Raw genomic sequence first — 57,671 nt, 5'->3', positions numbered from 1 at the left:
TGCTACTGGTGCCTTAGCTCAGTTGGTAGAGCAAAGGACTGAAAATCCTTGTGTCCCTGGTTCGATTCCTGGAGGCACCACCACTAAAAACCCGAACTGATGTTCGGGTTTTTTGGTTTTAATACCTAAATGTATTGTATTTCAAGCAACACAACTTGTTTAAACATTAATATTTAAAATTAAAAACTATGGATAATAAAGACAAATTCATGATGGAAGCTGTTAATGCAGCTTTAAAAGGAATGAATAATAACGAAGGAGGACCTTTTGGATGTGTCATTGTAAAAGACGGAAAAATAATTGGAAGAGGAAACAATAAAGTAACCTCTACTAACGATCCAACTGCTCATGCAGAAGTTACAGCTATTAGAGATGCCTGTAAAAACTTAGATTCTTTTCAGTTAGAGGGTTGTGAAATTTACACCTCTTGCGAACCTTGTCCAATGTGTTTAGGTGCTATTTATTGGGCCAGACCAGACAAAGTGTACTATGGAAGCAATCAAGTAGATGCAGCAAATATTGGTTTTGATGATGAATTTATATACAAAGAAATCCCATTACCATACGAAAAAAGAAGTATTCCATTTGAACAATTAGCACGAGATATTGCCTTAAAACCATTTCAAGAATGGTCAAAAAAAGAGGATAAAACAGAATACTAAATTTTTGAATACTATTTTATTTAAGAAATCTAAAAACAATTAAATTAATTTTTAATTGTTTTTTTTTGACCTTTACCTACAAAAAAATTGGTTTTTAAATAACTTAACAGCTTAAATGAAACAGATTTATACAGTAATTATTATATTAACTTGTTTTACAAGTATAGCCCAAACTATGAAAACCTACACATACGCAACAAAAGGATTAGACACTCTTAAACTAGATGTTTACACACCAGAAAACGTTAAACCAACAGACAGTTTACCTGTTATTATTTGGATGCATGGTGGAGGCTTTTCTGGTGGTGGACGCAATGGTATTGACGAATTTAACATTGTAAAAGCCGCAAACAAAAATGGTTATATTGGTGTTTCAATATCCTATAGATTATTAAGAAAAGGAACTAAAACTGGTTTTGGATGTAATTGTAGCAAAGAAGACAAATTATTCACTTTCAACCAAGCTGTCATAGATTTTTTAGACGCAACTAATTTCGTCTACCAAAATAGCAACATGCTTCAAGTAGATACTTCTAAAATGATTGCTGCAGGAAGTAGTGCTGGAGCAGAAACAGCTTTACATGTTGCTTTTATGAAACGTTTTTTTATCCCAAATGTTGACAGTTATAAAAACATTAAATATGCTGGTGTTATAGGATTTTCAGGAGCGATTGTAGATATTGATTATTTAACTTCAGAAAATGCAATTCCTGTAGCACTTACCCATGGTACAAAAGACTATGCTGTACCATTCGGAACTGCTCCTCATCAAAATTGTAATCCAAAAAAACCAGGATACATAACACTTCATGGTGCAAAAACGATTACCCAAAAATTAGAACAATTAAATTCACCTTACTATTTAAACATAGTAAACGAAGGTAATCATGACGCTGCCAATGTACATCCAGAAGACTTAGATGACGTGTTTTATTTTTTAAATAAAACGATTTTAAACAACGAAATTATTCAAACTAAAAAATTTACACTTCCTAAACCAACTAACTATTAATTAAAAAAAATATAAATTTTGTTAGTAGTTTTAAACCTTAACGACAAAACGATTTTAGATATCTATCTTTAAAAAAAAATAAAATGGCAAAAACATATTACGATCCAGCAGACCTAAGAAAATTTGGAAAAATAACAGAATGGAATGAAGAACTTGGTAACAAGTTTTTTGACTACTACGGAAAAGTATTTGAAGAAGGCGCTTTAACTGCTCGCGAAAAATCATTAATAGCATTAGCTGTAGCACATACAGAGCAATGTCCATATTGTATTGATGCCTATACTAAAGACGGTTTACAACGTGGTGTTACCAAAGAAGAAATGATGGAAGCCATACACGTTGGTGCTGCAATAAAAAGTGGAGCGACTTTAGTACATGGTGTACAAATGATGAATAAAGTAAACAAATTAGACGGTTAATATAAAACCAAAATAGGTTTACTTACGTAAGAATTACAAATAAGACAACACGATTAATGGCAACAAAATCTCTTAAAAAACTAGGTAGCGATTTAGCAAAAAGCAATAAACAACTAGAAATATTATCTGGCGGAATTTTTGCTGATGGCGAATTACCAACTTTTAAAAATAAAATTTCCGAAACTAGTCAGTTTCCACTTAAAGCAAAACCTTTAGAAATTTTACAAATTAACGTTGGTTACATGTGTAATCAAGTGTGTGAGCATTGTCACGTTGATGCAGGTCCAGACCGAAAGGAAATCATGACCCAAGAGACCATGCAACAAATCTTGGATGTTATAAAAACAACTGGTGCACATACTTTAGATTTAACAGGAGGTGCTCCAGAAATGAACCCGAATTTTAGATGGTTTGTAGAAGAAGCTTCTAAAATTGGAATTAAAGACTTTATCGTGCGTTCTAATTTAACTATTATTCGTGCTAATAAAAAATATTACGATTTACCACAGTTTTTCAAAAAGCACAACATCCATGTTATAAGCTCAATGCCACACTGGACTCGTGGTAAAACAGACAAACAACGTGGCAAAGGTGTGTTTGACATGTCTATTAAAGCCTTACAGGAATTAAATGCTGTTGGTTATGGTATGCCAGGAAGCGATTTAAAATTGGACTTGGTTTACAATCCTTCAGGAGCCTTTTTACCTGGTGACCAAATGGCTATGGAAAAAGATTTCAAAAAAGCATTGATGGAAGATTTTAGCATTCAGTTTCATAACTTATTTGCAATTACAAACCTACCAATTGCTAGATTTTTGGACTTTTTAATAGCTTCAGAAAACTACGAGGATTATATGTACTCATTAGTAGAGGCTTATAATCCAGCTGCTGTAGCAAACGTTATGTGCACCAATACATTGTCAGTAAGTTGGGATGGTTATTTATTTGATTGCGATTTTAACCAAATGCTAGAATTGCCTGTAAACAGTAAATCTAAACACATATCAGACTACAAAACCGAATTACTTGAAGGTAGAAACATTGTAATTTCACAACATTGTTATGGTTGTACTGCAGGAGCAGGAAGTAGCTGTCAAGGTGTTGTTGCTTAATATAAAACTAACTTTTTTCGCTGTCGCGGAAATCCATAAATGAAGACTAAAACTGCCATTTTAATTTTTTCTAATTCTGCTAAAGAGGATGCTAAACGCAAATCTTTTTCAGATAGTCTGTTGTTTGAAACACTTACAAACGAGACTATTAAAAAAGTAAAAAAAACAGGATTACCGTTTTTTCATTTTACTGAAGCACAGCAACAAGGTTTAAATTTTGGTGATCGTTTTACAAATGCTATTCAATCGGTTTTTGATAGAGGTTTTACTAATGTTATTTCTATAGGAAATGACACACCACATTTAAAAACCAAGCACATAAATGATGCTTACCAAAAACTAAACAACAATCAGTTGGTTTTTGGACCATCAAAAGATGGCGGATTTTATTTAATGGGTTTGACCAAAAACCTATATAATGCTAAGCAATTTAAAAATTTACCTTGGCAAACTTCAGCTTTAAAAAGCACAACGTTACACTATTTATCTTCAACTAAAATTACTTTTAGTACGCTTGAAACCTTAAACGATATCGATTCGTTTAAAGACTTAAAAGCTATTTTAAATAGTTATAAAACGGTTTCAAAAACACTAAAAACTATAATACTACAGCTTTGTATTTCCGCGAAAGCGATACTTAAACACATAGCATTACAATACCTATTATTACCACAACAATTACCTTTTAACAAAGGGTCTCCTAAATTAGTTTACACCAACCACTAGTGGCTTTTAGCCAATTTTATACTGAAACTAATTTAATTTAAATGAAACACATTTACTTATGTGCTTTGCTTCTTGTTTGTACATTTAGCGTTGCACAAACTACAATTACTGGTACTGTAACAAGTGCACAAGATGGTCAAACTTTAGCATACGTTAATATTTTAGCAGACCAAAATAACGGAACAATATCCGATAACAGCGGTTATTATTCTATTACAATTTCTGAGGAAACGGAAACCTTAACATTCTCATTTATTGGTTACAAAACACAACAAATTGCAATTAATAATCAATCGGTTATTAATGTTATTTTAGAAGAAGACACCTCAAATTTAGACGAAGTAGTTATAACTGCTTTGGGTCTAGAACGAGATACAAAAGAGCTTGGATATGTGGTACAATCTTTAAAAAGTGAAGGTTTAACCGAAGTTAAAACGGTTAACTTTATTGATAATTTGGCTGGTAAACTTGCAGGTGTTACAGTATCTCAAGGTGCTACAGGTGTTGGATCGTCTTCAAAAATAACGATTCGTGGTGAAGCCTCATTTTCTAACAACAATCCTTTGTTTGTAGTGGATGGTGTGCCAATTAACAACAACACTGTTTTTAACTTTACAAACGAAGCTGCTGCTGGTTTTCAGGAAATAGATTTTGGAAATGGAGCTATGGAAGTTAATGCAGACGATATCGAAGAGGTTTCTGTATTAAAAGGTCCAAGTGCTGCTGCTTTGTATGGTACGCGTGCATCCAACGGAGTGATTGTTATTAAAACCAAAGATGGTAAAAAAACTAAAGGTTTAGGAATTAGCATTAACACGTCGTTATTTGTTGACAATGCGTTTAGATTACCAGATTTTCAGAACAGTTATGGTCAAGGTAATTCTGGACAATTTGAATACGTTGATGGTCTTGGAGGCGGAATTAATGATAATATCACCTATTCTTGGGGACCACAATTGGATGCTGGTATTTACGTTCCGCAGTTTAATAGTCCAGTGACATTAGCAAACGGAACTGTTGTACGTGGTGGAGACACTGCTTTATATTCTGGTGACGCTATTACACCAACCTTATTCCAGTCTAATCCAGATAACTTAAAAGATTTTTACCAAACAGGAATTACTACAATAAACAATATTGCTATTTCTAATGGTTTTGATACTGGTGATTATAGATTATCGTTTACAGATTTAAGAAGCGAATCTATTATTCCTGGTGTAAATTTAGACCGACAAACTGTTGCTGCAAAACTAAATTTTGAGCCCACAGAAAAAACAACAATTTCAACCTCATTATCATACACTAATTCTACAAGTGATAACAGACCATCTAACGGTTATGGTAGCGAAAATGTAAATTACAGTTTGGTAGCTTGGGGACCACGAAGCCTTGATATTAATAGCTTAAAAAACTATTGGCAACCAGGTTTAGAAGGTGTACAACAATATAGTTTTAACTATACGTTTTTTGATAATCCTTATTTTATTTTATACGAAAACACAAATAGTTTTAATCGTGATCGTGTCTTCGGAAACGTTGCTATTACACATAAATTTACAGACCATCTAAATCTTCAGGTTAGAACAGGTATGGATTATTCCTCTGAAAAAAGACTACTAAAACGTGCGTATTCTAGTAATCGTTTTCAAAATGGTGCTTACGCAGAACATGATGTGTTTTACAGAGAAGTTAATACCGATTTTCTATTAAATTACAATAATACGTTTGGCGATTTTAAATTAGATGCATCCATTGGTGGAAACCGATTAAACCAAACAGCATCAACCAAGCAATCACAAACGGTTAGTTTGGCACAACCTGGAATTTTTAATTTAAATAATGCTGCATCACCTATTGAAGTGTTTCAGTTTGACTCTAAAAAACGTATCAATTCCTTTTATGGAATTGCAAAATTAGGCTATAAAGATTTTCTGTTTTTAGACATTACTGGTCGTAATGATTGGTCTAGTGCTTTAGCAACACCTTTTTCGGTGGATGGTACTTCTTTTTTCTATCCTTCGGCTTCAGCCAGTTTTATTTTATCCAATGTTGCAGAGCTTCCTGAAGCTGTATCTTTTGCAAAACTAAGAGCCAGTGTGGCACAGGTTGGTAACGATACTAATCCATATCAAACTTCCGGAGCTTTTGTATCGCAAACACCTTTTAACAGTCAACCTACTTTTAGTAATCAGGATTTTATTCCTAATTCAGAATTAAAACCAGAAAGCACCACTAATTACGAATTTGGTGCAGATTTACGTTTCTTGAAAGATCGTATTCGTTTTGACTTTACCTATTATAATGCTATAACAAAAGATCAAATAATTTCATTACCAATACCAATTTCGTCAGGTTATGATCAACAAGTCGTTAATGGTGGAAAAGTAAAATCGACTGGTGTCGAAATTATCGCTGGGTTCACTCCTATTAAAACGTCTAATTTTAAATGGAATACAACCTTCAATTTTGCTAAAAACAAAGCAACTATTGAAGAGTTACCGCAAGCAGACGGTCGTTTAACTTTGGCTTATAGCCGAATTTATGATAGTGCCAATCAAACGGTTTGGTTTCAAGTTGAAGAAGGTGGACAGATTGGAGACATTTATGGTACTGGATATTTAAAAAATGAAAATGATCAATTTATAATTGATGACAACGGAAACTACATTGCAGATAACAACCTACAAAAACTAGGAAACTATAATCCAGATTTCACTTTAGGATGGAGCAACGATTTTAACTACAAAAACTGGTCTGCTAGCTTTTTGTTTGATTGGAGACAAGGTGGAGAAATTGTATCAAGAACCAGTGCTTTAGGTAATGTTGGAGGACAATTAGCCGAAACAGAGTACAGACCAGAAGATGGTATTATTGCAGAAGGTGTAACACAATCTGGAACACCTAATACTATTGCCATTACTGCTGAAAGCTACTACAGACAGTTTTACGACAGAAACCACGAAGAAAACAACGTCTACGATGCCTCTTACCTAAAATTGAGACAATTTTCTGTTGGCTATAATTTTAAATTAAAAGAGGGCTTTTTAGGCTTAAAAGAAGGTGGAGACATTGCAGTGTCTTTAATTGGTAAAAACCTATTTGTTATTACTGAAAACCCACACTTTGACCCAGAACAATTAGCAGTACAAGGTAACGGTTTTGTTAGTGGTGTAGAAGACATGAGTTATGCCACATCACGCAGTTTTGGATTAAAAGCAAGTTTAAATTTTTAATAGACACATCATGAAAAACACATTATACATATTAAGTTTTTTTACGCTTCTTTTAATGACAAGTTGCACTAAAGACTTTGAAGACATAAACACCAATCCTAATGCGCCAAACACAGTACAACCTAGTTTGCTACTACGTCAGGTTATTTATGATTTTGGAGAACAAATGAGTTATGAAGGTTTTGTTGCTGGAGATTTATTATCGCAACACAGGACTGCCTTAGATTTCAATTTATTTGACAGACACGCCTTAAAATCGCCACAATTAGGTGGAAATCCTTGGCCAATATTTTACACCAATTTACGTGATAACGAGATTATATTAACACAATCCAAAACCACCTCAACCTTTAAAGTCTATGAAGGTCCTGCTTTAATTTTAAAAGCATATATGGCAGCAGGATTAACAGATTTGTTTGGTGATGTGCCCTATTTTGAAGCCTTTAATGGAATAGAGGGAACCGTTACACCAAGTTATGACAGTCAAGAATCTATTTATTTAAATGAAGACGGGATATTAGATAACCTTGATAAAGGGATTGAAGCTATTACAAATTACGATCTAGCGATTCCGTTGGAAGGAGATATTTTATTTAATGGAGATTTAGACGCTTGGGTAAAATTTGCAAATAGTTTAAAATTAAAATATTTGCTTCGTATTTCCGATCAAGTGGATGTTTCAACTGAATTACAAACCATATATAATGAAGATAATTATATTTCAGCTACAGCTGAAAATGCTATTTTCAACTTTACAAACACAGATCCAAACAGCTTTAGATTGGCTCAATTAAGAATAGGAGATTTTAATAATTTTGTCTTATCGGAAACGATGGAAAACATTTTAATTGACCTAAATGATGATAGAATAAGTACGTTTTTCAAACCTTTTGAAAACTCGTCTTCTAATCAATTTAATGGATTGATTAATGGTATTGATGCTTCATCAACATCAATTGCTTTGGCAGACTATTCGTTAGCTGGAAGTGCTTTTAGAGAAGACACTTCGGTTTTGGATGCTAATTTTATAACCTCTTGGGAAGTTCATTTTATTTTAGCTGAAGCTGCTTTAAAAGGCTTAATTAGCGCCAACGCACAAGAATTATATGAAACAGGAGTCGCACAAGCTTTTGAGTATTGGCAAACCGATTTACCTGCAACGTACCTAACAACCAATGCTGCTTATAATGCACCTGGAACAACACCTTTACAACAAATTATCACCCAAAAATGGATTGCTAATCTTATAAATGGTTATGAAGGTTGGGTAGACTACAGACGTACAGGTTTTCCTGAGTTTAATGCAATATCTGCAAGTTTAAACAATGGATTAATACCTGTAAGAATGCCTTATCCTGCAGAAGAAGAAGCTTTAAATGCCGAAAACTATAATCAAGCAGCAAGTGCAACTAATGGTAATGATATTAACTTCCCAGTTTGGTGGGACCAAAACTAAAAAATGAGTACAGAAATTTGGCAATGGATTTTAGTAATAGCTTCAAGTTTAATCTTGTTTGCCTTATCACCTTATGCAAAAACCACTACATCTTTTTTTAAAGCCAATCACAACAAAAAGTCGCCAAATGTTTTAGTACTAACTGGTAGTTTAATAATCTCTTGGATTTTTGCCAAAAGTATTACTAATGCTGCCAATTTAGGATTAGATTTTGGTCTAGTTGGAGGTGTCGCTTATGCTGGATATTATCTCAGTTTTGCAGTTGCTGGATTACTAATTTATCAATTACGTACCAAAGGTGGCTTTACAAGTATTCATGACTTTTTAACTAGTAAATTTGGCAAAAAAGCGGTTGGAGTCTTCACGTTTTTAATTATTATTAGATTATTTAATGAGGTTTGGAGTAATACCATGGTTATTGGCTCTTACTTTGGTGAAACAGGAAGTGCTAGCTATTACACTGCTATAATTGTATTTACATTACTAACATTAAGCTATGCTATAAAAGGTGGTTTGAGTAGCTCAATATTTACAGACGTGATACAAATGGTCTTATTTTCTGTACTATTAATCATTATTTTATATACTATTTTTTCAGTTGAAAATTTTAATACAAAAGACATTGTAAACTCTGGAACTTGGAGTTTTGAACTAGGTTTAAACCTATTTTTTGCAGCCATAATACAATCTTTTAGCTATCCTTTTCATGATCCTGTACTAACTGACAGAGCTTTTATCAGTTCACCAAAAGTGACTAGAAAAAGCTTTTTATGGGCTAGCTTATTAGGTGCCATTTGCATTGTGCTTTTTAGTTTAATTGGTGTGTATGCACAAACTCAAGATTTAAAAGGACAAGCAGCTGTAGAGGTTGGAAAAGCATTTGGAGTTGTAGTATTATTAGTCATTAATTTTATTATGATTACCTCAGCAGCTTCAACCTTGGATTCGACGTTTTCATCGTTTTCAAAATTATTGGCAGTCGATTTGGAATTAGGCAAAAGCCTATCATTTGGTAGATTAGCAATGGTAGCAATTGCTGTACTTGGTACAATCCCAATCTTTTTTAATGCCGAAATCCTTTCTGCCACCACAATATCTGGAACTATGGTCATTGGTTTAACACCAATATTTGTATTCTGGAGTTATAAAGTGCCAAAAATTAGCTTCTATTTAAGTATTGGTTGTGGTATAATTTTTGGTTTTTTATTAGTATTCAAAGTGTTCCCAGAAGCTTTAATTTTTACAAAGGGTCGTTATGCTGATTTACTTTGGGTCAATGTTTGGGGCATTTTTAGTTGTAACCTTTTATATTTCGTTCCTAGATGGATAAAACAATAAATAATATAGGCACATTATCTGGTAAAGTCTTGCTTTTTGGAGGTGTTTACAGTAATCTTCAAGCCTTAGAAGCACTTAAAGCTATTGCTGAACAGCAAAATATTGCTCCAGAAAACTGTATTTGCACAGGAGATGTTGTTGGCTATTGTGCACAACCCGAAGAAACGGTACAGCTTTTAAAATTATGGAAAGCCAAAAGTATTTTAGGTAATGTAGAAATCCAATTAACTAAAGGTGAAGCAGATTGCGGTTGCGATTTTACAGAAGGCTCACGATGTGATGGGTTTTCTAAACTTTGGTATCCTTATGCACAAAGCAAACTAAGTAAAAACTCGATAGCGTATTTAGCAATGTTTCCGGATCATATCACTTTTAATTATGCTAATAAAAAAGTAACCGTTGTCCATGGTGATTATTTTAATGTATCAGAATTTGTATTTAAATCTACAGACTGGAATATTAAGGCAAAAACAATAGATGCAACTAAAAGCGATGTTATTATTGCTGGACATTGTGGGTTACCTTTTAGTCATGAGCAAGACAACAAATTATGGCTAAATCCAGGTGTTATTGGTATGCCTGCTAATGATGGATCACCACAAGTTTGGTATGCCATTTTAGAAGACATTAATGGTGAAATGAAATTTACGCATCATACGCTCGACTATAACTATAAGCTAACTAATAGTTTAATGAAAAACGGTTTGTTACCAGAAGAATACGCAAGAACAATAGTGACTGGTATTTGGGATAATACCGAGATTTTACCAGCTATTGAAAGTGGATTACAAGGTTTCGGAATTAATTTATAACATTATGAAAACAATATTATTTTTATTTATAAGTCTTTTTGCTGCACAAAGCATAGCGCAAGACACACTAGATGAATTACTAAAAAAACACAATAAAAACAGTGTTCCCTACATTACCGTTCAAGAATTGGCAATGCCAAAAACTGACGCTATTATCTTAGACGCAAGAGAACCTAAAGAATTTGAAATTAGTCATATTAAAAATGCAACTTTGGTAGGTTACGATTTTTTTGACATCAAAACGGTTACCGAAAAACACACTAATAAAGATCAAAAAATAGTCGTGTATTGCTCCTTAGGAATACGATCAGAAACCATTGCTAAAAAACTAAAAGATGAAGGCTACACCAATGTACTTAATCTGTATGGTGGCATTTTTGAGTGGAAAAACAATGATTTTACTGTAGTAGATTCCGAAGACAATGAAACAGAACAAATACATACTTTTAATGAAGCTTGGAGCAAATGGTTAACTAAAGGGATTAAAGTATTTGAGACAACTTCTACAAAAAAATAAAAATTCATGCATAAAAATCTAGTAATAACCTTTACCAGAAACCCTGAGTTAGGAAAAGTAAAAACAAGATTAGCTAAGACTATTGGCAATATTTCCGCTTTAGCGATATATAAAAAATTATTAGAACACACTGAAAGTGTTTTACAACAAATAGACAGTGACAAAGCAGTATATTACTCGGTTAAAATTAGAGAAAACGACCTTTGGAATGCTGATATTTACCAAAAACAGCAACAATCTGGTGACCACTTAGGTGTAAGAATGTCTAATGCATTTAAAACTGGTTTTGATTCTGGCTATACTAAAATAGTTATTGTTGGTAGCGATTTATATGATCTAAAACCCGAACATATTAATCAAGCTTTTGACGCTTTAGATAATAATGATGCAGTGATTGGACCTGCAATAGATGGTGGCTATTATCTTTTAGGAATGAAACAATTGCATCCAGCAATTTTTGAAAATAAATCTTGGGGAACAGAAACAGTTTTTGAAGACACCATGAAAGATTTAGTTAAGGAAAACGTATTTTTGTTAGAACCATTAAATGATGTTGACACATACGAAGATATGTCCAACAACCAAACCTTAAAAGCCTTAATTGAACATGATAAAACAAATAAATAAAACCGTAGAATACCTAAAAGAAAAAGGATTTGACCAACCAGAAGTTGGTATTATTTTAGGTACTGGATTAGGAAAACTAACTGATGAGCTTGAGGTAATTCAAGAGGTGAGCTATAATCACATTCCTAATTTCCCTACAGCTACTGTCGAGTTTCATAAAGGAAAATTAATTTACGGAACCTTAGCTAGAAAAAAAGTAATTGTAATGCAAGGTCGTTTTCATGTTTATGAAGGTTACAGCTTACAAGATGTTACTTACCCAGTTAGAATTATGGAAAAATTGGGTATCAAAACACTATTGGTATCTAATGCTTCTGGTGCTATTAATTTAAACTTTAAGAAAGGTGAATTAATGCTTATTGACGATCATATTAACTTACAAGGAAGTTCTCCTCTAGCTTTTAAAGGTGTTGCTGAGCTTGGCGAACGTTTTGCAGACATGAGTGCACCTTATGATTTAGACATAAATGCAAAAATTAAAGCTATAGCAAAAGCTAATAATATAAAATTACATGAAGGTGTTTACGCTAGTGTTGTTGGACCACAATTAGAAACTAGAGCCGAATACCGCATGCTTAAAATTATTGGTGCAGATGCAGTTGGGATGAGTACTGTCCCAGAAGTAATTGTTGCTAATCATTTAAATTTAAAAGTAGCTGCAGTGTCAGTTTTAACAGACGAATGCGACCCAAGTAATCTAAAACCTGTAGACATTAGCGAAATTATAGCAATGGCTAATAAAGCAGAACCAGATATGATTGCACTATTTAAAGGGTTGATAGAAAAACTATAACACGATGTAACTTTAGTTACATCAAAAAAGTAACTAAAAGGCTAATTTAGCCAGCTATGGAAAAGTATTTAGAAATAATAAAAAACGCCTACTTTGGCTATTGGAACTATTTAAAACACCAGATTATATTCCCAAATAATTGGGACAACTATTTTTATGGGTTAATCATAATATCATTAGTTGTTTGGGGTTTAGAAATTATTTTTCCTTGGCGTAAAAAACAATCTATTTTCCGTAAAGATTTTTGGTTAGATACGTTTTACATGTTTTTTAATTTCTTTTTACTAAATCTTATTGTATTAATAGCTTTATCTAATACTGCTGCAAGTTTTTTTGATGATATTTTAGGAGTTGTTGGTTTATCTATTTCAAGTTTTCAATTGTTTGATGTAGATAATTTACCATTGTGGTTAGGACTATTTATTTTCTTTATAATTTCTGATTTTACACAATGGGTGACACACAACCTTTTACATCGCTTTGAGTTTTTATGGAACTTCCATAAAGTACATCACAGTGTTAAAGAAATGGGATTTGCTGCTCATTTACGCTACCATTGGATGGAACCGGTTTTATATAAATCCATGTTATACATACCAATTGCCATAATTGGCGGTTTTGATGCGCAACACGTTGCAATAGTCCACTTTTTTGCAATAACTGTTGGACACTTAAATCATGCTAATTTAGGTTGGGATTATGGTGTTTTAAAATATGTATTTAACAATCCAAAAATGCACATTTGGCATCATGTAAAACACTTGCCAGAACACACAAAGTTTGGTGTTAATTTTGGTATAACGTTAAGTATTTGGGATTATATTTTTAAAACCAATTACATTCCGCATGATGGTCGTGATATCGAGTTAGGTTTTGAAGGAGATGAGAACTTCCCTAAAGATTTTATTAGTCAAGAATTATATCCTTTAAAAAAATGAAACAACTTTTAACCTTAGCATTATTAGTCTTGTTTTGCGCTTGTAAAAGCACAAAACAAACTACATCAAATACCCAAATAGTAACTAATACAATTAAAAAAGAAGCTATAGCTGAAGCTGAAAGTAAAAAAGATATAGTCAATACTGTAAAGAAGGACACACTTTCTTCTCATACCGAAACTATAAAACTTACAGAAAAAACACCTCTGCCACCTTTGCCTCCTAAGGGAACAAAAACAGAAAATTTTAGTCACCAAAGATGGAATAAGCTTTTACAAAAGCATGTTTCTATCTCAGGAAACGTAGACTACAAAAAGTTTAGAGAAGATAAAACTACTCTTGCTATTTACATCGATGCTTTAACACACGCTGAAACAATAGAAGATTGGTCAAAAGAAGAAAAACTAGCCTTTTGGATCAACGCTTATAATGCTTTAACAATAGATTTAATTATAAAAAACTATCCTGTAAAAAGTATAAAAGATATTAAAAACCCTTGGGAACAACGTTTATGGCAATTTGGTGACAAATGGTATAATCTTGAAGATATAGAGCATAAAATACTACGTAAAATGGACGAACCACGTATACATTTTGCTATTGTTTGCGCCTCTTACTCTTGTCCTAAATTACAAAACACTGCATTTACAGCAGATAATTTAGAACAACAATTAACCTTGGCTACTCAAGAGTTTTTAAGTGATACAAACAGAAATGAAATCTCTAAAAACACATTAAAATTATCTAAAATATTTAGATGGTTTAGTAAAGATTTTGAGCAAAACGGAAGTTTGATTGATTTTTTAAACAAGTATACAGAAGTAACTATTTCTGCGAAATCTAAAATTAGCTACAAAGATTACAACTGGGACTTAAATGACTAAAACCAACCTAATAAAACTTACGTAAATACAGCATGATAAGTATTATTATTCCGGTTTTAAACGAAGCGAAGCATATAACAGAGGTATTGTATCATTTAATTGATAATGCATCCTTAAATACTATTCAAGAGATTATTGTTGTGGATGGTGGAAGTACAGACAATACCGTTTCAATTATCCAAGGATTAGGTTTAAATATTAAAGTTTTGCATTCTGAAAAAGGTCGTGCTAAACAAATGAATCTTGGTGCCAAAGCTTCAAAAGGAGATATACTTTATTTTTTACATGCAGATTCTTTTCCACCTAACAGATATGACCAGTTAATTTTAGATGAAATTAAAAAAGGTAATAATGCAGGTTGTTTTAGATTACAATTTGATAGCAACCATTGGTGGCTACGTTTTACTAGTTGGTTAACTCAGTTTTCTTGGCGAGCAAGTCGTGGTGGTGATCAAAGTCAGTTTATAACCAAAGCGTTATTTAATGATATTGGTGGTTATGATGAAAACTATATTATCTACGAAGACAATATTTTAATTAACGAACTATATAAACGTAAAGAATTTGTTGTGATTAATCATAAGCTTAAAACCTCAGCTAGGTTATATCAAAAACATGGCGTTTGGACACTACAATACCATTATTTAGTCATTTATATAAAAAAATGGTTTGGTGCTTCTGCAAAAGAGTTACATAATTATTATTTAAATAAAATATGTAAGCGTTAATAACCTTAAATTTTATTTAGAAGAATTATAAGACGTACTATTTCTCCCTGTTTCGTTTGGATATAGCTTAGGCAAATTATCGCTTTGAAATACGGTTTTGTCATCAATATTTACAGCTGAAACTTTACCAGTAAATGCAGCTCCTGTATCAATATTCCATACATTAATGGCTTGCATAGGTTGATCGGAATTAAATCTAATAGTTGGTGTATGACCTATATAAATTTCGTGATAGTGTTTTAAACGTTTAGGATATAATACAGAGTCTTTTTTTACTCTTTTATCCATAGTGACTGCCATTTCCCAAAGGGTTCTATCAAAATATAAAGTCTCAGGATGTATTTCTTTATCTACTCCATGCATTGATGTAAATCCAGCATGTAAAAAGAGTTGATTATTAGTGTTAAGGTAATACAACTTCATTTGTTTAAAAAACTGTAAATGCATGGCTTTGTCTTCGACTGAAAACTGATTATAACTTGCTATTGTACCTTCGCCTCCATTAACAAACCAAGCTTGATTTACGGTTTTATCTTCCAACCATTGTTCACACCAAACATCATGATTTCCTTTTATAAAAACACAATTATATTGCTTAGAAAACCCTATTAAAAACTTAATAACCTGTGCAGATTCGCTCCAACCATCTACATAATCTCCTAAAAATATAAAACTATCCTCTTCCGTCAAACCAATACGCTCTAACAATTGCTTTAACCCTTTTAATCCTCCATGAATATCACCAACTACAAAGTTTCTGTTTGATTTCATATATACTTAATATTTAATTAAATTAAGACTATTATTAAAAATACTGACCGATACCAAAGACCAATCCTTGACCATCCTTTTCTGAAATTCCGTAACCATAATCTATTCTAAAAATGGCATTAAAGATAGATTTGTGTATAAAACGCAAGCCTAGTCCTGGAAACACTCTTAAGTTATCGGCATCACCAAAATCCCCTAAATCTCCACCAGGATTTCTCCAACTTCCTGCATCTATAAACGCATTACCTTGTAGTGCAAACCAACCTTTTTCGTATAATGTATGTCTATACTCTGTATTTAAAACGACTGCTCCTGTACCTCTATCAATGGTATTACCAACACCTCTAATATTTAAATTATTATCCACTGAAAATGGTGCAAAAGGGGTTTCGTCATTACTTGACAACCCTAATCTAACACGTGTTGCCCAATTCCCTCTTTGCCCTACTCTTTTATAATAATTAAAATCATTCCATCCAATTAAAAACTCAGGTAATTCATCACTTGTAGACGTCACATATTGTATATTTAATTGACTTTTAAAACCCGAAACGTATTGGTAATTGTAATCTAGATTATTGTATTTGTATATAGCTTTATATAATAATTTATTAACGCTTAAGGCTTGAGGAACGTCAGGACTTGTTGCTCCTGACTGATATTCATATTCTTCTAAAAAGGAGTTAATACCAAACTCAAAACGATTATTAAAGTTAGGTTGATACAATCCTAAAACTTCAAAAGATTTGTTTCTGTATCTATAATCTGAAGTGGTATTATCAAAAAAAACAGGTTCTAAGGTTTGTAAATCCTGATGATTAATTGCCAAACCAAACTGACGACTAAACAAATAAGGTGCTCTAAAATTTATACCATATGAACTGAATATGTCTTTTTGATAAAATCCACCAAAAATCATATTTTGACCTAAAAGATTAAACTCATACACTCCAAGTCTATAAGCAAACTCGCCATCATTTGAAGTATACACATTAAAAGAAGGTATTATTGTAAAATTTTCTTCGATATTATAAAATACATTATAATCTCCATTTTCCGAAGGAAACACTTGATAATACGCATGAGAAACTGAAGGTAATCGTTTTAACAATTTAATATCTTCGTCCAACTGGACACTATCTAAAACTTCACCAGACTTAGCATTAGCTACTTTTTTGACAAAACTAGATTTTAGCTTTTTATTGCCTTGTATTTTTAAATCAGTAATGTTTTGCGATTGCGCAATTGTAACTACAAAAAAGGTTAAAACAAATAATAAATACTTCATTTAATTTACTTTATAATGTTCTTTAATAAGGGTTTCTGCAGGTTTATTTTGTGGTGTAAAACGGTTATTATCCACACCTCCAACTTTGTCATGATTTATAAACCATTTCCAGACAAAACCTCCTGCAAACCAGTCTTCTTTCCAGAAAGCTTCAAATAAGGCTTTAGTCGTATTAACCTGTGCTTCTAGATTAACGTTTTCTGCAACTCTATCCACAGTCCATGGTGCTTTAGCTGCATAATCTATGCTACGATAACCAAACTCTGTAAACAAAATAGGTTTATTAAATTTTTCTGAAAAACTTTTCAGAGTTGTTTTATGTAAAACCCATCCTTTTAAACACTCTGCAACAGTAGGCGTTTTACTATCACTAACTGGAAAATAAGCATCAACACCTATATAATCTAACTGGTCCCAAAAGGGTGTTTTTTCAAATTCATTCCAATTAGCAGCATAAGTTAATTTACCCTTATAAATTTCACGAATATCTTTAATTAAATTAAACCAGTATTCTGGTCTAGCTTTAACAAATTGTTCTAACTCTGTACCAATACAAAAAATTGGTGTTTTAGTATCTTGAGCTACCTTGGCGAATGTTAAAATAAATTTAGAATATGTTTTTTCAAAGGTCAACCAATCTTCATCGGATTTCATTTTTAAAAAACCAGTAAACTCGCCTTTTCTAACCCAAATTTGAGGCTTTAACATAGCATCAATACTGTTGTTTTTTAAAGTGTTAATGTATTGTTTGCCACCTAAAATAGTTTCACCAAACCATTGTCTTTCTGCATCAAAATTAACAACAGGATGCTCTAAATGTCTAACCATAGCAAAAGGCATAATTGCAGCATAATTAGCATTAATATTTAATAAAGGGTTAATGTTTTTTTGAGTAATACTATCTCTGTGCGCAACAAAACTAACTCCATTTATTTTTTTGTCTTGGGCTGTGCAAGATTGAAGTAATATTACAATAAGTAAAATCTGAATGAAGCGCATTATTTTTTTGACTAAATATAAATAAATCCCGCTTTTCAGCAGGATATATTTACTTTTAAATTAATATTACTTATTAAAATAAGGCTCTTAAACCAATATTAAAAGATTGTCCTAAACCTGTATTGCTTCCTCTAACAAATTTAGAATACAAGGTTTCAATATTCAACACATCACTAATTTGGTATTTTGCTCCTCCACCAACTGCAGTAAAATCTTGTTCAAAATCATTACCTGTATCTATACGTTGTGAGTGTTGTACTAATCCTAAAACGGTAAATTTAGAACTCGGGAAATAACTTAAAAACAAACCTGGTGTTAAGCTTAAACTGTTATTAGCAAAACTATCTTCTTTTTTACCAAAGTGATATTCTGTATTAAGCTCTGTAAATAATTGCCATTTAGAGTTAAAATTATAATCATAAAAAAAACGATTTTGAAACGTAAACCCTTTTTGGTCTAAAAACACTCCGTTTTCACTTTCGTTATCAACTAAAGGAATATGAAACGCGGTCTGGATAGTAAAATTACTAACACTTTTAATAGGATTAAATTTAACTGCAGGCGCAAAAGAGGTAAAACCAGAACGTGCAGTATTTGTTTCGCCATCAAATTTAAATACATCTAAAGCATCACGATCTCCAATTACATTAGATCTAAACTCTAATAATAAACCAACATTAAAACGGTTGTTAGCACTAATACCTGTAAACACATCTACGGTTGATGTAAAATAAGTTTCTCTAGCTTCTGTACCAGATGTAAACGTACTTTCTGTTTGTGTATAAAGGTTATTAAAAAACTTAATATCCCATTGGCCTTGGCTTAATAATTTTGAAGGTGTGTAGGTTTGAATATTACTTCCTGAAGTGTCATCATCTTGAGAAAAACCAGTTATTGAAGTTGCAATAGCGATTAGTAGTAAAGTTAGTTTTTTCATGCTTTTTTTTGTTTTGCTTTCCGCGAAAGCGTTATATTTTTTTTATTGTTTATTAAGTTTCCAGTTATAAGAAAAGTACTTTAACTTATAATTTTCAGGTATTGTATTGGCTCTGTATTTATTTATAAATTGAATTTCGGTCATACCATTTTGTACAAAATCTTCATTGTACCATTTCATGATTTCAGAAGCTTCAACTGTTTTCTTTTTGTCGTTTACCTTCACAAAATAATCACCATTTAACGCTAATTTTGTTTGTTGTTCTAATTGCGCTTCCAATGTTTTTGGTAAATAAGCATTAGCAATTAAAGGCGGACAACCTATGGCACCACAAACAAGTACAAAATGAAATCTTGCATCATTAAACTTGGCTCTTAATAATTTGTTTTCAATAGTATTTAAAGTCACCTTCTGTCCTGCTAAACTATACGTTGTTTTATCAAAAAAACCAGCCTTATCTAATGGTGAGGCTATTGGGTAATTGTCAACAATACCTTTAATAACAGACAAGTTGTAAGCATTAATCCAAAAGGCTTGATAATTATTAGCATCTGTTTGGTCTACAGTAATATGATTTGCAATAGTTAAAATTGTGTTTAAACTAGCTACGTTTTGTTTTACCGCTTTGTAGTCTACTTTACCTTTAACCACGTAGGATTTTAAAAAGGCGTCAGTTTGTGTAAAAAAGTCGTTAAGGGTTTGCGCTTTCGCGGAAAATAATCCGCTGACAACAAGCAATAGTATTAGGTTCTTTTTCATCTTTATGTTAGGTTTTAAATCATTGTAACATTAATTAAGTCTTAACATTTAATGAAAACTTTCAAAAAAAAAGAAAAAAATTGACGTCTAAATATTTTTCAAAACCTTACAAACATTAGTAATTTAAACCCATTCTAAACTACTAAACCAATTAAGTTTTTAACTTTAAAAACGACAGACTATCTAACAATCTCAATTTATGGAACACATCGTCATTATAGGAAACGGAATTTCTGGAGTTACTCTAGCAAGACACGTCAGAAAATTATCAGACAAAAAAATTACTATTGTTTCTGCCGAAACAGATTACTTTTTTTCTCGTACAGCTTTAATGTATGTGTACATGGGTCACATGAAGTTTGAACACACCCAACCTTACGAAAATTGGTTTTGGGAGAAAAACCGTATAGACTTAAAAAAAGGTTATGTCAATACTATAGATACTGATAACAAAACACTCCATTTTGCTGAAGGCAATACAATGACTTATGATAAATTGGTGATTGCTACAGGAAGTAAACCTAATAAATTTGGTTGGCCAGGACAAGACTTAAAAGGCGTTCAAGGCTTATACAGTAAACAAGATTTAGATAACATGCAGCAAACTGCACCAGATAACAAAACTTGTAAACATGCTGTAATTGTTGGTGGAGGATTAATTGGTATTGAAATGGCAGAAATGCTAAATTCAAGAGACATACCAGTTACTTTTTTAGTTAGAGAGACTAGTTTTTGGAATGGTGTTTTACCTGAAGGCGAAAGTCAAATGATTAACAGACACATTAAAAATCACCACATTGATTTAAGATTAAACACTAATCTAAAAGAAATCAAATCGGACGAAAACGGAAACGTAAAATCCATAATTATTGAAGAAACAGGAGAAGAAATAACTTGTAACCTTGTTGGACTGACTGCTGGAGTATCTCCAAACATTTCATTTTTAAAAGACTCTAAAATAGAAACCAAACGAGGTGTACTTGTCAACCGTTACCTAGAAACTAACATCAAAGATGTATATGCTATCGGAGATTGTGCTGAACAACACGAAGCTATTGGTAACAGACGTCCAATTGAAGCTGTTTGGTACACAGGACGTATGATGGGAGAAACTTTAGCACAAACCATTTGTGGCAATAAACTACAATACAAACCAGGTCATTGGTTTAACAGCGCAAAATTTTTAGATATCGAATACCAAACTTACGGTTGGGTTTTTAGCGAACATGGACGTCCTGAGCACGAAAAACATTTCCATTGGAAACATGAGGATGACACCAAATGTATAACCGTAGCTTACAACAAAGACACCAAGACTTTTTTAGGCATTAATACTTTTGGTATCCGAATGAGACACGAAACTTTTGATACTTGGCTGACAGAACAACGTGATGTAGATTACGTAATAAATAACTTAAAAGAAGCCAATTTTGATCCAGAATTTTACAAACATTTCGAGCAGGATATCCTAAAGGCATACAACAAACAGCTACAAACAGTATAACAACATCCCAATATGAGTAATAAATTAAATCACAGTATGTCCTTAGCATCACCAGATGCGTTTCATATATCAACAAAACAAAAGTTTGCTTTAGGTATTGGTCTTGTTGGACTATTAATTTTAGCATTAGCATTATTTAACGTCAATTTACCAAATACAGCATTATTTTTAACACTAGCATTAGGATTAATTACAGTTGGTGTTATTATATATTCTAGAGAGGCTTATTTAACCAAATTAGAAGGTATAAAAAACGACGGAGTATGGTATAAATCTATTTCATCCAGAGGATTTTGGGGTTGGGCTTTAGGTATCATACTAACCAGCTTTTACATTGTATTGTACTTTTTTCCTGAATATTTAGGTTTAAGTAAAAATGGTGATCCAAACACTGGTTTAATTGGATTATTTGATCCTTTAAGTAATTTATTAAGTGGTCGTAATGCAAGTCAATGGTTTGTTTATGGGACATTATATACCATTGCTATTTTAGCCTTTGGTTACAAATACATTTTAAAATATAGACATAATCGCTATCAGCAAATCCGAACTGTTTCTGTTATGTTTTTTCAGTTAGGTTTTGCTTTTTTAATTCCAGAATTTATGTACGTCATGAATAATGACTTACCTTATTATGACCTTAAAAGCGTTTGGCCATTAAATTATTACATTTTTGATGAGTGGTCTGTAAAAGGCTTTTTATCTAATGGTAATTTAGGATTAGCATTAATCATTTTTGGGATAGCTTCAACCTTTATCATTACTCCTATTTTAACTTATAAATACGGAAAACGTTGGTATTGCTCATGGGTTTGTGGTTGCGGTGGTCTAGCCGAAACTGCAGGAGATAGTTTTAGACATCTATCTTCAAAAAAACTTTCTGCTTGGAAGCTAGAACGATGGTTAATACATACTGTTTTAGTATTTTCTGTAGTGATGACAACAGCAATGGTATATAGCTATTTAGGTAAAGACAGTAATAATTTTTGGTTAACACGGGATGTTTTTATCATTTCTGTAATAGCTTTTTTAACCATCATATTTGCAGGCGTCATGTATTTTAGAGGTAAAGAGCTTGGTAAAGATGCTAAAGCTGGTGCAATTGGTTATGCTGCTGTAATTACTCTATTACTAATTATGCACTTTACATCAACAACAGATCATTTATTTTTTGTTAAAGGCAGTGCTTTAAGGTCTACCTACGGTATATATATTGGCTCTATTTTTTCAGGTGTAATTGGAACAGGTTTTTACCCAATTTTAGGTAGCAGATCTTGGTGTAGATTTGGATGTCCCATGGCAGCTATATTAGGATTTCAACAACGTTTATTTTCAAAATTTAGAATTACAACTAATGGTGGACAATGTATTTCATGTGGTAATTGCTCAAACAGTTGCGAAATGGGAATAGATGTTCGTGCTTACGCACAAAAAGGAGAAAACATTGTACGTTCAAGCTGTGTTGGTTGTGGTGTTTGTAGTGCTGTTTGCCCAAGAGGTGTTTTAAAATTAGAAAACGATACTATGGATGGACGTATTAATCCAACAGAAGTCTTATTAGGTAACGATGTTGACTTAATGGATTTTGTAAACAAAAAATAAAATGAAAACCTATGTTTTATATTGTTTCATCTTATTTGGTTATAACGCTTACGCGGAAAAAACTTACGTAAGGACATATTATGACAACGGAGACCTATTGTCAAAAGGTTGGATTAGTAATAATCAAAAAATAGATTTTTGGGTGTATTATTACCCAAACGGAAACATAAAACAAAAAGGAAACTATAGTAATAACCTTAAAACAAGCTATTGGATAGAGTTTCACGACAATAAAACAATCAAAGCCAAAGGCAATTACAACAAAGGTTTAAAACAAAAGTACTGGACCTATTACCATAACAATAATATCTTATATAAAGTAGGTAATTATCTTAATGGCAAAACCAATGGTTACTGGAAAACATATCACAAAAACAGCTACTTAAAAAGTCAAGGTCGCTATTTAAATGGGAAAAAAACAGGTTACTGGAAAACCTATTACGACAATTCAAAAACTAAAAGCGAAGGTCATTATTTAAACGACTTGAAAAATAAATTCTGGAAATTCTATTACAAAAACACAGTAATTTCTAAATTTGGAAGTTTTAGCCAAAACCTAAAATCTGGCTATTGGCAATATTTCCGCGAAAGCGGTAAAAAAGAAAAAGAAGGTCATTATCTCACTAATAAAAAGGTAAAATGGTGGCTATTTTATGATCAAAACGAAAAAATTAATCATAAATGTCAACTTAAAGACAATCAAAAAAATGGGTATTGTCTTATGTATAAAAATGAAGATTTGGTATCTGCAGTAAAATTTAAAGCAGGACAAAAAATAAAAGAATGGACCGATTTAAAGTCCTTTAAAAAAGAAAATAAATTAAGCGACCTTAAATGACCAAAATAAAAGTCATCATTCCTGCCTACAACGAGCAAGACTCAATTGCAAACGTTATAAACGATATTCCTAAATTAGTTGATGAGGTAATTGTAGTTAGCAACAACTCTACAGACCTAACAGAAACTAATGCAAAAAATGCAGGTGCCACCGTTTTAAAAGAAAGTAACAAAGGTTATGGTTATGCCTGTTTAAAAGGGATGGACTACATTGCTAAACAAACTAACAAACCAGATATAATTGTTTTTTTAGATGGAGATTACAGTGATTATCCAGAAGAATTGACCAAAATAATAGCTCCTATTTTGGACAATAATACAGATTTTGTTATTGGTGCACGTGTTAAAAACCTAAGAGAAGAAGGTAGCATGACACCACAACAAATTTTTGGAAATTGGCTGGCAACAACACTAATGTCTTTATTTTTTGGTGCAAAATTTACAGATCTTGGACCCTTTAGAGCCATAAAATATGATAAGCTTCTAGCTTTAAATATGGTAGATAAAACCTATGGTTGGACAGTAGAAATGCAACTAAAAGCATTGAAGCAAAAACTGACTTATATTGAAGTGCCTGTAAACTATCGTAATAGAATTGGTGTCTCAAAAGTTTCAGGAACAATAAAAGGTAGTATATTTGCTGGCGTTAAAATATTAACGTGGATATTTAAATACAGTTTTAAAAAGTGATTCTCCAGACCATTACCATTATTATTTACAGCATTGCGCTAGTTCTTATTTTCATGTACGCCTTAGCCCAGTTAAACCTGTTATTCAACTACTTAGCTGCTCAAAAAAAAGAAGAAAACGCACCAAAATTCAACTTCAAAAACCCTGAAGAAATCCCATTTGTAACCATACAGCTTCCTGTTTTTAACGAGCTGTACGTTATGGATCGTTTACTAGACAACATAGCGTTAATTGACTATCCAAAGGACAAATTAGAGATTCAAGTACTTGATGACTCTACAGATGAGACTGTACAAACCACAAAAGCACACGTTGAAAAATTAAAGCAACAAGGCCTTGATATCACTCATATTACCAGAACAAATAGACAAGGTTTTAAAGCTGGAGCTTTAAAAGAAGGATTAGAAGTTGCAAAAGGAGAATACATTGCAATTTTTGATGCCGATTTTTTACCAAAACCAAACTGGTTAAAAAAAACAATTCCGTTTTTTAAGGACGAAGCAATAGGTGTAGTACAAACACGTTGGGGACACATCAATAGGGATTACTCTACATTAACAAAAATTCAAGCCTTTGCATTAGACGCTCATTTTACTTTAGAGCAAGTTGGACGTAGTAGCAAAGGACACTTTATAAACTTTAATGGTACAGCAGGTGTCTGGCGTAAAGACTGTATTTTAGATGCAGGAAACTGGGAAGGTGATACTTTAACAGAAGATTTAGACCTAAGTTATAGAGCACAACTTAAAAACTGGAAGTTTAAATATTTAGAAGATGTTGAAACTCCAGCTGAGTTACCAGTTGTTATCAGTGCTGCAAGATCACAACAGTTTAGATGGAATAAAGGTGGAGCAGAAAACTTCCGCAAGATGCTTGGTCGTGTATTAACCAATAAAAATATTTCGGCTAAAACTAAATTGCATGGTATCCTTCATTTATTAAATAGCACCATGTTTTTAAATGTATTAATTGTTGGTATCTTAAGTATACCAATGTTGTACATAAAAAATGAATATGCACACTTAAGGCCATACTTTTATGTCATGAGCTTTTTTGTAATAAGTACAGTTATCTTTTTTGTTTGTTATTGGGTTATGTATAAACAAAGTCATGGTAACACTTTTAAAGACTTTTTAAAATACATTGCATTGTTTTTTACATTTTTCTCTATAGCAATGGGCTTTTCTTTACACAATTCTATTGCAGTATTAGAAGGACATATTGGTAAACGAAGTGATTTTGTAAGAACACCAAAATTTAATATCAGCACATTAAAAGACAGCTGGAAAGGCAACAAATATTTACGTAAAAACATATCGGTTAATGTCGTTTTTGAAGGTTTACTAATGCTATATTTTGCATTTGGTATGTACAGTGCATTTATAGTTGGTGATCAAGGTGGAGACTTTGGATTATTTCCGTTTCACTTAATGTTAACTATTGGATTTGGATTTGTGTTTTTCAAATCCTTAACTTCAAAAGCATAATAATTTGGGCGTTACCACAAGGGTCGCGTTTTTCATTATATCTTTTTTGCATTTGCACAAACACGCTTAATCTAAACCAAAATTAAGATTAAGTCTTAACGATGTTTAAGTATTTAAACAGCAAAAAAGGATGCCATTACAACCGCTAACGCAGGATGCATCATGCTTAACACTTCTATTTTAAAGATTAACACATTAAGCTTACTGCTAATATTAGCTAGTTGTTTTTTGTACGGAATCTTTGCTTATGACCTGGTAAGGACAGACTACACGACTTTAATATCGCTTTACCTTGTTTTATTTGGACTGTTTATAAAACTAGTTAACAACAAACAAAACAGCTTTAAATTATTACTGGTAGTAGCAATAATAAGTCGTTTAGTATTTCTAGTTGCAATACCTAACCTATCTCAGGATTTTTATAGATTTATTTGGGATGGACGTATGATTTTAAAAGGGATTAACCCTTATTTATACACTCCAGAAAGTTTTATAACAGCAGGACAATACCCAATACATCAAGCACAAGATCTAGTAAATGGCATGCAAGCACTAAACGCAAGCCACTACTCTAACTATCCTCCAATTAATCAACTACTTTTCACATTAGCTAATCTTGCTTCTAACACAAGTATTTTAGGGTCTGTAATTGGTTTGAGATTGATAATTATAGTTGCAGACATAGGTACACTTTATTTTGGAAGCAAGTTATTAGACTTAATGAAGCTTCCTAAAAAAAACATTTTATGGTACATATTAAATCCATTTATAATTATAGAATTAACAGGTAATCTTCATTTTGAAGGTGTAATGATTTTCTTTTTAATACTGAGTCTATACTTACTTAAAATCAACAAATGGAAATGGTCAGCAGTGGTTTTTGCTTTATCAATTTCAACAAAACTAGTACCATTATTATTTTTACCATTATTTATAAAGTGGTTTAAAACAAAACAAGGTATCGATTATAAAAAACTAATCGCTTTTTATCTGATAATTGGATTTAGTACAATAGTACTATTTGCACCTTTCTTCTCCATGCAATTTGTAAACAACTACTCTAAAACAGTTGGATTATGGTTTGGGAATTTCGAGTTTAACGCAAGTATATATTATCTAGCAAGAGCAATAGGCTACTACATTACAGGATACAACCAAATAGCTATAATCGGAAAAATTTTACCCGTAATAGTATTTATAACCATTTGGATACTTGCATTAGTTAGAAAAAACCAAAACTACAGCACTTTAATATCAAGTATGATAATCGCAATAACTTGTTATTTACTATTAAGTACTACAGTACATCCATGGTATATAGCTTCGGTATTAATTTTAAGTGTTTTTACTAACTATAGATACCCACTAGTTTGGAGCTTTATAATCATAATAAGCTATCTAGCTTATGCAAACTCTAATAATACAGAAAATTTGTGGATAATTGGTTTTGAGTATTTTATAGTATTCACAGCAATAATTTTAGAATATTTGGCTAAAAAAAGGAAGCTTAATTTTTAAGCTCTAAAAAGATATCAACAGACTTATTAAATAAAAAGCCTTTCACTATTTGGTAATCAAATATATAATCGTAAATTTGCAAACTCTTTTTGAGAGAGGAATGTTTAATAAAAAATAATTAATAACGTGGACACATTAAGCTACAAAACGATTTCAGCAAACAAAGCTACTGCAGATAAACAGTGGGTTTTAGTAGACGCTGAAGGTCAATCATTAGGGCGTTTGTCTTCTAAAGTTGCAAAACTTATAAGAGGAAAACACAAGCCAAGCTTCACACCACATGTTGATTGTGGAGATAACGTAATTGTTATCAATGCAGAAAAAATCAACTTAACAGGAAACAAGTGGAATGACAAAACTTACATTCGTCACACAGGTTATCCAGGTGGTCAAAGAAGTTTAACTGCTACAGAAATGTTTGGAAAAGATCCAGCAAGGTTAGTAGAAAAATCAGTAAAAGGAATGTTACCTAAAAACAAATTAGGTGCAGCATTATTCCGTAATTTAAATGTTGTTGTTGGTACAGCTCATGCTCATGAAGCTCAAAAACCAACAGTGATTAACTTAAACGAATTCAAGTAATGGAAGTAATTCACAAAATTGGTCGTCGTAAGACCGCAGTTGCTCGTGTTTACCTATCTGAAGGAAAAGGTAACATTACGATCAACAAAAAAGATCTTAAAGACTACTTCGATACAGCAACGTTACAGTACAAAGTAAACCAACCATTAGCTTTAACAGACAATGAAGGTAACTTTGATATTAAAGTTAATGTATTTGGAGGTGGTATCACAGGACAAGCTGAAGCTGTTCGTTTAGCAATTTCTCGTGCAATGTGCGAATTAGATGCTGAAAACAGATTAATCTTAAAGCCTGAAGGTTTATTAACTAGAGACCCAAGAATGGTAGAGCGTAAAAAATTCGGACAGAAAAAAGCGCGTAAAAAATTCCAATTCTCGAAACGTTAATATTACCCTTCAACAGCATTGGAATGTCTTTACAGTCTTTTCAATCCTGTTGAAACAAACAAAATTTAAACAGTTATTGTTGTCCTAGTGTTTTTAAATTAAAGCACAGGATTTAGTTTAGCATCTAAATAATTAAGGCAAGTTTATTAAAAATGACCACTTAATTATTGCTAATTCAACAGAACGTAAACTATTACAAAATGGCAGTAGAAGTAAAAGAATTACTTGAAGCAGGTGTACACTTCGGTCACCTTACACGTAAGTGGGATCCAAACATGGCTCCTTACGTATATATGGAGCGTAACGGTATCCATATTATAAACTTATACAAAACAGCAGCTAAAATGGAAGAAGCTGGAGATGCATTAGCAAAAATTGCAGCTTCAGGTCGTAAAATTTTATTTGTTGCAACAAAAAAGCAAGCAAAAGATATCGTAGCTGAAAAAGCTGGTAGCATCAACATGCCTTTCATTACTGAAAGATGGCCTGGTGGAATGTTAACTAACTTTGTTACTATCCGTAAAGCAATCAAAAAGATGGCTACTATTGATAGAATGAAAAAAGACGGTACCTTTTTAACCTTATCTAAAAAAGAACGTTTACAAGTTGACCGTTTAAGAGCTAAGTTAGAAAAAAACTTAGGTTCAATTGTTGACATGACTCGTTTACCAGGAGCTTTATTTGTTGTAGATATTAAACGTGAGCATATCGCGATTAAAGAAGCACAAAAATTAAACATTCCTATCTTTGCAATGGTAGATACTAACTCTGATCCACGTCAAGTAGATTACGTTATACCTGCAAATGATGACGCTTCTAAATCAATCGATAAAATCTTAACATATGTTACTAATGCTGTAACTGTAGGATTAAACGAACGTAAAGCTGAAAAAGCAGAAAAGGATGCAGCTAAAGCAGATAAAAAAGCAGCACCTAAAAAAGCAGTAGCAGCTAAAGACGAAGAAGAATAAAATAACAATTTCAAAACACAAATCAGTCGTTTAATTCTTTTCTTTGTCGAAAATAAATTAAACGACTTTTTTTTAAATTATACTTATTATGAGTGAAGTAAAAATTTCAGCAGCACAAGTAAACGAACTAAGAAAAGCTACAGGAGCAGGAATGATGGACTGCAAAAAAGCTTTAGTTGAAGCAGGTGGTGATTTTGACAAAGCAATTGACGTTTTACGTAAAAAAGGTCAAAAAGTAGCCGAAAAAAGAGCAGATAGAGATTCTTCTGAAGGTGCTGCAGCAATTAAAATTAATGATGACAATACTGTTGGTGTTGCTATTGTATTAGGTTGTGAAACTGACTTTGTTGGTAAAAACGAATCATTTTTAGCTTTAGCTGCTCAATTTGCAGACATCGCTATTAACTTTGATAACAAAGAAGATTTCTTAGCTGCAGACTTTGGTGGTATGACAGTTGCAGAAAAACTAGTTGAACAAACTGGTGTAGTAGGTGAAAAATTAGAAATCAACGCTTTTGAAAAATTAGAAGCTCCTTACGTTGGTTCTTACGTTCACATTAACAAAATTGGTGCATTAGTAGGTTTATCTGAAGCTAACGAAGAAGTAGCTAAAGATGTAGCAATGCAAGTCGCTTCAATGGGAGCAACGTCATTATCTTACAAAGATTTTGATCCTGCTTTTGTAGCATCAGAAACTGAAGCTAGAATTGCAGTAATCGAAAAAGATAACATCGAGTTAGGACGTTTAGGTAAGACTTTAAAAAATGTACCTCAATACATTTCAATGTCTCAATTAACTCCTGAAGTTATGGCTAAAGCTGAAGAAGATGCTAAAGCTGAATTAAAAGCTGAAGGTAAGCCAGAACAAATCTGGGACAAAATTTTACCTGGTAAAATGGACCGTTTTGTATCTGATAATACAACTTTAGATCAAGAACAATGTCTATTAGATCAAAGATTTATTAAAGACGAAAAAGTAACTGTTGAAGCTTATGTAGCGTCTAAAAATGTTTCTGTAACAGATTTCAAACGTGTATCTTTAGGATAATCTATTTAAGTGTGTTATTCTTAGCATAGTAAAGAATCTCATACTTAGAAATATAAATTAAAAACCACTCTCTATTTTTTAGAGTTAGTGGTTTTTTTATTTTATATCTTCAAAAAACTCCTCAAAGGAGATTTCAAAAACAAGTAATAGTGTTTTTAAAGTTGAAACATTAATTGTCACAATCCCTTTTTCTATTTTATAAATATATTGTCTATCTTTTCTAGAAGCGTTACCTAGTTCCACTTGTCTTATTGCTTTTTCTTTTCTGACTGCACGAATACGTTTACCAATTGTAACTAGGAAATTTTCTTTTATTTTTTCTATGTGCTTATCAGATAATTGAATCACTTAAGCAAAGTACTATAAACAAATAATTATTATGTAACCTTAAAATACTTCATTTAATTTTTTTTACATCTTTATTGTAAACTAATTTAAACTCTTATTTAACTAATTGTAATATGGTGTTTACTCATTATATATTTTAATACAAATAGAGTTTATATAATTTATTCTTATATTAATCAATAAAATTTCATGTAATGAAACAAAAAATTAAAACGTACCTCAAATATGGATTATTTCTATTTGGTATAGTTATTTTTATTTACAGTTGTCAAAAAGATGATATAGACAACTACGAAAACTCTTCACATATTAAGGTTAACCCTTACAATGTCTCTTTTAGTAAATTTAAAGAACATACAAAAATAACAAACTTAAGCAGTTATTTAAAAAGCAAAACATCACAAAGTGATGCACGTGTAGATGTTACCTTTAACGACTTTTTAATAGATACAACAACAGTTAATCATTATCTTTTAGATAGTGAAAGGTCTTCCTTTTCTTTTAAAATAATATTAAAAGATAGTGTTGTAGATGGTGAGACTTACAACTTATTTATTCGCGAAAGAGATAACCAATGGGTATCCTCCATTATGTTGTTTGTTGAGGATAATGATACTTCAAATAATACTCGCTTTTCACATATCGAAGAAGTGTATACTTTAGATGGTATACATGCAAGACAAAGCAATCATCATCATAATAATTCAGTAGCAAGAGGTGGTGGAGGAACTTGGTCCGAAACTAATATCTATCATTGCACAAATACAGGAGAGTGCTCTTCAGGTGTATGTGACTTATGTTATCGTTGTGTAAGCACTGTCTCTATAAGTTTTACACAACAAGGTGATTTTGGAGATGATGTTGGAGGAAGCTCAGATAATGGAATAGATGGTGGAATGTATAATGGTGGTGGTGGTGCTGGTTCTTATTATGACCCGAATGATAGTAATACTAATCACAATGAAGAAGAGGAAGATGTAATCACAGACTGTAACTTACTAGAAAATTTATCTGCAAGTCCTGATTTTGCAAACAAAATGCAAGAGTTAATCAATAATACATCTGGAAATACCGAAATAACTTATTTTGGAAATACAGATGAAAACGGGACAACTTCTTTACCTATAAGAGTTGAAAGTGAAGAAGGTGTTAGAGGAATAGATATTGGTGTAAATTCAACTGAGCAAATAGATGTATTTATGCATAACCATTTTAATAATGGCCAAGGCTCATTATCTGTATTTTCTGGTTCTGATTTATTCACCTTATACCAACTATACCTTAACGGTAATATAACAGATGTAGATAATTATGTTATGCTAGTAGCAACTCCTGGTGGTAGTGGTGCTAATGATGAAGAAACGGTTTATGCCATTACAATTAACAACGAAAGTAGTTTTTCACAATTTGGCGCAAATTTTTTGCATGAATATAATTTAATAGACTTAATATATGACTCAAAAGGTAATAAAATAAGTCCAAATATATCTAATTCATTAAATGAAGAAAGATTTACAAAACTATTAAATACCTTTAATTCTGGTTTAACCATTTTTAAAGGAGATAAAGATGATTTATCTAATTGGTCAAAACTTAAAGTAACACAAAGCAACAACATAACAAATAAAGATTGTAATTAAAACTCTAAACAATGAAAAAAATATTAATACTTACATTAACAATATCTAGTTTTTTCGCTTGTAAAGCACAAACTATTTATGGATTTGATACTGAACCAGAAGCTATGGAAGCAAACAATATATACATTAAAGACACAAATAACGACCACGATTTAATAGTAGGTACTTGGAGGTGGGAAGATAGTAATAACTCTTTTGAGATTACGCTACAAGAGTTTGAAATGTATAACTATCCGGATACTTCGACTAGATATTATGATGCTATTTTTGGTAAATACAAGTATATTGTAGATGGTGATTTAATATCAGAAACAACAACTATTGAATCTTTACCTAACTTTTCAATTGGACTGAATCATTCAACATCAACTCTTTATAGTGTAGTCATTGAGGATGTTGTAAGTGGGAAATCAATGATTGGAGAATTTGAGATAATTTCATCCAATACAGGAACATTAAACTTATGGCGTAGTGAAGGTATTAGAGTTAATTCTCCTGATGATAATGGTATAGATTTTTCATTACCAATGTCAGTGACTTTAACAAAACAATAAAAATAAAGACCATTATTAAAACCAAATCCACTACGCTATTTTTAGAGTATTGGTTTTTTTTATAGTTTAATATTAAAAGAAAACTAACTAGCTTTTATTCACTTAAAAAAATAAAAAAAATGTGTAGCTTTGTCAAACTTTCAAAAGCAACACACACATCTAATGAAATACAAACGTATACTCCTAAAACTTTCAGGTGAAGCCTTAATGGGAAACCGTCAATATGGAATTGATCCAGAACGATTATCTGAATATGCTCAAGAAATAAAAGCAATTACAGAAAAAGGTATTGAGGTAGCAATTGTTATTGGTGGAGGAAACATTTTTAGAGGTGTTGCAGGAGCTATGAATGGTATGGATCGCGTACAAGGTGACCATATGGGAATGCTTGCAACCGTTATAAATGGTTTAGCTTTACAACAAGCTTTAGAAGATGCAGAAATTAAAACCAGACTACAAACTGCTATTAAAATTAACGAAGTAGCAGAACCTTTTATACGCAGAAAAGCAATGAGTCATTTACGAAAAGGACGTGTTGTTATTTTTGGAGGAGGTACTGGTAACCCTTACTTTACAACAGATTCAGCAGCTGTACTAAGAGCAATCGAAATTGAAGCAGATGTTATTTTAAAAGGAACACGTGTAGACGGAATTTATAATGCTGATCCAGAAAAAGATAAATCTGCAATTAAATTTGACCATATTACTTTTGATGATGTTTTACGTAAAGGATTAAAAGTTATGGATACTACAGCATTTACTTTAAGTCAAGAAAATGATTTACCAATAATTGTTTTTGATATGAATACAAAAGGCAATTTAATGAAGGTCGTTTCCGGAGAAAATATAGGAACACAAGTTAGTTTATAATTAGATTTTTTTACTACATTTAAAATTGGCTCGCTTTTTGAAAGTCATTCAATATTAAATTTTTATTACAATGAACGAAGACATTACATTTATTATAGATTCTGCTAAAGAGGCAATGGATAAAGCCATTAAGCATCTAGAAAAGCAATTTGTAAACATACGTGCTGGAAAAGCTAGTCCTGCTATGCTTGGTAGCGTGATGGTAGATTATTATGGCTCACAAACTCCATTAAGTCAGGTTGCAAATGTCAACACACCAGATGGTAGAACAATAACGGTACAACCATGGGAAAAAAACATGCTTCAAGAAATTGAAAAAGCAATAATGATTGCTAACCTAGGTTTTAATCCAATGAATAATGGTGAAACTATTATTATAAACGTTCCACCTTTAACAGAAGAGCGAAGACGTGATTTAGCAAAACAGGCTAAAGCAGAATCTGAAGATGCTAAAGTTGGTATTAGAAGTGCACGTAAAGACGCTAACAACGACATAAAAAAAACAGAAGATGCTTCTGAAGATTTACAAAAAAATGCCGAAGCAGATATACAAACATTAACAGATAAATACGTCAAACTAATTGACGAGCTTCTTGCAAATAAAGAAACGGAAATAATGACTGTCTAATAAAAAAAGCGACTTATCAGTCGCTTTTTTTATAACTTTTATTAAAACCGAGCGTTCAACTTCTATAATATACTTTAAAATACTATTTATGAAGTTTTTAAAATCATTATCTTTTATTCTTTCATTTATAGGCTTTGGTTTATTACAAGCTCAAGACTTTAAATTTATACCAAAAGAACAACGATTATTAACTGACGAAGAAGTAAAAACGACAGAGATTATAATTACTCCAGACATTTTACTTTTTAACGAGACTGGAAAAATACTTCCAATGTCACAAGTACAGTTAATGACCAACAGTAATTATAAACCGTTGTTTTATGTAGATCAAAATGAAAGGTTAAAATCTATACTTTTTATACGCTTAGAAGGTGTTAACAAAACAATTCAAAAAAATCCTGAAGCAGAGTTCACAAAAGGTGAAAAAGCCTTAGATTTTATAACTACAGACTTAAATGGTAATACATTTAAGCTTTCTGATTTAAAAGGTCAAGTTGTAGTTTTAAATTTTTGGTTTACTAAATGTGGTCCCTGTATTAGCGAAATGCCTGAATTAAATAATCTAACAGAAAATTTTAAAAATAAAAAAGTTAAGTTTTTGGCAATTACATTTAATTCAAAAGAAATCGTTAAACAATTTTTAAAAGACACAGCGTTTGATTATACTATAACACCAAATGCTAATGATGTCATAACAATGTATGGTGTACAAAGTTACCCAACATCCATTGTTATTGACAAAAACGGAAACATTGTTACTAAAGAAGTTGGTTATAGAACCAATATTAAATCTGTACTTACTAAAGCGATTGATGCTGCATTATAAATCATTAAAACACTTTAATTGTCTAATTATACTATTTTTAATAAGTATAACCTTTAGTCATGCACAAGATCCAGAAAACAACCTAAAAGTAACAGATACGACTAAATCGAGTGAACTTTTAAAGCAAATTGGAAATGGTTTTTTCCCAACCAAAGTCTGGAATTTTGATTTAAGATACCTAATCAAGTTTAACCAATATGAAGGTTTTAGAACAGGATTAGGCGGAATTACAAATGATGCTTTCTCAGAAAAATATCGAATTGATTCTTATTTAGTTTATGGTTTTAAAGACGACAGTTTTAAATATAAAATCGGAGGAGGCTTTAGATTAAACGAAAAACATAACACCTGGTTCAATGTTTCGTATGTTGACGATTTAAAAGAAACTGGTAGCTCTGCTTTTTTAACAGATAGCAGGTCTTTTTCGTTTTTCGAACCACGCTTATTAAACATCAATTTATTTCATAAGCATATTACATCATCCGTATCACTTGAACATGAAATCACTCCTCAATTATATTCAAAAACAGAATTAGCAATCAGTAATATTAGACCAACTTACGACTATAATTTTGTTCTAGACAACAATAGTTATAGTGGTTTTGAAACATCAATAGCAAAAATAGCATTACAGTGGGACCCTTTTAAAACACTAGAAAAGGTTGAAAATGGTGAAAAAATTTATAAAGACGGCTATCCTAAATTTACCTTACAATATTCAAAAAGTTTTAAAGATGTATTAAACGCTGATTTTAATTTTTCTAAACTAGATTTTAGGACAATTCATAAAATTAAACACAATAAAGACTCTTATACAATTGGTACAATATCTGCAGGAATCACTCATGGAGATGCTCCTTTGACACATTTATACCATGCTTATCCAAATAATATTACCAAAGAAACTATACTCCAACGGTTTTCGGTTGCAGGAATAAATAGTTTTGAAACAATGTACTTTAACGAGTTTTTTTCAGATCGTTTTTCGACAGTAGTCTTAAAACATTATGTCAAACCATTTGCAATTGCAAAACGATTTAATCCTCAATTAGTATTAATTACCAGATACGCAATTGGTAATATGAATACTATTGGTCGTCACCAAAATGTGAGTTTTGGAACCTTAAACCATGGCTATACTGAAAGTGGTTTTGAAATCAATAAACTACTATTTGGTTTTGGATTAAGTGGGACTTACCGATATGGTGCATACCACCTACCAAATGAAGAAGATAATATTGCAGTAAAATTCACTTTTAATATTACATTATAAAACCAAAATTGTATCACTAAATACAATGGTTTTAACTACCTTTGCTCCGTTTTTTAAAGCATTATGTTAAAACTTTTTTCAGCAAATTTTTGGGATGTTGTAGCAAGACTAATTCTTCGCAACAAAATAGCTATTCTTCTAGGTGTCATTTTAGTGACTATATTTTTTAGCACACAATGGAAGTACATGCGTTTTACGTATTCAGAAGCCAACCTTTTACCAGATGACCACGAAGTAAATATAACTTATAACGACTTTTTACAAGTCTTTGGTGAAGAAGGTAATTTAGTCGTATTAGGTGTAAAAGACACAACACTTTTTACTGTTGATAAACTAAATGCATGGAATGCACTATCTGATAGCTTTAGAGATGCTCCAGAGGTTGAAACGGTTGTATCTATTAAGGATCTTCAAAAATTAGTAAAGGATCTTAAAAACGAAAAATTTGCTTTAGAACCGTTTATCAAAGATTCTGTTACTTCAATACAACAAATAGAAAAGCTACAAGATCAATTATTTAATCAATATCCTTTTTACGATAATTTTTTATTTAATAAAGAAACCAAAACAGTCAGAACAGCTATATACCTTAAAAAAGACATTGTAAATACGCCTGCTAGGAAGGACTTTATAATGAATAATCTTGTTGAAAAAATTAAACTATTTGAAGCTAAAGAAGGTTTAGATGTCAGAATATCTGGTATGCCTTACATCAGAACTTTAAATGCACAGAATATTGTAGATGAAATTAATTTATTTGTATTAGCAGCATTATTAGTAACCTCATTAATTTTCTTTTTATTCTTTAGGTCATTTAGAGCTACCTTTATATCACTAATAGTCGTTTGTATTGGTGTTATGTGGACCTTAGGTATTTTAGGATTATTAGGTTATGAAATTACTGTACTAACAGCCTTAATCCCTCCATTAATTATTGTTATAGGAATACCAAATTGTATTTTCCTAATCAATAAATATCAACACGAGGTTAAATCTCATGGTAATAAAGTTAAAAGTTTACAACGTGTAATTACAAAAGTTGGTAATGCCACTTTAATGACCAATGTTACAACAGCTTCTGGTTTTGCCACATTTATTTTAACCGAAAGCACCTTACTAAAAGAATTTGGTGTCGTAGCGTCACTAAGTATTTTAGCAATATTTATACTGTGTTTATTAATAATTCCTATTATCTACACCTTTTTACCTTATCCAAAAGACCGTCATTTAGAACATTTAAATAAACGATGGATTGGTGGTTTTGTTAATTGGATGGAACGTATGGTTAAAGAAAAACGAATCGCAATCTACATTACTTCATTAGTATTGTTAGTGGTTTGTTTAATAGGAATATTTCAAATTAAAATATCTGGTAGTCTAATTGAAGACATGCCTAAAAAAGCAGAGTTTTTTCAAGATATCAGATTTTTTGAAGAAGAATTTGATGGAATAATGCCTTTAGAAATAATGATTGATACCAAGCGTAAGCAAGGTGTAATGAAATTAGCAACACTGAAGCGTATGGAGAAAATTGAAGATTTTATTAATGAAACTCCAGAATTTTCTAAACCTATCTCTGTAGTTGGATTAGTTAAATATTCAAAACAGGCTTACTATAATGGTAATCCAAAGTATTATCAATTACCAACAAGTCAAGAAAATAGTTTCATTTTATCTTATGCTAAAAACTCGACTTCAGATGTAGATTTACTTAAAAACTTTGTTGATAGTACTGGACAATATGCCAGAATCACAACCTTTATGAAGGATATCGGAACCGATAAAATGGAACGTATCCAGGAAAATTTACAAGACAAAATGAATAATGTTTTTCCAGAAGCCAAGTACAATGTTACCATGACTGGTAAAGCGTTAGTATTTCAAAAAGGAACAAAGTACCTGGTTAAAAACTTAGCAATATCACTCTCATTAGCAGTCATATTAATTTCATTATTTATGGCTTATATGTTTAGATCATTTAGGATGATTGTGGTTTCATTAATACCAAACTTACTACCACTTGTGGTAACTGCTGGATTAATGGGTTACATTGGTGTACCTATAAAACCTTCAACCATATTAGTATTTAGTATCGCTTTTGGTATATCTGTTGATGACACTATTCACTTTTTAGCAAAATACAGACAAGAACTTCAAGCTAATAACTGGAAAATTAAAAAATCAGTTTATGGTGCCTTAAGAGAAACTGGTGTAAGTATGTTTTACACATCAATAGTATTATTTTTCGGGTTTTCAGTATTTATAATTTCTAGCTTTGGTGGTACAGTTGCATTAGGTGCTTTAGTCTCTGTAACGTTACTATTTGCGATGTTATCAAACTTACTTTTATTACCATCGTTATTATTATCTTTAGAACGTAGTATTGCTAATAAAGAAGTATTAAAAAAACCAAAAATTAATATTATTCCAGTTGAAGATGATGACGAAAATGCATCAGTTTCAGAAGAAAAATAAAAGAAAACTCTATTTTTAATCAAATTTTTTTAAAAATGAAAACATATACAGTCGCTTCATTACTAAAGGAGACCAAATTACAAGAAATACAAATTAAAGGTTGGGTACGTACCTTTAGAGCTAAACGTTTTATAGCTTTAAATGACGGTTCTACACTTAATAATATACAATGTGTTGTTGATTTTGAAAACACAGACGAAGCCATACTTAAGCGTATAACAACAGGTGCTGCTGTAGCCATTACTGGAGAGTTAGTAGAAAGTCAAGGAAAAGGACAAACTGTAGAAGTTACAGTAACTAAAATCGAAATCTTAGGAGACTCTGACCCTGAAACTTATCCAATTCAACCCAAAAAACACTCTTTTGAGTTTTTAAGAGAAAATGCACATTTACGCACACGTACTAATACTTTTAGTGCAGTAATGCGTTTACGTTCTGCGTTATCTTTTGCGATACATAAGTATTTTAACAATAACGGTTTTTACTACATGCACACACCTATTATAACTGGTAGTGATGCAGAAGGTGCTGGTGAAATGTTTCGTGTTAGTACACTAGATCAAAAAAATCCACCTTTAACAGAAGATGGAGCTATTGACCACACTAAAAACTTTTTTGGAAAAGATACTAACCTTACAGTTTCTGGTCAGTTAGAAGCCGAAACTTATGCTATGTCTTTGGGTAAAGTATATACCTTTGGACCTACATTTAGAGCCGAAAACTCTAATACATCAAGACATTTATCTGAGTTTTGGATGATAGAACCTGAAGTTGCATTTATGGATTTAGCTGGAAATATGGATTTAGCTGAAGATTTCATGAAATCTGTTATTTCTTATGTGTTAGAAAATAATGCAGATGATTTACAGTTTTTAGATAAGCGCCTTTTAGATGAAGAAAAAACAAAACCACAAGCAGAACGTAGTGAGTTATCTTTAATTGAAAAATTAAAGTTTGTAACCGAAAACAACTTTAAACGTGTAAGCTATACTGAAGCTATTGATATTTTAAGAAATAGTAAACCTAATAAGAAAAAGAAATTCAATTATATTATTGAAGAATGGGGAGCAGATTTACAATCGGAACACGAACGTTTTCTTGTAGAAAAACACTTTAAATGTCCAGTAATATTATTTGACTATCCAGCAAACATAAAAGCCTTTTATATGCGCTTAAATGAGGATGGTAAAACAGTACGTGCTATGGATATTTTATTTCCTGGTATCGGAGAAATTGTTGGAGGATCTCAACGTGAAGAGCGTTTAGATGTCTTAAAAGAAAAAATGGCTGTACTAGATATACCAGAAGAAGAATTATGGTGGTACTTAGACCTACGTAAATATGGTACTGCTGTTCACTCTGGGTTTGGTTTAGGATTCGAGCGTTTAGTTATGTTTGCTACAGGAATGAGCAATATACGCGATGTAATACCTTACCCTAGAACACCACAAAACGCTGAGTTTTAAAATACAGTAAATAAATTTTAATAAACTCAAGTTTATTTAAAATCTAATATCTATATTAAAACAATCTACTATTATCAAAATGTAGATTGTTTTTTTTATTTTTATCATAATTCTAAAACATACTATGCTTAAACAATACCTACAGTTTAAATTATCTCAAAAGTTGTCTCCACAACAAATTCAATTAATGAAATTGATACAGTTGCCAACGCAAGCTTTTGAACAACGTTTAAAACAAGAGTTAGAAGAAAATCCTGCTCTTGAAGGTGGTAAAGAAGAAGTAAAAGATGAATTTGATGATGCTTTTGATAATTCTGCAGATGATTTTAATGATAATGAAACCATTGATGCTGGAGACATTAATGTTGATGATTATTTAAGTGATGATGAAATTCCTGACTATCGTACTAGTGTAAATAATTATAGTGCAGATGACGACGAAAAAAGTGTACCCTATGCTGCAGGAACTTCTTTCACCCAACATCTTGTTAATCAATTAAACACTTATAGATTAAGTGAAGAAGAACGCAGTATTGCCGAATTTTTAGTTGGTAGTGTGGACGAGAGTGGTTACATACGTAGACAATTAATTGATATTGTAGACGATTTAGCCTTTACACAAAGTGTTTATACAGAAGAAGACAAAGTCGCAAATGTACTTAAAATTGTACATCAATTGGATCCTGCTGGTGTAGGTGCACGTAATTTACAAGAGTGTCTAAGCATACAACTACATCGTAAAGACAAACAACCTGATGTCCTATTGGCTGCAAATATAATTGATAATGCGTTTGATCAATTTACTAAAAAGCATTACAAAAAATTAATGCAAAAATTTGACATCACAGAGTTACAACTTAAAGATGCCATTCATGAAATAGAACGTCTTAATCCAAAACCTGGAGGCTCATATGCTGGAAATAATAAAATTGTAGAGCATGTAGTACCTGACTTTGCTATTAGAATTGTTGATGGCGAATTAGAACTTACACTTAATGGACGTAATGCTCCAGAATTACATGTTTCACGACAGTATAGCAATATGCTTAAAGGCTATAAAGAAAGTAAAGATAAAAGTAAATCTCAAAAAGATGCTGTATTATTTATAAAGCAAAAACTAGATGCAGCAAAATGGTTTATTGATGCTATTAAGCAAAGACAACAAACCTTATTTGTAACTATGAGTAGTATAATGCATTATCAAAAAGAATATTTTTTAACTGGTGATGAGCGCAACTTAAAACCAATGATATTAAAAGATATTGCTGACGAGATAGAAATGGATGTTTCTACAGTATCACGTGTAGCGAATAGTAAATATGTTGATACACCTTACGGAACAAAATTAATCAAAGAGTTTTTCTCTGAATCTATGACGAATGATCAAGGTGAAGAAGTTTCTACAAGAGAAATTAAAAAGATACTAGAAACTGTAATTGAAGAGGAATCTAAGAAAAAACCATTAACAGATGAAGCTTTATCTAAAATTTTAAAAGAAAAAGGCTATCCAATTGCTAGACGTACAGTAGCTAAATATAGAGAGCAATTAGACATACCTGTTGCTAGATTAAGAAAAAAGATTTAAGTAGTTTAAAACACCCTAATTTGACTAAATAGACTAATAAAATTATAGTAATAAACTTAAATCTCTTTTTGAAAAAATGAAATGGCTACTTAAAAGCATATCTTATATTTTTCATCCTATAATAATGCCTTTCTTGGCTGTGCATTTTTATTTTCAAAAATCACCAAGATTTATACCTGAACAATTAATATATGCTAAACAAATCTCTTTGTTTATTCTTACAGCTGTTTTACCAATAATGGTATATTTTTTACTTAAAACGTTAGGTCAAACAAAAAGTATACACTTAAAAACAGCAAAAGAGCGTATATTCCCTTTGCTTGTAAATAGCTTCATTATTGGCTTAATACTATACAGAGTATTTCCGTTAGACCATATTCCAGAATTATATTATTTTTTTATGGGTATTTTAATATCCAATACAACCTGTTTGTTATTAGCTATATTAAAATTTAAAGCAAGTATACACTTAATAGCAACAGGAGGAGTTGTCATGTTTTTTATAGCTTTTGCTATACATTTTAGTATTAACATTAATGGAAGCTTAGCCTTAATGGTTTTAATAACAGGGGCAGTAGCATCGTCTAGATTATACCTAAAAGCACACACAGGAAAAGAATTAATAGTAGGTTTAATAATAGGGTTAACACCACAGTTAATGTTATTAAAATATTGGTTATAAAATATAAAACATTATACCAATTTTTATTTCACTAACATTAAGGTTTTCGTTGTTAATTTTAGCATTATCAAACAAAGTATTTAAACCATAATACAAATGAAAGTTCCAAGTAATATAACCTGCACTTAATGTTAAACCATATTGTAACTCATTAAAAGCATCAACGTTATTTAGTCTAAAATCTTCAGGTGACCCCTTGTATTTTGTATCGTTAGCAAATTGGTAACCCAACTTAAAACCAGTATAAATCCTCCAAAAATCATACTCAGTTGGTGTAGATGTTCTCCATCTAAATTCAATAGGTAGTTCTATTACGTAGGTATAAAATTTATTCTTTGAATAATCAGTATCATTGTTATCTAATACAGAAAAGGTAGTAGAGTTATTGGTCTTAGAAATTAATAAATTATGATTATAAGCATTTAATGATACACCTAAACCAACACCAATAGCCTTATTACGTCTTGCATTAATAGGCATATCTCTAATGATACCAAAATGAATTCCGCTTGAAAAAGAGTTTTGACTAACTCCTAATGGCTTATTATTTAGTAAATTATAAGTAACACCCAAATAGAATTGATCTTCTCTGTATAGCGAATCAACAACGGATTTATAAGCAATAGTCTCTTGAGCAAAAACCATTGGTGTTACAAATAGTGTTAAACAAAATAATAAACAATATTTCATTGTAGGGATAAAATTATAAAACAATAAATATATAAAAAACAAAAGGTGTTTTGAAAAATCAAAACACCTTTTGTTATAAAATTAAGAGTAATATTATTTAAGTCCACTACCTTTTTTAGTAGTGTAATTAATTTTTAATTGCCCTACCTTTCTTAATTGTTGCTCTATATCTGATACAAGACCCATATTTGTTTCTTTATCAACTTTCAAAGCTGCAATTAATTGAGGTATTTCAGCTTCACGTTTAGAAGCACGCTCAGCAGCAACGAAAGATGCAATCTCATTAAGATTAGCAAACTTATCGTTTAACTGAATTTTAGCTTCTTCGCCTTGGCTTTTGTATTGATCACTAGGTTTTCCAGCGTAGATAAACATTATCAAGTTTTTCTGTCCTAGTTTTTCAGTTTCGGCAGCAGAAGGTAAATTGTTTTTAATTTTCAAACTGCTGTCTCTCATTACGGTTGCAACCATGAAAAAGAATAATAGCATGAATACAATATCTGGTAGAGATGCTGTAGAAATAGCTGGCAATTCTTTACTGCCTCCTTTTTTAAATTTTGACATAGTTTAATAAATTATTTAGGTTCTGCTTTCGAAATAATTCTAGGATATTTAGCTTTAATATTGCTAATTTTCGCCTTTAATTTTTCGCTTTTAAATTCTGGTGATTTAGAATCATCGTAAGAGGCTTCCATTTCTTTAAAAGAACGGTTGTATAGCTTCTGCGCTAAACGCTCTCTTAAAACTGAGTAAGCACTTACTAACTGATCGTAAACCACGATAAAAGTTTCGTAATCTGTAGCTCTAGAATGTGTAATAGAGATAATTGCTTTTTCTGGATGGTCTGAAGATGCTGGATCTTTTAAACCTTCACAGTAATTACATTTTTCTTTAGCTGCATTCTCTCCTCCTCCATTGTCGATAAATTTAATAGCTGCTGCTTTTAAATCCTTAATTTTCATTAGCTCATCTTCAACCAACATTTCGTTGTCTTTATTAAGCTCGACTGTAAAGATGTTTTTTTGTTTAATCTTAACATCTGGTGGTGGAATATCTGGTGGTAACTTTGAGCTAATACCAGAATCTACTTCAATAGTTGTTGTTACTAAGAAAAATATTAATAATAAGAAGGCAATGTCAGCCATAGAGCCTGCATTAACTTCTGGTGCTGATCTTTTTGCCATAATTATTTAATTAATTTTTTAATACCTGAGAATATCATTGTAGCAGCTGCTCCTAAAATAAGGATATAAAATGCTACTAATCCAGCTCCTACTAACGTAGATTCACCTTCAGTTGCTGTTATTCCGTTATAAAAATACTCTCTAGTGTCTCCACCAGAAACAGCGTATGCTATTAGTAATATTGCTACAAAAGCTCCAACACCAATTAAAGTGTTTTTAAGAGATTTTCCTCCTGTAAATAAGTTTTTGAAAACAAAAACTAAAACAAACAACAATACTAGTCCTAATATAATGTAAGCTATTATTATCATTGGCTCAATAGTAGACGTATCAGGTGTAGTTGCAGCTGCAGCTGCCTTGATAGCTTCGTCTCCTTTTGCTATGATATTAACTAAAACTCCTATACCAGCAATACTCAATACTATAGCAACTATTTTTAAAATCTTGTGCATAATCTTTAATTTTTAAAGTTAGTAATTGAGTGAATTATTTCTTGTACTTAGATAACATATCCATTAAGTTAATAGAAGAGTCTTCCATATCGTTAACGATACTATCTATTTTTGCAATAATGTAATTGTAAAAGATTTGTAATATAATTGCTACAATAAGACCAAATACAGTAGTTAATAAGGCAACTTTAATACCTCCTGCTACTAATGATGGTTGCATATCTCCAGCTGCTTCAATTTTATCAAAAGCTTGGATCATACCAATTACTGTTCCCATGAACCCTAACATTGGTGCTAATGCAATAAATAAAGAAATCCAAGATACGTTTTTCTCTAATTGTCCCATTTGAACTCCACCATAAGCTACAACAGCTTTCTCAGCAGACTCTAAGTCTCCGTCAGCTCTGTCTAAACCTTGGTAAAAGATAGAAGCAACAGGTCCTTTTGTGTTACGACATACTTCTTTAGCAGCTTCTAAACCACCTGATTGAAGTGCCTCTTCAACATCTTGAGTTAATTTTTTAGAGTTAGTTGTAGATAAGTTTAAAAAGATAATTCTCTCTATAGCTATTGCTAAACCAAGAATTAAACATAGTAATACAATCCCCATAAACCCTGGTCCACCTTCAATAAAACGTTTTTTAAGTTCTTGGTGGAACGTTAAGTTCTCAGCATCTGCAGTTGCATCAGCAGTTGAATCATCTTGTGTAAGGACTACAGTAGTTGCAGTAGCCATTGCTGCATTAGTCGTTGCATTTGCAGTTCCGAATGCCATGATACACGCTATGGCTAGGATAGAAAATAATCTTTTCATTTTTTTGTTCTTAATTTTATTAGTTAAAGTGTTAAAGATATAAAAAAAATGCAATTAAATATAAAAATAACCAAAAGAGCTTAAGTAAACTCATACAAGTCTTACTTAAAACACTTCTAAAAACTATCAAGATATTAAACAAATATCTTGCAGAGAGGAAGGGATTCGAACCCTCGATACGCTATTAACGCATACACGCTTTCCAAGCGTGCGCCTTAAGCCACTCGGCCACCTCTCTGTAATTATAGTCAATTACAGTGGAGCAAATAACAAAAAAATATCTGTAACTTAAAATTTTGAAGGTTAATTTTAAGACATTTCTCCACGTAAAGCCGTTTCATATATGGTTTTGAACAAGTTAGGAGAAATATTTTCTCCTAACAAATACATCAATTTTGAGAGTGCTGCCTCTGTTGTGATGTCTTTACCTGATATAAGACCTATTCTTTTTAGTTTTTCACTAGTTTCATATTGTCCCATTAACACACTTCCACCAGAGCATTGGGTGACATTAATAATAGGAATCCCTTTATTTATTGTGTTTTTTAGTAAATCTAAAAACCAATCTTGAGTGGTACAATTCCCTGCTCCATAGGTTTCTAAAATAACACCTTTTAATCCTTCGGTTTTAAATATACTTTCTAATATATTTTTTGAAATTCCTGGAAACAGTTTTATTAATGCTATATTAGGATCTAAGTTTTTATGTACAACTAAGTTTTTTCTAGGATTTGGTTTAAACAGATACTCGTTATTAACTTTTAAATGCACACCACTTTCTGCTAAATCTGGATAATTTAAACTGGCAAATGCTTCAAAATGCTCAGCATTAATCTTTGTTGTTCGGTTAGCTCTGTAAAGCTTATATTCAAAATACAAACCGACTTCTTTTATAACTGGTTTATTATAATGTTGTAAAGAGGCAATTTGTATTGAGGTTATTAAATTTTCTTTTGCATCAGTACGTAAATCTCCAATTGGTAATTGTGACCCAGTAAATATAACTGGTTTTGCTAAATGCTCTAACATAAAGCTTAGAGCGGAAGACGTATAACTCATCGTGTCGCTTCCGTGTAAAACAACAAACCCATCAAATGCTTCATAATTATTTTCAATTACTTCAGCTATTTGAATCCAATAATCTGGATTCATGTTACTAGAATCTATTGGATCGTCAAAAGAATAAGTTTCAATGGTACATTCCAACAACTTAAGCTCTGGAATACGAACTAATAAATTTTCAAAATCAAAAGCACGTAAAGCTCCAGTTTCAGGATCTTTAATCATACCTATGGTTCCTCCTGTATATATAAGGAGAATGTTTGGAATTGTTTTAGTCATATTTAATGGCTTTATTTTAAGTTAAACACCAAAAACTTGCTTTGAATTTTCCGTTGTTAGATCTGCTATTGTTTGTTCTGTTGTCTGGTAAATTTCGGCTAGTTTTTCAACCACCTTTATTATATAACTACTTTCGTTTCGTTTTCCTCTAAAAGGCTTTGGTGCTAAATAAGGTGCGTCTGTTTCTAAAACAATATGCTTTAATTCTATTTGATTTAAAAACTGATCTATTTTTCCGTTTTTAAAAGTTGCTACTCCACCAATACCTAATTTCATATTATAAGAAATGGCTTGATGGGCTTGCTCTAAACTTCCTGTAAAACAATGAAAAATACCGAACAGGTCCTGCCCTTTTTCTTCTTCTAAAATTTCAAAAACCTCATCAAAAGCTTCTCGACAATGTATAACTATTGGTAATTGATGTTTTTTTGCCAATTGTATTTGAAGTCTAAAGGCTTCTTGTTGAATAGCTAATGTACTTTTGTCCCAATATAAATCTATACCTATCTCTCCAACAGCATAAAATTTATGAGTATCTAACATGTCTGTAACATGCTGTAACTCGGTTTTATAATTGTCCTTGACATGTGTTGGATGCAAGCCCATCATTAAAAAAACGTTTTCGGGATAGTCTTTTTCTAATTGTAACATACTATTTGTGTAAGTGCTATCAATTGCAGGAATAAACAATCTTGAAACGCCTGTTTCCAATGTACGCTGCATCATCTCTGCTCTATCATCATCAAAAGCTTCACTGTATAAATGTGTATGAGTATCTGTAATTATCATGTCGCAAAAATAAAAAAGTCATCATGGTTATGATGACTTTTGACTAAGTATTTTGCATCCTTATATATAAGATTTTTTTACTCCAGTTTTTTTAGCAAACGTTGGGCTTGGCTGTAATCATCTGCATCTTCTGGTATTGTTTTAAGTATAGTCACACATTCTTGTGTATTATCTTGCTTTAGCTTACTTAAAGCTAGATACCACTTGGCTCTGTTTTTATAGGCTGAGCTACCTTGTGACAATGGATTTAAAATAGTTTCAGCAACGGTAAAATTATCCAGCTCTATATTTGTAATTGCGTAGTAAAAATTATATTCTGTATTATCTGGATTTTCTTCTAATAATTGTTTTAAGTATAAATTTGCTTTATCAAATTGTTTACTATTAAAAGCTTTGGTCGTTTTAATTAATAAATCAACATTACCAGTTGTACTTCTTACTGAAAAATCTATAGTTTGATGTGTATTATAATCTGAATATCCAACCTGTGTTGTTAATTGATTATAAGCAAAAAAGCCCATTAATATAACAACACTTGCTGCTATTACATACTTTAAAAAACTAAAGTTTTTTGTACTTGTTTGATTTGATTGTGTTTCTTTTTCTTTATTAAAATACTGAAATGCTATATTATCTAAATTTGCTTTAAAATCTTTAGTTTTATTTTCATTTTTAATATCATGATCTAAGTAATCTGAAAAGTCTTTATAAATAGTAAAAGCCTTCTTAAATTCTGGATCTGAATTTAACCTAGTTTCAAAATTAATTTGATCTTTACTGGATAAGTCACCTGATAAATAGTCTTCAAAAAGGATGTAATCTTGTTCTTGCATAACACTAATAATTAAGTTGATTAAAAGTTGATGACTCTTGAACTAACTTGGTTAATTGTCCAATGCAAAGCGATTTTTTCTTTCGTGCGTAAGCATAACTTATATCTAAACTTTTGGCAACTTCTTCCATGGATTTGGTTTTAAAAGTAGCTTTAAGTAATTCTTTACAGGCTGTTCCTAATTTTTGAAACATTTGATTAAATAAGGCTTGTTTGTTTTCAAAATCTGAGGTTTCAAAAGATAGTTCTTGTGCGTCATCATTTTTAGATAAAACCTCTTCGTTAATTGTTACCTGATTTTTATTATTTTTTTTCAAATGGTTTAACCACTTACGTTTACATAACAAAAAAAAATACGCATCAAATGGACAAGTTAATTGCAACTTTTTTTGACTGCCTTGATTGTAAATAGTAATTATTGTCTCTTGTATAATGTCCTGAGCACCATGTTCGTCTCCATTATTCTGTTTAATATAATTAACCACTTTGGGTGCAAACTTATCATAAATAGCCTGTATTATAAACGAGTTATTAGCAACTAATCCATCTACGTACTTCTGGTCATCATGTGTTTTTTTTTGACTCATAAACCCTTTGATTTCAACGAATTTAAAAAAACTTTATTTAAAAAGGGTAACAATTTTTTAATGGTTTTGATATAAAGGTGTAACAGACAAAAACTATTAATCATTAAACTATAAATTATGAAACATTTAAAAACAATTTTAGGAACCTTTTTTATTAGCACAATGGTATTTACAAGCTGTAATCCAAATGATGATGGAGATAATATTACCCAACAAAACAATGTAACACCTGCTACTGAAGCACAATTTAAAAACATAAAGGATGAAGCCATTAGCAATCACACTCAAAATTTTATTTTTAATGCAGATGATGGTAATATAAGTTTAACTTCTGATAATGGAGTACAAATAAATATTAATGGAAATTGCCTAACATTAAACGGAAATCCAGTCACTGGTCAAGTCGAATTAGAATACATTGAGTTGTTTGATAAAGGTAGTATGCTTACTACTAACAAACCAACAATGGGAACACTACCAAATGATGACAAAAGCTTATTAATCTCTGGTGGTGAGTTTTTTATAGAAGCTACACAAAACGGAAACCAATTAGCTACCAATTGTGGTCTTCAACTTATAATTCCTGCTAGTCTAACTGGTGGAGCAGATCCGTTAATGTCACTTTGGGAAGGAGAGATTGACACTGAAGACAACTTAACCTGGAATGAAGTAGATGGTCCTGCTCAAGGTGGAGAAGTATTTGTAGAAGGCAATGAGTACTATGGACTTTTACAAGGTTTTGGCTGGACTAACGTGGACCGTTTTTATAGCGACACTAGACCAAAAACAGAATTATTAGTACAGGCTCCAAACGGTTACAATTTTTCAAATAGTGCTGTTTATTTATCTTATGATGGCGAAGATTCTGGATTAGCATCTTTAGATACTTATGATAATACCCTTAATTTATTTAGCGAACATTATGGACAAATACCTATTGGATTAGAATGTCACATCATTTTTGTTACCGAAGATAACGGAGTCTGGAGATATGCAATAAAACCAGTAACAATAGCAGCAAACAGCACAATAGTATTTACAATACAAGAAACTACTATTGGTACAGAAGCCACACTAACAGCTTTAATAAATGGTTTACCATAACCACTAACCTACTTAAATTTAAAAGTCAGAAATTAATTTTTCTGACTTTTTCACATATTAATCCTTTACTAAAACTAGCGTTTAATTAACTGAAACCTACCGTTAATAGATTCTCAAACAAGCATCTATTATTTTATTACTAAATTTAGTGTGCTATTAATTAATAACTAACATGAAAAAGCTGTCTTTAATACTTATTATTTTATATACCGTTTCTAGTATTGCACAACAAAAAACAGTTAGCGACACAGTTGCACGCGTTGCAACTATACAACATAAAACTAATGGTAATCAAGTACAATTTAATGCAGATGCACCAACACTAAATCAAATAGCAGGAGCACCAAAAGCATTTTACACCAACTATTGGGAGTTTGGAGATGGTACCTATAGCAAAAAAAACACTCCAACAAAAACCTATAAAAATTCTGGAGACTATCAAGTCAGACTTTGGGCTACAAACAATTACGACACTGGAAAACCTCCAACCTCAAGACCAAAAAAAATAAGAATTGATAAAACAAATGATGACTACCAAGAACAAGCCTCTATGGATCAAGCAATTGACTTACAACGTAACAGAGAGCCTGTACCAGAACAAGATATGGTTGTAATATTTAAATATAAAAACACCAAAGACTATCCAACAAACGGAAAGTTATACTTGTTTTATAATGAGCTAAAATACAATAATCCAAACTTTACAATCACAGATACCAGAACTCATCATAACGAAATCATATTAGAAAACGATGATTTAGTGTACACCTCTAAACACTACAATACTGTGTATTACGCTTCCGCGGAAAACCAAAGCGTACATGATTATGTTACTTCAATTGATTCAACCGAGAAACAAAATCTTCCGCTTACATTAGAAGAAGCCAAATCCACCTACAAAGATGTAAGCAAATTAAGTTTTGACAATATGCAACCCAACGAAGAACGCAATGTCTTTTACACCTTACAAACCACACCAGAAATGCTTAAGGACACAAGTGCAATAATTTCGGTAAGAGGTGTGTATATTCCGGATAACAACTACGACAATCATAATGTTAAAGACATGGAAATGGAAATTGTTACCTCTCATGATCCAAACAAAATGTCTTCAAACGCTACCTTTTTAAATTATAGATTGGTACGTTATAAAAAACCAAAATTTAAAATTAGATTTCAGAATAATGGAGAAGGTCCTGCAACAACCATAAAACTAGAAACAGACATACCAGATATGTTTGACAAAGCAACTATTGAAGTTTTAGATATGTATCCAAAAGTAAAAATTTGCCCAAAACACGAGGTTGCCTTTAGTTGCTTAGACACAACTTACACAGCAAAACAAGCCATTTTTACTTTTAAAAATATCTATCTTCCTGGCAGCCAACAAAAAAATGTCAAGGTATACGATTCAACTAAAGGCTTTGTGCAATACAGAATTAAGTTTGGCAAGGATTTTCATAAAATAAAAACAAAATCACGTACAGCAATCATTTTTGATAAAAACGACCCTATAATCACCAATTACTCAACTACTAGGTTTTTACCAGGACTATCCATTGGTGTAAAAGCAGGCTATAATTCGTTTTCAGATTTAGGCAATTCCAAAAGTTATTTTATTGGTGCAACAATTTCACCTTACAAATCCTATAAATGGTATTGGCAAATAGAACTTTTAAATAGTTTTCACCAATACGATGGACAGACTAATGTAACAAATACGTTTGTAGAAAACACACCTGTTGGCTTTCCTTATTATGAACGCACCACAACAACTACAACTTATGACAATATAGATTGGGAAATACCAATTTTGGCTAGATATAATATTAATAATTACATTGGTTTAGGCACTGGTTTACAAGGTATGCTATCTATAAGCGAAAAAAATAAAAACACTACCACAACTGCATATTTTGAAGATGAAGCTGGAACATTTGCTGTCCCTAACTTAAGCACAACTATTAATGAAGACAATACGTCATCGTCATTTACCAATTTTAGAACAGGTATTTTACTAGAAGCTACAGCTGGTTTTGCTAGAATAGGACCAAGTGTAGGTGCACGTTATGTTTTTAGTTTTAAAGAAAACTATAATTACATGCAGTTTTATGCCATTTGGAAATTTTAATTTTTACAAATGAAACATAGTCTTTTCATAATTACCTTTCTTGTTTTTGGTAGTACACTATCTCAAGATTTAGAAGAAGCTATTTACCTAGCAACCGAAACTTTTAACTCTAAAAGGAGTCCTACTACCTACTCTACACTTTTAAAAACAGAAAACACTTTAAAAAAAAATCTAGTAACTAAAGATCATTATTTTGCTTACTTATTTTTACTGGTTAACAAAGCTAATTATTTAGATAATAGTAATAAACAAACCGAAGCAATACAGGTTTACGAAGACGCTTTACAACTATACAATACACAAAAATTAAATACTATTTTTAAATATGATATTACAGAATATTGTTTAAAACCCTTAGGTATATTATACAATAAAATAGGAGATTATACCAATGCAGAAAACACCATTAAACACTATATTTTTCTAGCAGAAAAGAAAAAAAACAACAAACATCGTATTAGTGGAGCCATAAATTTAGCTCAACTATATTACACTATCGGTAATTATAAAGCTGCAATTAAAATTGCTAAAGCTGGATTACAACTACACTCTGTTTTAGATACTCAAAAACAAAAATTAAAACGCATCATAACCAATTGCTCTATTAAAACCCAAAATATAAATGAGACTAAAATAGTACACAGTAATCCTGATAACGAAACACAGTATCAATTAGCATTAAAAAACAAAGATTACAAACTAGCATTACATTACTTTCAATTAAAATATGTGTCTTTAAAAAAAGACTTACTTTCGGTTAGAGATAAAGCAAAGTTAGAGTTTGAAGAAGCCCAACTTCATTATAAATTAAACGATTTTAAAAATTCATCAAAACAATTACAACTAGCTTTAAAAACGTTATTACCAAATTACAATTCAAAAACACTTCCTAAACAAGAAGATTTATATGCCGAAAACACCTTTATTGACATTTTTGATTTATTGGCAAGACTCCAAACCAATTATAAAAAAAGTTTATCGTGTTATGACCTTAGTTTTTATGTTTCTAATGTATTAACTAAAAATCTAACCTCTCAGGAAGCAAAATTAATGCATTTGTCCAATAATAGAAAGCGAAGTGAATCTTGCATATCTCTATTATATGACCAATATACTACCAACAAAGACTCGACATTAATAGTTAATGCATTTAAATACGCTGAAAAAAATAAAGCTTCCGTATTAAAAGAAACCATAGGTAAAACTTCATTATTACAATTACACCCAAAAGACAGTTTATTAATACAAGAGCAAATCCGATTACAGGAACAAGAGCGATTAACCAATAAATTGATAAAAGCACAATACCAACAAGATGCCAAACTAATAAATAGTTTAAGTCAAGATTTATTAGAGGTTAGTCAAACTTTAAAACAGTTAAATCATCAAATTAATCTAAAGTACTCAGGTATAAATCAATCTGAAGTTTCAATTAAAAAACTACAGCAAAAATTAGCAGAAGACCAAGCTGTTTTAATCGAATATTTTTATGGTGAAACAGCTATATTTCAGTTTAAAATTTCCGCGAAAGCGATAGCTTTTTTTAAAATTAAAAAAACTCCTGAATTTGAAACTGCTATAACTAACTACATAACGTATTTTGATAATTCTTCTAACATTAATAATAATATAACCAAATATACTACTGATGCTTATCAGTTATATCAATTGTTAGGATTTAATCATGTGAAGGGACAACCTAATGTTATTGTGATTGCAGATAGCTTTTTAAATTTTATTCCTTTTGAAACACTTTTAACCCAACAAACATCTACACAAAGCTTTTCTAAAATGCCTTTTGTGGCCAAAACACAAGTATTAGCCTATAACACAAGTGCATTATTTTACCTAAATCAAAATCCTTTTATTTACAGTAATAAAGTATTAGGTGTGTTTCCTGTTTTTGAAAACACAAATACGACACTAACTCACTCTTTGAAAGAGGTAGAAAGCATCAAAAAAAATAGTAACGCAAAGTTTTTGATGTATAACAAAGCTACTAAAAATGAAGCTTTACAACAGGCAAAAAATTATGATGTATTACACTTATCAACACATGCCAATAGCGGAACTTTTAGAATACCAGCTAACATAGACTTTATTGATCAAAAATTATTTTTAAACGAATTATACAGCCTTAAATTAAACAACAACTTAGTCGTTTTAAGTGCTTGCGAAACTGGTATTGGTAGATTACACAAAGGAGAAGGTAGTATGAATTTACCTAGAGGTTTTCAGTACGCTGGAATAGAGAATATTTTATTTTCTTTATGGAAAATTAATGATTTATCCACCTCTCAAGTCATGGCTTCTTTTTATAAACATTACAAGTCAACACATTCTGCTTTTGTTGCTAATCATTTATCAAAAATAGATTACCTAAATAATAAAGCTATTTCTAACATTAAGAAATCTCCTTATTACTGGAGTCCGTTTATATATTATGGTGCAGTTACAGCAAAAAACAACACTTATAACTTAAATTATCTTCTTTTTACTTTTGTTGGTATGGCAATTGCTTTACTTTTATACTTTGTAATACGAAAAAGATAAATGGATAATAGTTTAAAGGATTTTTTATTTGATAAAGGTTATACTAGAGTCAAATTAAAATTAACAAAAACCAACCATTTTGAAGTCAAAGCTTCTATAAACGGAATTAAAGGTTTTTTTATTTTAGATACAGGAGCATCAAACAGTTGTGTTGGATTTGAAGCGACTCCAAAATTTATACTAAAAAAGGTTAAAGACTCTAAAATATTAGCTGCTGGAGCTGGAGCTACAGATATGCAAACGCAAGTATCCAAGAATAATACTATTAAGATAGGTAAAATAAAAATAAATAAACTAGCTTTAGTATTATTTGATTTAAGCCACGTTAACCTTGCTCTATCAAACCACAACGCACAAACTGTTGATGGTATAATTGGAGCAGACATTTTAAAAAAAGTAAAAGCTATTATAGATTACGAAAAAAAGTATTTGTATTTAAAAAAATTAGTCTAACATGTTAGTTTTTTATAATTTTAATACTCTCAATCAACTCCCAAAAAAATAAAAAAACATGAGTGTTTCCATTGTCATCGCAGATGACCACCCTTTAATGCTACGAGGTTTATCAGACTTTATTACTTCTAAAGGTTTTAATATTATAGGAAGTGCTAAAGATGGTCAAACAGCATATAATTTAATTGTAAAATTAAAACCAGACGTTGCGTTATTGGATATAAGAATGCCAAAAATGACTGGTTTAGAAGTTGCAGAAGCTTGTTTTAAAAATGAATTAGAAACCAAAATCATACTAATTACCTTTGATAATGAAGAGCATTTGTTTGATAAAGCTAGAGCTTGTAACGTGTATGGTTACATTTTAAAAGAGTTTGCAGTTGAAGAAATAGAAACATGCATTGCTAATGTTATAAAAGGAGAACCTTATTTTAGTGAAGAAATAGCTTCGTATTTAAACTCAAAAGTTACATATAGTAGCGACTCGTTATTAGAAAAGCTTACACCTACAGAAATTAAAGTAGTAAAGCTTTTAGCTGAAAAATTAAGCACTACAGATATTTCAAAACAACTTATGAGTTCTCCTAGAACCATTGAAAAACACCGTAGTAATATTGTAAAAAAACTTGATCTAAAAAGGTCTCATAACGAATTAATGTTATGGGCTAATCTTAATAAAGAGGTTATTAAAAATACGTAGTTCTACGTATTTTATAAGTCCCAAATTGATTATACCTTTACGATGGTTATTAATCAATTTTGGGAGAATTGATAAGGCTCTAAAACAGTTTACTGTTTTAGGGCTTTTTTTTGATACCTACTACAAATAAAAAATACGTAGTTCTACGTATTTCATATATCGTTCATAATCAGTACATTTACAGTGCTGAATAATCAATTTATGAGAGAATTGATAAAGCTCTGAAACGGTTTACTGTTTTGGAGCTTTTTTTTTGATACCTACTACAAATAAAAAATACGTAGTTCTACGTATTTCATATCTCTAATATTCACTCTACCTTTACAGTGCTATTAATCAATTTGGGAGAATTGATAAAGCTCTGAAACAGTTTACTGTTTTAGGGCTTTTTTTTGATACCTACTACAAATAAAAAATACGTAGTTCTACGTATTTCATACCTCTAATATTCACTCTACCTTTACAGTGCTATTAATCAATTTGGGAGAATTGATAAAGCTCTGAAACAGTTTACTGTTTTAGGGCTTTTTTTTTGACACCTACTACAAATAAAAAATACGTAGTTCTACGTATTTCATATCTCTAATATTCACTCTACCTTTACAGTGCTATTAATCAATTTTGGGAGAATTGATAAAGCTCTGAAACAGTTTACTGTTTTGGAGCTTTTTTTTAACACCTACTACAAATAAAAATACGTAGTTCTACGTATTTCATATCTCTAATATTCACTCTACCTTTACAGTGCTATTAATCAATTTGGGAGAATTGATAAAGCTCTGAAACAGTTTACTGTTTTGGAGCTTTTTTTAACACCTACTACAAATAAAAATACGTAGTTCTACGTATTTCATATCTCTAATATTCACTCTACCTTTACAGTGCTATTAATCAATTTTGGGAGAATTGATAAAGCTCTGAAACAGTTTATTGTTTTGGAGCTTTTTTTTAACACCTACTACAAATAAAAATACGTAGTTCTACGTATTTCATATCTCTAATATTCACTCTACCTTTACAGTGCTATTAATCAATTTGGGAGAATTGATAAAGCTCTG

General features: G+C 31.3%; 55 protein-coding genes and 2 tRNA genes. 41 read left to right on the top strand and 16 right to left on the bottom strand.

Annotation, left to right across the window (positions count from 1 at the left end; translation table 11 throughout):
* Positions 1 to 7 precede the first annotated feature (7 nt).
* From JAO71_RS04550 to JAO71_RS04475, 16 genes are all read left to right on the top strand, one after another.
* Positions 8 to 83: transfer RNA gene (locus tag JAO71_RS04550), tRNA-Phe, on the top strand.
* Positions 84 to 188: 105 nt separating this feature from the next.
* Positions 189 to 662: a nucleoside deaminase gene (locus JAO71_RS04545; RefSeq protein ID WP_054852004.1), complete on the top strand. Its 474-nt coding sequence runs from the start codon at positions 189 to 191 to the stop codon at positions 660 to 662.
* Between the two features lie 115 nt (positions 663 to 777).
* Positions 778 to 1,674, top strand: coding sequence for an alpha/beta hydrolase (locus JAO71_RS04540; protein WP_202999215.1), 897 nt, complete (start codon positions 778 to 780; stop codon positions 1,672 to 1,674).
* Between the two features lie 83 nt (positions 1,675 to 1,757).
* Positions 1,758 to 2,093, top strand: a complete 336-nt coding sequence (locus tag JAO71_RS04535) for an arsenosugar biosynthesis-associated peroxidase-like protein (RefSeq protein WP_028283334.1) — start codon at positions 1,758 to 1,760, stop codon at positions 2,091 to 2,093.
* 56 nt (positions 2,094 to 2,149) lie between these two features.
* On the top strand, positions 2,150 to 3,205 hold the full coding sequence (arsS, locus tag JAO71_RS04530) for an arsenosugar biosynthesis radical SAM (seleno)protein ArsS (RefSeq protein WP_116824040.1): 1,056 nt from the start codon (positions 2,150 to 2,152) through the stop codon (positions 3,203 to 3,205).
* 39 nt (positions 3,206 to 3,244) lie between these two features.
* Positions 3,245 to 3,931, top strand: coding sequence for a TIGR04282 family arsenosugar biosynthesis glycosyltransferase (locus JAO71_RS04525; RefSeq protein ID WP_116824039.1), 687 nt, complete (start codon positions 3,245 to 3,247; stop codon positions 3,929 to 3,931).
* Positions 3,932 to 3,972: 41 nt separating this feature from the next.
* Complete coding sequence (locus JAO71_RS04520) at positions 3,973 to 7,164, top strand: SusC/RagA family TonB-linked outer membrane protein (RefSeq protein ID WP_116824038.1); 3,192 nt, start codon at positions 3,973 to 3,975, stop codon at positions 7,162 to 7,164.
* 10 nt (positions 7,165 to 7,174) lie between these two features.
* Positions 7,175 to 8,620 (top strand): SusD/RagB family nutrient-binding outer membrane lipoprotein, encoded by a 1,446-nt coding sequence (locus JAO71_RS04515; protein ID WP_116824037.1) that lies wholly within the window; start codon positions 7,175 to 7,177, stop codon positions 8,618 to 8,620.
* 3 nt (positions 8,621 to 8,623) lie between these two features.
* A complete protein-coding gene (locus tag JAO71_RS04510) occupies positions 8,624 to 9,958 on the top strand; it encodes a sodium:solute symporter family transporter (RefSeq protein ID WP_202999213.1) in 1,335 nt (444 codons plus the stop codon).
* The gene (locus JAO71_RS04505; protein ID WP_202999211.1) at positions 9,943 to 10,770 is read left to right on the top strand and encodes a metallophosphoesterase family protein; all 828 of its coding nucleotides are present in this window, start codon (positions 9,943 to 9,945) and stop codon (positions 10,768 to 10,770) included. Before JAO71_RS04510 ends, JAO71_RS04505 begins: the two co-directional genes overlap by 16 nt.
* 4 nt (positions 10,771 to 10,774) lie before the next feature.
* Complete coding sequence (locus tag JAO71_RS04500; protein ID WP_054852012.1) at positions 10,775 to 11,287, top strand: rhodanese-like domain-containing protein; 513 nt, start codon at positions 10,775 to 10,777, stop codon at positions 11,285 to 11,287.
* A gap of 6 nt (positions 11,288 to 11,293) precedes the next feature.
* The gene (locus JAO71_RS04495) at positions 11,294 to 11,914 is read left to right on the top strand and encodes a TIGR04282 family arsenosugar biosynthesis glycosyltransferase (RefSeq protein ID WP_202999210.1); all 621 of its coding nucleotides are present in this window, start codon (positions 11,294 to 11,296) and stop codon (positions 11,912 to 11,914) included.
* Positions 11,895 to 12,707 carry a purine-nucleoside phosphorylase gene (locus JAO71_RS04490; protein ID WP_054852014.1) on the top strand — a complete coding sequence of 271 codons (813 nt, stop codon included), beginning with the start codon at positions 11,895 to 11,897 and terminating at the stop codon, positions 12,705 to 12,707. Before JAO71_RS04495 ends, JAO71_RS04490 begins: the two co-directional genes overlap by 20 nt.
* 56 nt (positions 12,708 to 12,763) lie before the next feature.
* On the top strand, positions 12,764 to 13,645 hold the full coding sequence (locus JAO71_RS04485; RefSeq protein WP_202999207.1) for a sterol desaturase family protein: 882 nt from the start codon (positions 12,764 to 12,766) through the stop codon (positions 13,643 to 13,645).
* Positions 13,642 to 14,529 (top strand): DUF547 domain-containing protein, encoded by an 888-nt coding sequence (locus tag JAO71_RS04480; protein ID WP_202999205.1) that lies wholly within the window; start codon positions 13,642 to 13,644, stop codon positions 14,527 to 14,529. The genes JAO71_RS04485 and JAO71_RS04480 overlap by 4 nt, the downstream gene beginning before the upstream one ends.
* A gap of 32 nt (positions 14,530 to 14,561) precedes the next feature.
* Positions 14,562 to 15,257, top strand: coding sequence for a TIGR04283 family arsenosugar biosynthesis glycosyltransferase (locus JAO71_RS04475; protein ID WP_054852016.1), 696 nt, complete (start codon positions 14,562 to 14,564; stop codon positions 15,255 to 15,257).
* A 12-nt stretch (positions 15,258 to 15,269) separates the two neighbouring features.
* Here the strand turns inward: JAO71_RS04475 and JAO71_RS04470 are convergent, their stop codons facing one another.
* The 5 genes from JAO71_RS04470 to JAO71_RS04450 form a co-directional block, all read right to left on the bottom strand.
* Positions 15,270 to 16,028: a metallophosphoesterase family protein gene (locus tag JAO71_RS04470; protein WP_202999203.1), complete on the bottom strand. Its 759-nt coding sequence runs from the start codon at positions 16,026 to 16,028 to the stop codon at positions 15,270 to 15,272.
* Positions 16,029 to 16,062: 34 nt separating this feature from the next.
* The gene (locus JAO71_RS04465; RefSeq protein ID WP_202999201.1) at positions 16,063 to 17,316 is read right to left on the bottom strand and encodes a POTRA domain-containing protein; all 1,254 of its coding nucleotides are present in this window, start codon (positions 17,314 to 17,316) and stop codon (positions 16,063 to 16,065) included.
* Positions 17,317 to 18,315, bottom strand: a complete 999-nt coding sequence (locus JAO71_RS04460; RefSeq protein ID WP_116824029.1) for a glycoside hydrolase family 113 — start codon at positions 18,313 to 18,315, stop codon at positions 17,317 to 17,319.
* A 73-nt stretch (positions 18,316 to 18,388) separates the two neighbouring features.
* Complete coding sequence (locus JAO71_RS04455; RefSeq protein WP_028289135.1) at positions 18,389 to 19,252, bottom strand: transporter family protein; 864 nt, start codon at positions 19,250 to 19,252, stop codon at positions 18,389 to 18,391.
* 42 nt (positions 19,253 to 19,294) lie between these two features.
* The gene (locus JAO71_RS04450) at positions 19,295 to 20,011 is read right to left on the bottom strand and encodes a DUF547 domain-containing protein (protein ID WP_202999200.1); all 717 of its coding nucleotides are present in this window, start codon (positions 20,009 to 20,011) and stop codon (positions 19,295 to 19,297) included.
* Between the two features lie 199 nt (positions 20,012 to 20,210).
* On the opposite strand from JAO71_RS04450, the gene JAO71_RS04445 reads away from it, so the two are divergent.
* The 10 genes from JAO71_RS04445 to tsf all read left to right on the top strand — a co-directional run bounded on the left by JAO71_RS04445 (position 20,211) and on the right by tsf (position 30,636).
* Positions 20,211 to 21,515, top strand: a complete 1,305-nt coding sequence (locus JAO71_RS04445) for an NAD(P)/FAD-dependent oxidoreductase (RefSeq protein ID WP_116824026.1) — start codon at positions 20,211 to 20,213, stop codon at positions 21,513 to 21,515.
* Between the two features lie 12 nt (positions 21,516 to 21,527).
* On the top strand, positions 21,528 to 23,117 hold the full coding sequence (locus JAO71_RS04440) for a 4Fe-4S binding protein (protein WP_116824025.1): 1,590 nt from the start codon (positions 21,528 to 21,530) through the stop codon (positions 23,115 to 23,117).
* A 1-nt stretch (position 23,118) separates the two neighbouring features.
* Positions 23,119 to 23,955 (top strand): toxin-antitoxin system YwqK family antitoxin, encoded by an 837-nt coding sequence (locus JAO71_RS04435; protein WP_202999198.1) that lies wholly within the window; start codon positions 23,119 to 23,121, stop codon positions 23,953 to 23,955.
* Positions 23,952 to 24,644: a glycosyltransferase family 2 protein gene (locus JAO71_RS04430; protein ID WP_116824024.1), complete on the top strand. Its 693-nt coding sequence runs from the start codon at positions 23,952 to 23,954 to the stop codon at positions 24,642 to 24,644. The genes JAO71_RS04435 and JAO71_RS04430 overlap by 4 nt, the downstream gene beginning before the upstream one ends.
* A 53-nt stretch (positions 24,645 to 24,697) precedes the next feature.
* Positions 24,698 to 26,131: a cellulose synthase family protein gene (locus JAO71_RS04425; protein WP_215906963.1), complete on the top strand. Its 1,434-nt coding sequence runs from the start codon at positions 24,698 to 24,700 to the stop codon at positions 26,129 to 26,131.
* A gap of 162 nt (positions 26,132 to 26,293) precedes the next feature.
* Positions 26,294 to 27,649: a mannosyltransferase gene (locus tag JAO71_RS04420; protein ID WP_202999194.1), complete on the top strand. Its 1,356-nt coding sequence runs from the start codon at positions 26,294 to 26,296 to the stop codon at positions 27,647 to 27,649.
* Positions 27,650 to 27,775: 126 nt separating this feature from the next.
* Positions 27,776 to 28,231, top strand: a complete 456-nt coding sequence (gene rplM / locus JAO71_RS04415; protein WP_028289142.1) for a 50S ribosomal protein L13 — start codon at positions 27,776 to 27,778, stop codon at positions 28,229 to 28,231.
* Positions 28,231 to 28,617 (top strand): 30S ribosomal protein S9, encoded by a 387-nt coding sequence (gene rpsI / locus JAO71_RS04410; protein WP_028289143.1) that lies wholly within the window; start codon positions 28,231 to 28,233, stop codon positions 28,615 to 28,617. The genes rplM and rpsI overlap by 1 nt, the downstream gene beginning before the upstream one ends.
* 200 nt (positions 28,618 to 28,817) lie before the next feature.
* A complete protein-coding gene (gene rpsB, locus JAO71_RS04405) occupies positions 28,818 to 29,588 on the top strand; it encodes a 30S ribosomal protein S2 (protein WP_202999191.1) in 771 nt (256 codons plus the stop codon).
* Positions 29,589 to 29,676: 88 nt separating this feature from the next.
* Complete coding sequence (tsf, locus tag JAO71_RS04400) at positions 29,677 to 30,636, top strand: translation elongation factor Ts (RefSeq protein ID WP_028289145.1); 960 nt, start codon at positions 29,677 to 29,679, stop codon at positions 30,634 to 30,636.
* A gap of 96 nt (positions 30,637 to 30,732) precedes the next feature.
* On the opposite strand, the gene JAO71_RS15825 is transcribed toward tsf, so the two are convergent.
* Positions 30,733 to 30,984 (bottom strand): helix-turn-helix domain-containing protein, encoded by a 252-nt coding sequence (locus JAO71_RS15825; protein WP_202999189.1) that lies wholly within the window; start codon positions 30,982 to 30,984, stop codon positions 30,733 to 30,735.
* A gap of 194 nt (positions 30,985 to 31,178) precedes the next feature.
* Here JAO71_RS15825 and JAO71_RS04390 point away from each other — a divergent pair, with 194 nt between their 5' ends.
* From JAO71_RS04390 to JAO71_RS04345, 10 genes are all read left to right on the top strand, one after another.
* A complete protein-coding gene (locus JAO71_RS04390; protein ID WP_202999187.1) occupies positions 31,179 to 32,624 on the top strand; it encodes a hypothetical protein in 1,446 nt (481 codons plus the stop codon).
* 11 nt (positions 32,625 to 32,635) lie between these two features.
* Positions 32,636 to 33,178 (top strand): DUF6705 family protein, encoded by a 543-nt coding sequence (locus tag JAO71_RS04385; protein WP_054852031.1) that lies wholly within the window; start codon positions 32,636 to 32,638, stop codon positions 33,176 to 33,178.
* Positions 33,179 to 33,340: 162 nt separating this feature from the next.
* On the top strand, positions 33,341 to 34,048 hold the full coding sequence (gene pyrH / locus JAO71_RS04380) for a UMP kinase (protein WP_028289146.1): 708 nt from the start codon (positions 33,341 to 33,343) through the stop codon (positions 34,046 to 34,048).
* A gap of 70 nt (positions 34,049 to 34,118) precedes the next feature.
* Complete coding sequence (frr, locus tag JAO71_RS04375; RefSeq protein ID WP_202999185.1) at positions 34,119 to 34,676, top strand: ribosome recycling factor; 558 nt, start codon at positions 34,119 to 34,121, stop codon at positions 34,674 to 34,676.
* 88 nt (positions 34,677 to 34,764) lie between these two features.
* Positions 34,765 to 35,502: a TlpA family protein disulfide reductase gene (locus tag JAO71_RS04370; protein ID WP_202999183.1), complete on the top strand. Its 738-nt coding sequence runs from the start codon at positions 34,765 to 34,767 to the stop codon at positions 35,500 to 35,502.
* Positions 35,489 to 36,775 (top strand): DUF5686 family protein, encoded by a 1,287-nt coding sequence (locus tag JAO71_RS04365; RefSeq protein WP_236011165.1) that lies wholly within the window; start codon positions 35,489 to 35,491, stop codon positions 36,773 to 36,775. Before JAO71_RS04370 ends, JAO71_RS04365 begins: the two co-directional genes overlap by 14 nt.
* 63 nt (positions 36,776 to 36,838) lie before the next feature.
* Complete coding sequence (locus JAO71_RS04360; protein WP_116824020.1) at positions 36,839 to 39,250, top strand: efflux RND transporter permease subunit; 2,412 nt, start codon at positions 36,839 to 36,841, stop codon at positions 39,248 to 39,250.
* Between the two features lie 35 nt (positions 39,251 to 39,285).
* Positions 39,286 to 40,716: an asparagine--tRNA ligase gene (gene asnS / locus JAO71_RS04355; protein WP_116824019.1), complete on the top strand. Its 1,431-nt coding sequence runs from the start codon at positions 39,286 to 39,288 to the stop codon at positions 40,714 to 40,716.
* 124 nt (positions 40,717 to 40,840) lie between these two features.
* Positions 40,841 to 42,301 carry an RNA polymerase factor sigma-54 gene (rpoN, locus tag JAO71_RS04350; RefSeq protein WP_116824018.1) on the top strand — a complete coding sequence of 487 codons (1,461 nt, stop codon included), beginning with the start codon at positions 40,841 to 40,843 and terminating at the stop codon, positions 42,299 to 42,301.
* 76 nt (positions 42,302 to 42,377) lie between these two features.
* Complete coding sequence (locus tag JAO71_RS04345; RefSeq protein WP_202999181.1) at positions 42,378 to 42,983, top strand: hypothetical protein; 606 nt, start codon at positions 42,378 to 42,380, stop codon at positions 42,981 to 42,983.
* On the opposite strand, the gene JAO71_RS04340 is transcribed toward JAO71_RS04345, so the two are convergent.
* From JAO71_RS04340 to JAO71_RS04295, 10 genes are all read right to left on the bottom strand, one after another.
* Positions 42,978 to 43,673, bottom strand: coding sequence for a porin family protein (locus tag JAO71_RS04340; RefSeq protein ID WP_116824016.1), 696 nt, complete (start codon positions 43,671 to 43,673; stop codon positions 42,978 to 42,980). The two genes, JAO71_RS04345 and JAO71_RS04340, sit on opposite strands and share 6 nt — an antisense overlap.
* Before the next feature lie 93 nt (positions 43,674 to 43,766).
* The gene (locus tag JAO71_RS04335) at positions 43,767 to 44,237 is read right to left on the bottom strand and encodes an ExbD/TolR family protein (protein ID WP_054852040.1); all 471 of its coding nucleotides are present in this window, start codon (positions 44,235 to 44,237) and stop codon (positions 43,767 to 43,769) included.
* A gap of 11 nt (positions 44,238 to 44,248) precedes the next feature.
* Entirely contained in the window at positions 44,249 to 44,857 is a 609-nt protein-coding gene (locus JAO71_RS04330) for an ExbD/TolR family protein (RefSeq protein WP_054852041.1), read from the bottom strand.
* Between the two features lie 2 nt (positions 44,858 to 44,859).
* Positions 44,860 to 45,309, bottom strand: coding sequence for a hypothetical protein (locus JAO71_RS04325; protein ID WP_028289156.1), 450 nt, complete (start codon positions 45,307 to 45,309; stop codon positions 44,860 to 44,862).
* A gap of 34 nt (positions 45,310 to 45,343) precedes the next feature.
* Entirely contained in the window at positions 45,344 to 46,123 is a 780-nt protein-coding gene (locus JAO71_RS04320; protein WP_028289157.1) for a MotA/TolQ/ExbB proton channel family protein, read from the bottom strand.
* Positions 46,124 to 46,273: 150 nt separating this feature from the next.
* Positions 46,274 to 46,361: transfer RNA gene (locus JAO71_RS04315), tRNA-Ser, on the bottom strand.
* A 71-nt stretch (positions 46,362 to 46,432) separates the two neighbouring features.
* Positions 46,433 to 47,464 carry an asparaginase gene (locus JAO71_RS04310; RefSeq protein WP_202999179.1) on the bottom strand — a complete coding sequence of 344 codons (1,032 nt, stop codon included), beginning with the start codon at positions 47,462 to 47,464 and terminating at the stop codon, positions 46,433 to 46,435.
* A 21-nt stretch (positions 47,465 to 47,485) separates the two neighbouring features.
* Entirely contained in the window at positions 47,486 to 48,253 is a 768-nt protein-coding gene (locus JAO71_RS04305; RefSeq protein WP_202999177.1) for a TatD family hydrolase, read from the bottom strand.
* 77 nt (positions 48,254 to 48,330) lie between these two features.
* The gene (locus JAO71_RS04300; protein ID WP_202999175.1) at positions 48,331 to 49,086 is read right to left on the bottom strand and encodes a tetratricopeptide repeat protein; all 756 of its coding nucleotides are present in this window, start codon (positions 49,084 to 49,086) and stop codon (positions 48,331 to 48,333) included.
* A 4-nt stretch (positions 49,087 to 49,090) separates the two neighbouring features.
* The gene (locus tag JAO71_RS04295; protein ID WP_202999173.1) at positions 49,091 to 49,672 is read right to left on the bottom strand and encodes an RNA polymerase sigma factor; all 582 of its coding nucleotides are present in this window, start codon (positions 49,670 to 49,672) and stop codon (positions 49,091 to 49,093) included.
* 117 nt (positions 49,673 to 49,789) lie between these two features.
* On the opposite strand from JAO71_RS04295, the gene JAO71_RS04290 reads away from it, so the two are divergent.
* From JAO71_RS04290 to JAO71_RS04270, 5 genes are all read left to right on the top strand, one after another.
* On the top strand, positions 49,790 to 50,776 hold the full coding sequence (locus JAO71_RS04290) for a hypothetical protein (protein WP_202999171.1): 987 nt from the start codon (positions 49,790 to 49,792) through the stop codon (positions 50,774 to 50,776).
* A gap of 172 nt (positions 50,777 to 50,948) precedes the next feature.
* Positions 50,949 to 52,907: a PKD domain-containing protein gene (locus tag JAO71_RS04285; protein ID WP_202999169.1), complete on the top strand. Its 1,959-nt coding sequence runs from the start codon at positions 50,949 to 50,951 to the stop codon at positions 52,905 to 52,907.
* Positions 52,908 to 52,916: 9 nt separating this feature from the next.
* Complete coding sequence (locus tag JAO71_RS04280) at positions 52,917 to 55,460, top strand: CHAT domain-containing protein (RefSeq protein ID WP_202999167.1); 2,544 nt, start codon at positions 52,917 to 52,919, stop codon at positions 55,458 to 55,460.
* Positions 55,461 to 55,913: a retropepsin-like aspartic protease gene (locus tag JAO71_RS04275; RefSeq protein WP_028606630.1), complete on the top strand. Its 453-nt coding sequence runs from the start codon at positions 55,461 to 55,463 to the stop codon at positions 55,911 to 55,913. It begins immediately after the preceding gene.
* A gap of 58 nt (positions 55,914 to 55,971) precedes the next feature.
* The gene (locus JAO71_RS04270; protein WP_028289165.1) at positions 55,972 to 56,613 is read left to right on the top strand and encodes a response regulator; all 642 of its coding nucleotides are present in this window, start codon (positions 55,972 to 55,974) and stop codon (positions 56,611 to 56,613) included.
* Positions 56,614 to 57,671 lie beyond the last annotated feature (1,058 nt).

Origin of the sequence: Olleya sediminilitoris, assembly GCF_016785945.1 — a bacterium.
In the GTDB taxonomy this organism is placed as follows: Bacteria; Bacteroidota; Bacteroidia; order Flavobacteriales; family Flavobacteriaceae; genus Olleya; species Olleya sediminilitoris.
Note: the sequence above shows the minus strand (reverse complement) of the source record. Positions and strands in the feature narration are given on the sequence as shown.

What these genes read in the sequence shown, in the direction of transcription:
- JAO71_RS04545 (WP_054852004.1), top strand. Translation starts at nt 189, where the DNA reads ATGGATAATAAAGACAAATTCATGATGGAAGCTGTTAATGCAGCTTTA.
- JAO71_RS04540 (WP_202999215.1), top strand. Translation starts at nt 778, where the DNA reads ATGAAACAGATTTATACAGTAATTATTATATTAACTTGTTTTACAAGT.
- JAO71_RS04535 (WP_028283334.1), top strand. Translation starts at nt 1,758, where the DNA reads ATGGCAAAAACATATTACGATCCAGCAGACCTAAGAAAATTTGGAAAA.
- arsS (WP_116824040.1), top strand. Translation starts at nt 2,150, where the DNA reads ATGGCAACAAAATCTCTTAAAAAACTAGGTAGCGATTTAGCAAAAAGC.
- JAO71_RS04525 (WP_116824039.1), top strand. Translation starts at nt 3,245, where the DNA reads ATGAAGACTAAAACTGCCATTTTAATTTTTTCTAATTCTGCTAAAGAG.
- JAO71_RS04520 (WP_116824038.1), top strand. Translation starts at nt 3,973, where the DNA reads ATGAAACACATTTACTTATGTGCTTTGCTTCTTGTTTGTACATTTAGC.
- JAO71_RS04515 (WP_116824037.1), top strand. Translation starts at nt 7,175, where the DNA reads ATGAAAAACACATTATACATATTAAGTTTTTTTACGCTTCTTTTAATG.
- JAO71_RS04510 (WP_202999213.1), top strand. Translation starts at nt 8,624, where the DNA reads ATGAGTACAGAAATTTGGCAATGGATTTTAGTAATAGCTTCAAGTTTA.
- JAO71_RS04505 (WP_202999211.1), top strand. Translation starts at nt 9,943, where the DNA reads ATGGATAAAACAATAAATAATATAGGCACATTATCTGGTAAAGTCTTG.
- JAO71_RS04500 (WP_054852012.1), top strand. Translation starts at nt 10,775, where the DNA reads ATGAAAACAATATTATTTTTATTTATAAGTCTTTTTGCTGCACAAAGC.
- JAO71_RS04495 (WP_202999210.1), top strand. Translation starts at nt 11,294, where the DNA reads ATGCATAAAAATCTAGTAATAACCTTTACCAGAAACCCTGAGTTAGGA.
- JAO71_RS04490 (WP_054852014.1), top strand. Translation starts at nt 11,895, where the DNA reads ATGATAAAACAAATAAATAAAACCGTAGAATACCTAAAAGAAAAAGGA.
- JAO71_RS04485 (WP_202999207.1), top strand. Translation starts at nt 12,764, where the DNA reads ATGGAAAAGTATTTAGAAATAATAAAAAACGCCTACTTTGGCTATTGG.
- JAO71_RS04480 (WP_202999205.1), top strand. Translation starts at nt 13,642, where the DNA reads ATGAAACAACTTTTAACCTTAGCATTATTAGTCTTGTTTTGCGCTTGT.
- JAO71_RS04475 (WP_054852016.1), top strand. Translation starts at nt 14,562, where the DNA reads ATGATAAGTATTATTATTCCGGTTTTAAACGAAGCGAAGCATATAACA.
- JAO71_RS04470 (WP_202999203.1), bottom strand. Translation starts at nt 16,028, where the DNA reads ATGAAATCAAACAGAAACTTTGTAGTTGGTGATATTCATGGAGGATTA.
- JAO71_RS04465 (WP_202999201.1), bottom strand. Translation starts at nt 17,316, where the DNA reads ATGAAGTATTTATTATTTGTTTTAACCTTTTTTGTAGTTACAATTGCG.
- JAO71_RS04460 (WP_116824029.1), bottom strand. Translation starts at nt 18,315, where the DNA reads ATGCGCTTCATTCAGATTTTACTTATTGTAATATTACTTCAATCTTGC.
- JAO71_RS04455 (WP_028289135.1), bottom strand. Translation starts at nt 19,252, where the DNA reads ATGAAAAAACTAACTTTACTACTAATCGCTATTGCAACTTCAATAACT.
- JAO71_RS04450 (WP_202999200.1), bottom strand. Translation starts at nt 20,011, where the DNA reads ATGAAAAAGAACCTAATACTATTGCTTGTTGTCAGCGGATTATTTTCC.
- JAO71_RS04445 (WP_116824026.1), top strand. Translation starts at nt 20,211, where the DNA reads ATGGAACACATCGTCATTATAGGAAACGGAATTTCTGGAGTTACTCTA.
- JAO71_RS04440 (WP_116824025.1), top strand. Translation starts at nt 21,528, where the DNA reads ATGAGTAATAAATTAAATCACAGTATGTCCTTAGCATCACCAGATGCG.
- JAO71_RS04435 (WP_202999198.1), top strand. Translation starts at nt 23,119, where the DNA reads ATGAAAACCTATGTTTTATATTGTTTCATCTTATTTGGTTATAACGCT.
- JAO71_RS04430 (WP_116824024.1), top strand. Translation starts at nt 23,952, where the DNA reads ATGACCAAAATAAAAGTCATCATTCCTGCCTACAACGAGCAAGACTCA.
- JAO71_RS04425 (WP_215906963.1), top strand. Translation starts at nt 24,698, where the DNA reads ATGTACGCCTTAGCCCAGTTAAACCTGTTATTCAACTACTTAGCTGCT.
- JAO71_RS04420 (WP_202999194.1), top strand. Translation starts at nt 26,294, where the DNA reads ATGCTTAACACTTCTATTTTAAAGATTAACACATTAAGCTTACTGCTA.
- rpsI (WP_028289143.1), top strand. Translation starts at nt 28,231, where the DNA reads ATGGAAGTAATTCACAAAATTGGTCGTCGTAAGACCGCAGTTGCTCGT.
- rpsB (WP_202999191.1), top strand. Translation starts at nt 28,818, where the DNA reads ATGGCAGTAGAAGTAAAAGAATTACTTGAAGCAGGTGTACACTTCGGT.
- tsf (WP_028289145.1), top strand. Translation starts at nt 29,677, where the DNA reads ATGAGTGAAGTAAAAATTTCAGCAGCACAAGTAAACGAACTAAGAAAA.
- JAO71_RS04390 (WP_202999187.1), top strand. Translation starts at nt 31,179, where the DNA reads ATGAAACAAAAAATTAAAACGTACCTCAAATATGGATTATTTCTATTT.
- JAO71_RS04385 (WP_054852031.1), top strand. Translation starts at nt 32,636, where the DNA reads ATGAAAAAAATATTAATACTTACATTAACAATATCTAGTTTTTTCGCT.
- pyrH (WP_028289146.1), top strand. Translation starts at nt 33,341, where the DNA reads ATGAAATACAAACGTATACTCCTAAAACTTTCAGGTGAAGCCTTAATG.
- frr (WP_202999185.1), top strand. Translation starts at nt 34,119, where the DNA reads ATGAACGAAGACATTACATTTATTATAGATTCTGCTAAAGAGGCAATG.
- JAO71_RS04370 (WP_202999183.1), top strand. Translation starts at nt 34,765, where the DNA reads ATGAAGTTTTTAAAATCATTATCTTTTATTCTTTCATTTATAGGCTTT.
- JAO71_RS04365 (WP_236011165.1), top strand. Translation starts at nt 35,489, where the DNA reads ATGCTGCATTATAAATCATTAAAACACTTTAATTGTCTAATTATACTA.
- JAO71_RS04360 (WP_116824020.1), top strand. Translation starts at nt 36,839, where the DNA reads ATGTTAAAACTTTTTTCAGCAAATTTTTGGGATGTTGTAGCAAGACTA.
- asnS (WP_116824019.1), top strand. Translation starts at nt 39,286, where the DNA reads ATGAAAACATATACAGTCGCTTCATTACTAAAGGAGACCAAATTACAA.
- rpoN (WP_116824018.1), top strand. Translation starts at nt 40,841, where the DNA reads ATGCTTAAACAATACCTACAGTTTAAATTATCTCAAAAGTTGTCTCCA.
- JAO71_RS04345 (WP_202999181.1), top strand. Translation starts at nt 42,378, where the DNA reads ATGAAATGGCTACTTAAAAGCATATCTTATATTTTTCATCCTATAATA.
- JAO71_RS04340 (WP_116824016.1), bottom strand. Translation starts at nt 43,673, where the DNA reads ATGAAATATTGTTTATTATTTTGTTTAACACTATTTGTAACACCAATG.
- JAO71_RS04335 (WP_054852040.1), bottom strand. Translation starts at nt 44,237, where the DNA reads ATGTCAAAATTTAAAAAAGGAGGCAGTAAAGAATTGCCAGCTATTTCT.
- JAO71_RS04330 (WP_054852041.1), bottom strand. Translation starts at nt 44,857, where the DNA reads ATGGCAAAAAGATCAGCACCAGAAGTTAATGCAGGCTCTATGGCTGAC.
- JAO71_RS04325 (WP_028289156.1), bottom strand. Translation starts at nt 45,309, where the DNA reads ATGCACAAGATTTTAAAAATAGTTGCTATAGTATTGAGTATTGCTGGT.
- JAO71_RS04320 (WP_028289157.1), bottom strand. Translation starts at nt 46,123, where the DNA reads ATGAAAAGATTATTTTCTATCCTAGCCATAGCGTGTATCATGGCATTC.
- JAO71_RS04310 (WP_202999179.1), bottom strand. Translation starts at nt 47,464, where the DNA reads ATGACTAAAACAATTCCAAACATTCTCCTTATATATACAGGAGGAACC.
- JAO71_RS04305 (WP_202999177.1), bottom strand. Translation starts at nt 48,253, where the DNA reads ATGATAATTACAGATACTCATACACATTTATACAGTGAAGCTTTTGAT.
- JAO71_RS04300 (WP_202999175.1), bottom strand. Translation starts at nt 49,086, where the DNA reads ATGCAAGAACAAGATTACATCCTTTTTGAAGACTATTTATCAGGTGAC.
- JAO71_RS04295 (WP_202999173.1), bottom strand. Translation starts at nt 49,672, where the DNA reads ATGAGTCAAAAAAAAACACATGATGACCAGAAGTACGTAGATGGATTA.
- JAO71_RS04290 (WP_202999171.1), top strand. Translation starts at nt 49,790, where the DNA reads ATGAAACATTTAAAAACAATTTTAGGAACCTTTTTTATTAGCACAATG.
- JAO71_RS04285 (WP_202999169.1), top strand. Translation starts at nt 50,949, where the DNA reads ATGAAAAAGCTGTCTTTAATACTTATTATTTTATATACCGTTTCTAGT.
- JAO71_RS04280 (WP_202999167.1), top strand. Translation starts at nt 52,917, where the DNA reads ATGAAACATAGTCTTTTCATAATTACCTTTCTTGTTTTTGGTAGTACA.
- JAO71_RS04275 (WP_028606630.1), top strand. Translation starts at nt 55,461, where the DNA reads ATGGATAATAGTTTAAAGGATTTTTTATTTGATAAAGGTTATACTAGA.
- JAO71_RS04270 (WP_028289165.1), top strand. Translation starts at nt 55,972, where the DNA reads ATGAGTGTTTCCATTGTCATCGCAGATGACCACCCTTTAATGCTACGA.